Raw genomic sequence first — 57,671 nt, forward strand, 5'->3', positions numbered from 1 at the left:
TACGGAAGGATCTCCTTGTCCACGAACGACCGCACCGCGGCCAGGATGTCCGCCTGGACATCCGTCAACCCGTCGGTCTGCGCAACCCTGCCCATCACGGCTCCCGTGTCGTTGATCTCGGCGAAAACCAGCGAAATACCAGCCGGAGCCCGGCAGCCTACCAGCGAGTAACAAGCGGAGGCTACCCGCGAGTAACCAGCGCGGGCAGCCGGCCTCCGCTCAGGCCTGCGGCGGGGTGAAGGACTCGGTGCGCGCCATCCCCGCAGCCCGGCCCTTACCCGCGATGACCTCGGCCATCTTGCGGCTGGCCTCGTCGATCATCTCGTCGCCGAGCATCACCGCTCCGCGCAGACCACCGGCAGCCGACGTGTACCAGGCGTACGCGTCCAGGATCAGCTCGGCGTGGTCGTAGTCCTCCTGCCGCGGGGCGTAGATCTCGTTCGCCGCCTCGATCTGCCCCGGATGCAGCACCCACTTGCCGTCATAACCCAACGCCGCGGACTTCTTCGCCACCCCGCGGAACGCGTCCACGTCCCGGATCTGCAGGAACGGACCGTCGATCGCCTGCACGCCCCGCGCCCGCGCCGCCTCGAGAATCTTGAACAGCACGTAGTGGAAGGGGTCACCGGGATAGTCCGGCGTGAGGGCACCGACGACGAGCGACGGCATGTTGATCGACGCCATGAAGTCCGCCGGCCCGAAGATGATCGTCTCGATCCGCGGGCTCGCGAACGCGATCTCCTTCACGTTCGACAGACCCAGCGCGTTCTCGATCTGAGCCTCGATCCCGATCCGACCGACCTCGAAACCCATCACCTCCTCGATCTGCGTCAACAGCAGATCCAGCCACTGCACCTGCGCCGCGGTCTGCACCTTCGGCAACATCACGCAGTCCAGGTTCGCGCCGGCACCCTCGACCACCGTGACCACGTCGCGGTACGTCCACTTGGTGGTCAGGTCGTTGACCCGCACCACCCGGGTCTTGCCCGCCCAGTCACCCTCGTTCAGAGCGGCGACGACGTTGCCGCGCGCCGACTCCTTCGCGTCCGGGGCGACGGAATCCTCAAGATCGCAGAAGATCTGGTCAGCGGGAAGGCCCTGTGCCTTGCCCAGCATCTTCGGGTTCGAACCAGGAACAGCCAGACATGACCGGCGAGCACGCAGAGGCATTCTTCTCGAAAACTCCTTCATCGGGCCGGCCGGCCTGGGCGCCCGGATGCGGTTGGTCAGCCGGATGCGGTTGGTCAGCCGGAGCGCGGTTGGTCAGACCTGGTCAGGCGCATCAAGGCACGGCCGGCGTGGCGTGCGGGCCCCGCCACGGTAGTCGATGGGCCTTACAGCGTCCTGCCGGGTCGGCACCTCGGGGAACGTTCCACACAAAATCTCAGACCCGCACGCGGCGGCGTGGTGGTGTGCCTGTCGTCACACCGCCATACCGGAGCGATCCGACCCCGGCGAACAGCACAGGCACGCGGCGACACCCGCGAATTTCGGAACGGTTCCGTCTCCTTTTCGGGGGCCCGCCGCCCGCGGGCTCGTGAGCGGTTCGCCCCGCACCATTCGCCCGCCCGATGCGACCAGAAAAGGCGACACCCGACTGCCACTCCTGGTGCCGCCTTTCCGGCCCGTTCCCACGGTTTCGCCGCATCCGCCCACCGTCCGCGGCTGCGGTCACATCCCGCCGCGGAGGCGGACTCCCGGTCCGGATCGGTCAGCCGCCGCGCGCCTCGACAAGCGCGCCCCGGTTGACCTTCGTCGCCTCGCTGCGCGGGATCGCGTCCACGATTTCCACCGTTTTGGGTACCTTGTAGGCGGCAAGTCGGCTCTTCGCGAAGGCGATGATCTCCGCGGAGGTCGGCGGTCGCGACGGGTCGACCGGCGCGATGACGGCGTGCACCCGCCGGCCCCACTCCGGATCACGTAGCCCGATCACGACAACGTCGAGAACCTCGGGGTGATCGATGAGTGCCACCTCGACCTCGGCCGGGAAAACATTCGCGCCACCCGAGATGATCATGTCGACGCGCCGGTCGACAAGGAAGAGATAGCCGTCGGAGTCGAGATATCCCAGATCTCCGACGGTCTCGAAGCCCTGCCCGGTCTGCCGCAACTGCGGTGCTTTGCCGAGATACGTGTACCCGCCGTAGCTCGCCGCCGGGGTACGTAGGAAGATCTCACCGATCTCACCGTCCGGCAGGGGATTTCCCGCGTCGTCGAGAATGCTCACCTCGGTACCCCGCATACCGCGCCCGACGCTGCCCTGCCGACTCATCCACTCGTCACCGCGCAAGGCTGTGATGCCGATTGCCTCGGTCATTCCATAGGCCATCAGAATGCGCTCGGCGCCAATCAGCTTCGCCCACCGGTGAACGAGCGACGGCGGCATCGGAGCCGCACCCTGCAGAATCCATYCCAGGCTGGAGAGGTCGCGGCCCTCGATGTCCGGGAGATCCGCGATGCGCTTGAGCATGGTCGGCGTCGCGGTGAAGGTGGTGACCCGGTAGCGCTCGATCACGTCGACGATCCGCGCCGCGTCGAACTTCTCCATCACCACGAGCCGGTCCCCACCGAGCAGGCTGTAGAGGGTGGAGAAGCCGTTGGCGTGGTACATCGGCGCCAGCACCAGAATGACCTGCGGCCGGGGCACCGGGTTGTCGGTCCGCCACAGGTCGATGAACGGTGTGGTGAAGCGTGCGTCGAACACGGCCGGCCGGGTGTTGAGGATGACCTTCGGCGTGCCGGTCGAGCCGCTGCTGCAGATCCCGTTCGTCTGCGGCGAGGTCGCGTCGGGCAGGTCCGGGACGTCCAGGTCGGCCGTGGCATCGATCCAGGGCAGGTCGGCCGGCCCCAGATGCACGGGTGCGCCGACCGTCTCGCGCAGCCGGGAGAGCTCCCAGTCCGGCAGGTCCCAGCGGATCGGCACCGGCACCGCGCCGAGCTTCCAGGCGGCCAGCGCGCTGAGCGCGAACTGCGGCGAGTTGCGTAACCCGAGCCCCAGCAGGTCGCCGCCGCCCAGGCCCCGCCCCGCCAGGGCCCCCGCGAGCTGACTGGAGCGTCGGTCCAGGTCAGACCAGGTGAGGACGGGCTCCGAGCCGTCCAGTGCGATGTGCCGTAAGGCCGGCTCGTCCGGATGTTCCTCGGCGAGCTGGCGAATTCGCCGGGCGTAGCTGACGTCGTCCACCGCGTGTCCCTCCGTCGGTCCCACCGTCGGTTTCGTCGGGGCACCCACGGAGGGACGATGTGGAAACCGGAAGCAAACCTAACCGTTTCCGTTGTTCTGCGGAAGTGTCACACAACGGCGACCGGCGGCGCGGGCCCGCCGCCGCGGCGGTCCGATCACACGGTCGCGACCACACCGTCGCGACCAGGCCGTCGCGACCAGGCCGTCGCGATCAGGCCGTCGCGATCAGGCCGTCGCGATCAGGCCGTCGCGATCAGGCCGTCGCGATCGTGCCCGAGCGGCAGCTGGCGACGAACCTGGTCAGCTCCTCGACCCGGTCGGAACGCGCGTCCACCGCGCGGTTGATGATCCGGATCAGATGCTCGTAGGCGTCGGTGTGGTCATAGCGGGCGGTGTCGGCGATCTGCAGCGCCCAGCGCCAGTAGCCACGCATCGTGTCCGCCAGCGGCATCCGGAACCGCTCGATCACCTCGCGGATCGGCTCCACCACGGCGTCGCCGTGGGTACGCAGGTAGCGCTCGATGACGTCCGCCATGAAGGTGAAGTGCCGGGCCTCGTCCCGGCTGAGCCGGCCGAGCAGGGTGCCCAGCACCGGGTCACCGACGACGGCACGCAGTTGCTGGTAGTAGAGCTGCGTCGCCTTCTCCTGCACGAGCGCGTAGGCGAACAGCGACACCGCGTCGTCGTGCGGCAGCTCGAACGGCTTGCGCCCCTCCAGCGCCAGCTCGTGGCGCAGCGCGTCCGCGTCGGCGATGCCGGCCTCGGTCTGGTAGCGGAACAGCGCGCGGGCGTGGCTGTCCTCCTCCACCGCCCAGCGGACCGTGAAGTGGTACAGCTCGCGGTGGTGGGCGAACTCGGCCGGATCCACGTCCGCGGTGAGCGGGAACCGGCGGGTGTAGACGGCGAAATAGCCCGGGAGATGGTCCTCGATCAGGGTCACGAAGCGGACGGCGGAACGCTGGCCGTCGGTGAGCCGGTCGGCGTCCGCCGCGGCCCAGTCGACGGCGGTCTCGACGTCCCACCGCCGCGCGGGGCTGGAGGCCAGATGGAAGTCGGTCACGGCCTGCGCCAGCTCGCCCGGGGCCAGGAACGGCCCCCGCACCGGGCCGCGCAGGACTGGCTCGCGTGCCGGCGTACTGGTAACCGAGGGTGCGCTGGTCATCGTCGGTGTACTGGTCATCGTCGGTGTGCTCCCGCTCCTCAGCGCGACTTCTGGCAGACCAGCGCGTAGTGCTTCGTCGTGAAGCCCCAGCCGGYGTTGGCGACCTGCAGGTACCGGGTCAGCATCGCCGCCGTGCCCGGCCGGATCGCGTCGATGCGGTCCGCGTTCGCGGCGACGTTCGCCAGCCAGTCCTCGATCGTGCGCCGGTAGTCCTCGGTCAGGTCGTCGACCGACCGGATCGAGAACCCGGCGTCCTCGGCCGCCCTGACCAGCTCGGACAGCGGGCGCATGTCGCCCCATCCGAAGATCGAGTTACGGACGAACTCGGTGCCCCCACGACGGTCGAACTCCGCGTGCGCGGCGGCGTTGCGGAAGCACGACTCGGACACGTAGAGCCGGCCGCCACGGCGCAGCGCCGCGCGCGCCCGGCGGAACACCAGGTCCAGGTCGGGCATGTGCACGATCGAGCCGAGCAGGGACACCGCGTCGAAGGACGCCGGCTCGGTGTCGAAGGTCTCGAAGTGGCCCTGACGGGTCCGCACCAGGTCGGACACGCCCAGCTCGGCGGCGCGCTCGGCGATGTAGGCGTGCTGGCGGCCCGCCGGGCTCACCCCGACCGCGTGACAGCCCAGCTCACGCGCGAGATGCAGGACGACCGAACCCCAGCCGCAGCCGACGTCCAGCGTCCGCTCACCGCCGCGCAGCGCCAGCCGGTCGGCGACGAAGCGCAGCTTGGCGAGCTGTGCCTCCTCCAGCGTCACCCCGTCCGCGCGGTACAGGCCGCTGGAGTACTTGCGGCGGGAGTCGAGGAACAGGCCGAAGATCTCCGGGTCGAGGTCGTAGTGCTGGTTGGTGTCCGCGATGGAGGCCGGGTCCGCGGCAGCTGCCGCGGCGACGCTCGCTGGCGCAGGCACGGCCGGTGCCGGGGCGCCGGTGGAGGTGACGGTCACGCCGCGGCCCCCCCGGCGAGGGCACGCTCGACGACCTCGGTCACCTCACGGACCGTGGTCACCGTGAAGACGGTCTCGTCGTCGAGCTCGATGTCGAAGGCTCGCTCGATACGGGCGATCATGCGCAGCACCTTCACCGAGTCGGCGCCGGCGACCGACCGCAGATCGAGGTCCGGATCGATCGTGCCCGGGGCGGTCGCGAGCTCGGTGGCGACGATGCCGGTGATGGTCGAGAGCACCGGCTCGGCGGCGGTCGTGGACATCAGGACTCCTCGGATGCGGGGACGTTCGGGAGCTGGCCGCCGCGCGGCTCGTCAGCCACCGGCCGGTCGGTCGGCGGCGGGTCAGCCAGCGGCCGACCGGCGGCGTCCGCGGTCGCGGCCAGGACGCGGGCGAGGCGCCCGGCGGCGTCGTCACTGATCTGGATGCGGTCGCGGGCCGCCTCCAGCGCCACCGGCCGGTAGGTCGCGCGGGCGGTGGCGACGACGGTGCCCGCGGCGTCGACGACATCAGCCTCGGTGTTGATCAGAGTGGAGCCGTCCGCGCCCGGGATGATCCGGGCCCGGCACTCGTGCACGGCCCCGACCAGCACCGGCGCCAGGAAGCGCACCCGCATCGCCGTGGTGAACGCGGGCTGGCCGACCCGCAGCACGATGAGGTTGCCCATGGTCTCGTCGCAGATCACGCCGAGCAGCCCGCCGTGGACGACTCCGGGGTAGGACTCGTGTGTCGGGCCGAGCTGGAAGGTGGTGGAGATGCCGTCGGGCCGTTCCCGGAAGCGCAGCCGCAGGCCGTGTGCGTTGTGCGGTGAGCACCCGAAGCACTGGTAGTCCTCCAGGACGGTCCACGGCGTCCGCAGGTGCCCGTCGTCAGCGGCCGGGCCCCCGAGCACCTCGGCCAGTGGCCCGTCGGACGTCCTGGACGGCCCGGACGTCCCGGCGGGCGCGGTGCGCGTGTCCTCGGTCGAGGCGGTCACCCCAGCACCTCCGCGAGCTCGCGCCGGACCCGCGCGTTGGTGCCCAGGTCGAGGCCGGTCATCGCGCCGAACGCCCGGCGGATCTTGTCCTGCAGGTGCGCGAGCTCTCCCTCGGTGGCCACCTGGGAGAGGAAGAACTCGAATCCGGTGTCGATGGTGTCGTGGTCGCGCAGCGCCTCCAGCTCGCCCTTGAAGACCCCGACCGGATGCTTGATGCGCTGCTCGGCGGTGTAGACGAACAGCGTCTCCAGCACCGAGGCCAGCTCGTCGGGGTGCTCGGCGAGCCGGCGGCGGGTGTAGTGGATGAACTCGCGGGCGTGCGCGGCCTCGTCCCGGCTGGCGTTGGTCATGATCATGCGCAGCACCGGCTCCTGGACCCAGCCGGCGACCGCGCGGTAGACGTGGTTGACCGTGAGCTCGGAGATGATGTTGGTGGCGAGCGTCGCCGCCGGCGTCGTGCCGGGTGCGTAGGGCTCGCGCATCGCCGCGATCGGCGCCGCCGACACCGGCTCGCCGACGACGTCCAGCCAGGCCCGGAACGCGAAGTGGTGCTGCAGCTCCTGGTAGCCCCACAGGGCGACGAAGGCGGAGAAGTCGTAGTCATGGACGAACTCGTCGAAGAATCCGTGCTGGGCGGCGATCGAGTTCGCCTCGCCCATCACCGCGCCGCGCGCGATCCGGATGTACTCGGGGCGGACGTCACTTCGCCGCACCTCGTCGAAGGGGATGTCGGCGAGCCGCCACACCTGGCGCTCATAGTGGCGGAACACGTCGTAGCTGTGCATGTGCCAGCACCTGCCTGGGACGGAGACGGTGGCCCCGGACGCGCCGGCCCGTGCGGGCCGCGGCGCGGGCCGCGGTCGGGAAGGGACATCGTGTGGATGGTCGGATCGGATGTCGGACGGGGTGACAGCCAGGCCCTCGGGATGACAGCCCGGCCCTGCCACCCGCTCGGGCCGGCTGCCCGCTCACGCCACCGGAACCGCGTCGCGGGCGGCGAGACGTTGGAACTTCCCGCTGGACGTCCGCGGCAGGGCGTCGGGGCCGACGAGGTGGACGGTGATCTCGGCGAGGCCCAGCGCGGCACCGACCGCGGTGCGGATGCCGGTGGTGAGCAGGTCGCGCGCGGCGTCGTCCTCCAGCGTCGTCTCGGCCAGCACGGTCATCGCCTCGGTTCCGTCGGGGGCGATGTCGGCGTAGGCGACGCAGCGCCGGCGGTGGACCCCGGGAACGTCGCGGGCGGCATCCTCGGCGTCGTGCGGGTAGTAGTTCACCCCCCGCACGATGATCATCTCCTTGGCCCGGCCGGTGACGAACAGCTCACCGTCACGTAGCAGGCCGAGGTCGCCGGTGCGCAGCCAGCCGTCCGCGGTGAAGGCGTCGGCGGGTACCGCGCCGGACTCGGTGAGGTAGCCGCCGGTGACCGCCTCGCCGCGGATCTGGATCTCGCCGACCTGGTCGTCGGGAGCCGGCCCGGTGGCGCCGGGCGAGGTGCCGGTGACGCGCACGTTCATCGCGCGCACCGGCCGGCCCACGCCGACCAGCCCGCGGGCGGCCGGATCGTCCGGTGCGACGTCGACGGCGATCCCCCGCCGGGCGAGCAGGTCACGGTCGACCCAGCGCGAGACCGGCGCCCGGCCGCGCGGCGGGAAGGTCACCGCCAGGGTCGCCTCCGCCATGCCGTAGACCGGCATCATCGCCGCCGGGGAGAACCCGGCCGGCTCGAAGATCGCCAGGAAGCGGTCGACGGACGCGGGGGACACCGGCTCCGCCCCGTTGAACGCGACCCGCCAGCCGCTCAGGTCGAGCCCGGCCTGGACGGGCTCGGGGACGGCGTCGGCGAGGTAGTCGTACGCGAAGTTCGGCATCGGCGCGATGCTCCCGCCCCGGCGCAGGAAGTCGGTGAGCCAGCCGGCCGGATCCTTCACGAAACCGGCCGGCGACCAGACCGTCATCGGCATTCCGGTGAGAATTCCGGCGAGCGTGCCGAACAGCCCCATGTCATGAAACAGCGGCAGCCAGATTCCGCCGCCGTCGTTCTCGGTGAGCCCGACACCGTCAATGATCGCGGCGAGGCCGGCGAGGATGTTGTGGTGGGTCAGCAGGACGCCTTTCGGCGCGGCGGTGCTGCCGGAGGTGAACTGGACCAGCGCCGGGGCGCCCGGGGGCACCTCGTCCGGCAGAGGGCCGCCGGCGCCCGCACCGGCGCCGGCGGATGCCGTGTATTCGGTGACGGTGACAACCCGGACGGCGCCGCCGGCGTCGAACGCCGCGGCGAACCGGCTGGCCAGTCGGGCGGTGCGCCCGCCCACCAGGACCAGACCGATGTCGGCGACGGCCGCCGCCCGAGCCAGCCGCGCCGCGTACCCGGTCAGGTCCCGGGTCGAGGTCGGCAGCGGAAGCGGGCAGGTCACGGCGCCGGCCCGGCTCACCCCGGCCAGCGCGACCAGGAAGTCGGGGGCGTTCTCGCTGAGCAGGCCGACCCGCGCGCCGGGCCGTACCCCGCCGCGCGCCAACGCCGCGGCGAGGGCTTCGCCGCGCTCGACCAGCTCCCGGTAGGACAGCGAATCGCCCGAGGACGGGAAGTCGATCCGGACGGCGGGGCGGCGGGCCGCCACGGCCGCCAGCGCCCCGTGCACGCTGCCGGCGGCGAGCGCGGCGGCGGCAGTCGTGCCCGGCACCACCTCGTCCAGGGATACCCGCATGACCACCGGCGTCCTCTCGTCGAAACACCTCGCCCGGCTGCTGGGCCATGCGGCTTTCTCCGCGTGGCACCGGCCACCGTGCGCCTGTTTTCTCCGCGTACCGTCCGCGGGCCGTACCCGTTCCCTGGAAATGCTTGCCCGCCGCTCACCCACCGGTCAAACACGATTTCTCGACCACAATTGGCCCATCGGCGCCGCTAATCGTCCGCATCCCGGGCGAAGCGGCAACGGATGCTGCCGCACGCCGGTCGCGGATTCCACCGGCAGGCAATGCACGCCAGGTGTGAACGCGTACATGGCAGGCCCGCGCGGGAGCGCGGCAGCACCCGTCGGGTCGCGGTCGGCCCAGACCGCCCTGCCGGCCGGCGCGCCTGCCCGCCATGTTCTCGTTCCGCCGTCCACATGTGCGCGTTACCGGTGGTTAGCGCTCACCGGTAACGTGGTCTGCGCCCACCGGGAGGACGGCCATGGAGCTGCGATATCTCACGTCATTCCTGGCCATCGCCGAAGAACTTCATTTCGGCCGGGCGGCGGCCCGGCTGCACCTCGCGCAGCCGTCGCTGAGCCAGCAGCTGCAGCGGCTCGAGCGCGACATCGGCGTCGAGCTCGTCTCGCGCAGCTCCCATGAGGTGAAGCTGACCGCGGCCGGCCGGGCCTTCGAGGTCGAGGCCCGGAGGCTGCTGGACGCGACCCGCCGCGCCGTGACCGTCGCCCGGGAGGCGGCGTCCGGGCGCACCGGCATGATCAGCATCGGGTTCAACTACCCGGCCGGTCAGCGGGTGCTGCAGCCGACGCTGCTGCGGCTGGCCGCCGACTATCCCGGTGTGTCGACCACCCTGTGGGAGGCGCGCAGCGGTCCGCAGCTGTCCGCGCTGGCAGAGGGCCGCCTCGACGTCGCGCTGGTCTTCGCCGGGCCGCCGTCGGCGCAGCTGCGCTCCCAGCGGGTCGCGACGATACCGCTGGTCGCGATCGTCAGCCGCCGCCATCCCTGGGCGACCCGCAACGAGGTCCCGTTCCGGGAGCTGGCCGACCAGCCCTGCGTGCTGTTCCGCCGGGAGCAGAGTCCTGCCATGCACGACGCCATCCTCGCCGCGGCCGACCGCTGTGGCATCGCGCTGACGATCTCCGACGAGGTGGACGACTCAGGCGCCACCGGCATCGTGGTCACCACCAGGCCGGTCGTCGGCTTCGCCTCCGCGGCCCGCGGGGCGCACCCGCCCGGCCACGGGCTGTTCGCGGTCCGCCTGGTCGACCCGGTCCCGACAGTGGGGATGTACGCCGTGTGGCGCCCCGACCCGCAGCCGGTCGTGGGTGCCTTCCTGGACTGCCTGGAGGCGGCCGGGCCCTTCTCCGAGCAGGTCACCGATCAGGGTTCGGCCCGTGCCGGGGCGGCGGCGTCCACCACTGCGGGATCCGGGGCGGCGCCAACCCGAACCGCGCCGCCCGGGGCGGTGCCATCCGCGCGGGCGCCGCGGGCGTAGCGCGCCGGGGTGACGCCGAAGGCGTCTCGAAACGCCGCCGTGAACGAGCTCGGATTGTCGTAACCGCAGGCGATGGCCACCACGGTGACCGGCTCGCCCATCGCGAGCAGGGTCAGGCTGTGGTGCAGTCTGAGCTGCGCCCGCCACTGCGGAAAGGTCATCCCGGTCTCGGCCCGGAACAGCCGGCTCAGCGTCCGCTCGCTCGCGCCCGCGGTCCGCGCGAGCTCGCGCAGGGTCCGGGTGTCCGCGGGCTGGCGCGTGAGCGCGGTGGTGACGGCGACGAGTCGGTCGTCGACCGGCCTGGGTAGGTGCAGCCGGGGCTCGGTGACCGGTCGCAGCCCGCGACGGAGCACGGCGGTGAGATCCGCGGCGTCGGCCGGGCTCAGCTCCGGGTCGGTGAGCGCGCGGATGAGCTCCCGCAGCAGGCCGGTCACCGCCACGATCGTCGGGTCGGGAACACCGAAGGGATCGTCGTCCGGCCCGAACGCGAGCGTGTGCATGTCGGTGCGGCCGTGCGCCCGGTGTGCGTGGGCGACGCCGGCCGGCAGCCAGACCGCACGCAGCGGTGGCACCACCCACGAGCCCCGCCGGGTGAAGACCCGCAGCACCCCGGTCCCGGGGTAGACGAGCTGGTGGTCGGCGTGATCGTGCCAGTCGACGCCCTCCCGGTCCGCCAGGCGCAGCAATATCGGCCCGGCGGCGAGATGGCGGTTCATCGACAGAACTGTACGGGCTGGCGGTGGCTGGCCAGGCCACCGGCGGGAGAGGCTCGCAGTCGTCCACCGGGACCGGCCCCGGCGCCCCACGCGGCACCCACCGAACGTGACCGGTCCCGTGCCCGTCGCCCGCCCCCGAGCGGGCGCGTCAGGAGTGCCTCATGACTGCGTCACACCGGGTGACCACCCCCGACGGCTGCGACCTGCACGTCGATGTCGGCGGGTCCGGACCGCCCGTCGTGCTGCTGCACGCCGGCGGCCCCGACCGACACAGCCTCGACCCGATCGCCCGCGGGCTGTCCGGGCGGTACACCGTCGTGCAGCCGGACATCCGGGGGTACGGCGCGTCGGTGTGCCGCGACCCGGCCCGCCACACCTGGGACCAGTACGTCCACGACGTTCTCACCGTGCTCGCCGCTGTGCCCGCCGCGGGAGCGCACGGCGACGTGCCCGCCGTCATCGGGGTCGGCATCGGTGCGACGATCGCGCTGCGGCTGGCGATCGCCCATCCCGACCGGCCTGCCGCCGTGGTCGCCATCGGCGTCGAGGACATCGAGGACGACGAGGCGAAAGCCGCCGAGATCCGGCTGCTCGACGAGTTCGCCGGACGGGTCCGCTCGGACGGCCTGGCGGCGGGCTGGGAACCACTCCTGCGGGGGCTGTCACCGCTGGCGAACGCCATGGTCAGGGAGGCGATCGGGCGCGCCGACCCTGACAGCGTCGCCGCCGCGGCGGCCATCGGGCACGACCGGTCCTTCCGGTCCGTCGACGAGCTCTCCGCTGTGCGGGTTCCGACGTTGCTCTTCCCGGGCGGCGACTGGCGCCATCCGGACCACGTCGTCCACGCCGCGGCGCGCATCATGCCGGCCGCCGTGCTCGCCGGCCGTGCCCTGGACGACTCCCTCACCACCCCGGTCGACCTCGCCGCCGCCGTCCTCCCGGAAATCGAGACGTTCCTGCGCGCGCTGCCCCGGCAGCGCGGCTGAGCGGAAGTGGCCCATCACATGCGCACATCCCACGATCACAGCAGCCCCGGCGCCCTGCTCGCCGGCATCGTCCCGGCACCGACAGCGCTGACGGAACCACCCGCAGTGGCACCCGCCTCGCTCTGGGCCCGGATGCGGACCTGGACGGCGGCGCACGCCGTCGACGACCTGTACCAGGGGCTGGTCCCGGCGAGCATCCCCTACTTCGTCCTCGAACGGAACTACGGCTACACCGCCGCGTCCGGCCTGGCGCTGGCCGCGACCCTGGGCGGCTCGCTGCCCCAGCTGCTGGTCGGCGTGCTGGTCGACCGCCGCCGGGTCCCCTGGATGGCACCGGTCGGCGTCAGCCTGGCCGGGGTGGGCGCGGGCCTGGCCGGGCTGGCGCCTGCCTACGCCGCGACCTGGCTGCTGCTCCTGCTGTCCGGGGTCGGGGTGTCGATGTTCCATCCGGCGGCCGGCGCGGCCGCACGCGCGGTGGCAGGCGACGACACCACCGCGATGAGCCTGTTCGCGGCGGGCGGCAGCGTCGGGTTCTTCCTCGCGCCGCTGCTGGCCACACCGGCCCTCGCCGCCTGGGGGCCGAACGCGACGGTGCTCTTCATCCCGCCCGCGCTGCTGCTCGCTGTGGTACTGCTGCGGGCGGGCCGCCGGCCGGTGGCGGCCCGGCGGCCGGGCACTGGTGCGGGCGCACCCACGCCCGACCGCCCGCGTCCGTTCCTGCTGCTGACCGCGGTCGAGATCGTCCGGTCGGTGCTGCTGTTCGGCGTCAGCACGTTCATCGAGCTGTTCTGGCTGCGGCACCTGGGTGCCAGCCACGCCCTCGCCGGGCTCGCGCTGACCCTGTTCCTGATGGGCGGTGTCGGGGGAACGCTGGTCGGCGGCCGCCTCGCGGACCGGTTCGGGGCGGTCCGCACCGTCCAGGCCGGCGCCGTGCTCACCGTGCCGGCCCTCGTCGCGTTGCGGCTGGCCGGCGGACCGGTGACGGGACTTCCCGCCGCGGTCGCGGCGGGTATGGCCATTAGCATCCCGTTCGCCGTGCTGGTCAAGCTCGGGCAGGACTACCTGCCCAGCCGGCCGGGAACCGCCTCCGGGGTCACTCTCGGCCTCGCCGTCAGCGCCGGTGGGCTCGCGGCGCCCGCCCTCGGTGCGATCGCCGACACGCACGGCATCTCGGCCCCGTTCACCGTGCTGTGCTTCGTCCCGGCGCTGGCGGTGGCCATGTGCGTGTTCCTGCCCGAGCCGGCCCGGCGCGGCGCCGCGTTTCGCGATTGACATTCTGAATAGTTCGTTCGGCATTCCTGTGTTGCCGATGATCCGGTGGGCGCGGAACATCGCTCAAACGGTCGGATTCGCGTGATCGCCGAGGCTGGCCGGCCCGCTCCTGTCCCAGGTCGCTCCGCCGTCCAGGTCGGTGCGACCGGGCCGGTGCCCGCCGCGGAGAACGTGCCGGCCGCGGTCACCGCCCACGACAGCGTTGTTCGCTCCGGACGCTGTCCAACAGAATGGACACGGACATGCAGTTGACGGTCCTCGGATGCCGGTCGGGAATGCCCGGCGCCGGCCAGTGCAGTTCCAGCTATCTGGTGGAGAGCGAAAAGGCTCGCCTGTTGCTGGACTGCGGCCCCGGGGCCGYGACCGCGCTCAGCACGATCACGCATCCGGACCAGCTCGACGCCGTCGTCATCAGCCACCTGCATCTGGACCACTGCTACGACCTGCTTCCCCTCGGGAAGACGCTGCTCGCCGGATACGGGCAGTTCGCCGAACTGTTCCCGACGCTGCCGTCGCTGACCCGGCGCGTCGAGCGGGCCCCGGTGCCGCTGTACGTTCCGGCGGGCGGACGGGAGCGGCTGACGGCGCTGGCGGCGCTGTTCCCGGTCGCGACGATCCCACTGCTGGACCGCGCGTTCGAGGTCGCCTTCGACGTCCGCGAATACGCGCCGGGGGACGTCTTCGAAATCGGCGACACCACCGTGAGCCTGCATGAGCTGCGCCATTCGGTGCCCAACTGCGGAACCCRCATCGACAGCGGAACCGGCAGCTTCGCCTACACCGGCGACACCGGGGTGACGGCGGATCTCGTCCCGTTCGCCCGTGACGTCGACATGCTGCTCGCCGAGGCGACGCTGGAGCTCACCGATACCACGGGCCACGGCCACCTCAGCGCCACCGACGCCGCCGCCGTGGCCGCCGCGGCCGGGGTGGACCAGCTCGTCCTCACCCATTTCGTGACCGCGGATCGGGCCTGGCTCGCCGCCCGCAAGGTGGACGCGGAGCGTGTCTTCGCCGGTCCGGTGCATCTGGCCGCCCCCGCGGCCCGCTTCACGACGCGGAGCCCCGAGGTGCTTGCGCCCGTCGTCCCAGGCGCGGAGCTGGCGCGATCCGGTCGGGCCGGAACGGAGCTGGCGGGTACGGAGCTGGCGCCCCGTGGTTGAACCGTTCAGCACGGCGCCCGCCGCGCCGCGGCGGCACCGGACGCCCGGCGCCGCCGCGGCCCTGACCGTGCGCGCACCGCGCACCGCGCCGCCGGTCCGAGCCCTGTGGTGCGACTACGGCGGTGTCCTCACCTCCCCCGTCGCCGACGCGCTCAGCCAGGTCGCGGCGGCTGCCGAGGTCCCGGCGGCGGACCTGATGGCGGCGATCCGCCAGGTCGCCGAACCGTTCGGCGGCACCCTCATCGAGCCGCTCGAGCTGGGCATTCTTCCGCAGCGGGAATGGGGGCTGCGGGTGACGGCGGCACTCGCGCCCCGCTGGACACCGCGCATCGACCTGACCCGCTTCGGCGACTACTGGTACGTCGGCCGGACCGTCAGCACAGAGCTGTTCACGCTGCTGGCGCGGGTGCGCGGTGAGGGCGTGCGGGTCGGCATGCTCACGAACAGCGTGCGGGAATGGGAGCCGCACCGGCGGGCCCTCGCCCCGGATGTCGACCCGTTCGAGGTGACGGTCAACTCGTTCGAGGTGGGCCTGCGCAAGCCGGATCCGGCGATCTTCCGGCTGGCCGAATCGATCTTCCGGGTGCCGCCGGAATCCTGCCTGCTCATCGACGACCTCGGCGCCAACTGCGCCGCCGCCCGGGTGCTCGGCTGGCAGACAATCGAGCACACCACCGTCGCCGACACCCTCGACGTGGTGCACCGACTGGTTTTCGAGCGGCGCTGAACCCACTTTCAATTCTTTTCCATCCCTGACCGTGGACCGCGGGACGGCGAGGGAGAACCGCCCGCGAGAACGATAAATAGTTTCCATCGATCCATCGAAATCGATCACGCGCCGACGATTGCTGTCGTTTACGGATCGTTCGCCACAATCGCATTGCCAACCGCGACGCACCGTTCGAGACTGAGTCCGGAAAATCCGCCAGGAATTCCCCGGAACTCGTCACGGAACAGGTGGTCGGTGTGTCGCAGTACACCCTGGGAGCGGGCCTCGTCCTTCCTGAGGACCGTGGCCTCTACTCCCTCGTCGACGACCGGGTACGGGTCACCCCCGAACTGGTTGTCCTGAGCCGCCCGGCGGCGTCGGGCTGGCAGGACATCACCTACCGCGAGCTCGACGCCCACGCGCGCCGGGTCGCGGCGGTCCTGCTGCACCGGGGAGTCGGCGCGGGCGACCGCGTCGGCGTCCTGGGCCGCACCAGCTACGAGTGGGTGGTGGCCGACCTCGCGGTGCTCGCGATCGGCGCGATCACCGTCCCGATCTTCCCGACCGCCTCCGCGGCCCAGATCGCTCACATCGTCGCCGATTCCGGGATGACGTGGTGCTTCGCCGAGACACCGGAGCATCAGGAACTGGTGGCCGGCGCGGCGGCGGGCGCGCTGCGGGCGGCCCCCTGGCCACTGGCGGACCTCGACACACTGGCGGCATCCGACGACACCGCCCGCACCGACGGCGAGTTCGAGCGGCGCCGCGACGCCGTCCGCGCGGACTCGATCGCGACAATCGTCTACACCAGCGGAACCACCGGGATGCCCAAGGGCTGCATTCTCACCCACGGCAACCTGTTCGCGTCCAGCGCGAACACGGTCGAGCACACCGGCGGGCTGTTCCGCGTGTGGCGTCCGGAGCACACCGTCGGCACCGGTGCCGACGGAGACGGCGCGGACGCCAGCGATGTCGTGACCGAGCAGGCCGCGACGCTGCTCTGCCTGCCACTGGCGCACGTCTTCGGACGCACCATCCTGGTCGCCTGCCTGTACGCCGGGACCAGGACCGGGCTGCTCTCGGCCGTCACCGACCTGCTGCCCGCGATGGCCGGTTTCCGGCCGACCGTGCTGGCGCTGGTCCCGTACGGGCTGGAGAAGATCCGCAAGGGCCTGCGGGCAGCCGTCGACGCCGACACCGAGCTGGCCGCGGTCGCCGCGGGGCTGGCACAGGTCGGCACCGGCACCGGCACCGATGAGCCTGGCGGCCGCCCGGACGAAGCCCTGCTGGCCCGGGTCGGCGCCGTGTTCGGTGGGCGGCTGACCCACGTGATCAGCGGCGGCGCGTCGCTGGACAGCACGACCGCGGCCTACTACCGCGGGCTCGGCGTGCACATCCTCAACTGCTACGGCCTGACCGAGGCCGCGACCGCCGTGACGGTCAACCAGCCCGAGACCAACCGGGTCGGCACCGTCGGCCAGCCCATCCCGGGAACGACGGTGGGCATCGCACCGGACGGCGAGGTGCTGGTCGCGGGCCCGAACGTCTCCCCCGGCTACTGGCGGACCGGCCAGGACCCGCTCAAGGCAGGCACAGACCCGCTGAAGGCGGGAACGGACCCGTCGACCGCCGGCGCCGACGGGCAGGACGGCACCGACGCCGCGCCCCGCTGGCTGTACACCGGCGACCTGGGCCGGCTCGACGCCGACGGCTACCTCGTCATCACCGGCCGGCGTAAGGAGATCCTGGTCACCAGCGGTGGCAAGAACGTCACACCGACCCTGCTCGAGGACCGGATGCGGTTGCACCCGCTGGTCGCCGACTGCATGGTCGTCGGCGAGGGCCGCCCGTTCGTCGCCGCGCTGGTGACGCTGGAGCCGGCGGTGCTGGCGAAGCTGGCCGCCGAGGCCGGCCTCGACCTCGACGCCGACCGGTGGTGGGAGCATCCCGCCCTGGCGGAGCGGCTGCGCGACGCGGTCGACGACACGAACAGCCTGGTCTCCCGGGCCGAGTCGATCCGGCGCATCCGGGTGCTGCCGACCCAGTTCACCATCGCCGACGGCCATCTGACGCCCTCGATGAAGCTGCGCCGCGCACAGATCGAGGCCACGTTCGCCGCCGAGATCGACGAGCTCTACACCGCCGCACCCGAGCCGGCCGGCCCGGCGCCGACCGAACCGGCGACCTCCGCCGCCTGACCAGAGCCGCCGCCTGACCTGAACCAAAGGCCCCAGTCCTGTTCCACCCGCCTGTACGACGGGAGTTCCCAAGGATGTACGACGTCATCGTGGTCGGTGCCCGCTGCGCCGGATCGCCGCTGGCCATGCTGCTGGCCCGCCAGGGCCACCGGGTCCTGGTCGTGGACCGGTCGACCTTCCCCAGCGACACTGTGTCGACCCACTACATGCACCAGACGGGGCTGGCCCGGCTGCGTGACTGGGGCCTGCTGGACCGGCTGATCGCCAGCGGGGTGCCGCCGATCCGCAACCTGACCTTCTACTACACCGGCATGCTCGTCGAGGGCTTCGCCGACCCGATCGAGGGCATCGACGCGGTGTACTGCCCGCGCCGGACCGTCCTGGACAAGCTGCTGGTCGACGCCGCCCGCGAGGCCGGCGCCGAGGTGATCGAAGGCTTCACGGTCACCGACCTGCTGTTCGACGCCGGGCGGGTCACCGGCATCCGCGGGCAGGTCGGCGACGGGCCCGAGCAGGAGTTCCGCTCCGCGTTCGTGGTCGGCGCGGACGGGCGGACGTCCACCGTGGCGGACAAGGTCGGCGCCGACTTCTACAAGGTCGTGCCGGCGGAGGGCTTCATCTACTACTCGTACTTCGAGGGCCTGGACTGGGCGATGCAGCACCGGACCGGCCTCGGCGAGCAGCAGTTCGGCACCTGGCCGACGAACGACGGCCAGCACCTGCTGTCGATCATCCGGCCGCGCGCGGCGTTCAGCGAGTTCCGCGCCGACGTCGAGGGCAGCTTCCAGGCGATCTTCGACAACGTGCAGCCGGAGTTCGGCGAGGACCTGCGGGCCCGGGGCAAGCAGGTGGAGGAGTTCCGCCCGATGCGCTACCCGGACAACTACTACCGGCGCTCGAACGGCCCGGGCTGGGCGCTGGTCGGCGACGCCGGCTACCACAAGGACCCGTTCACCGGCTGGGGCATCACCGACGCCTTCCTGCAGGCGCAGCTGCTGGCCGACCGCCTGCACGCGGGCCTGGCCGGCGAGCGGACGCTCGACGACGCCGCCGCCGAGTACGTCAAGATCCGCGACGAGGAGAGCCACGGCACGTTCGAGCTGACCTGCACGCTGTCCAAGCTCGTCCTGCCGCCGTTCCTGGACTCGGTCTTCAACGCCACCGCGGCCAGCCCCCGGTACATCAAGAAGTTCTTCGCCATGATCGCCGGCGGCGCCGACGGCCACGACTTCTTCGAGCGCGACAGCCTCGCCGAGCTGTACGAGGAGGTCGGGACGCCGGCCGACAAGCGCCTGCTGCCGGCCGCCTGAGCCCGAGCCCGAGCCCAGAAACCCAGGAGGCGTCCCCCCGATGACCACCGCCCCGGCCACGCGTCCACCCGCGCCCGCCGGCACGCCCGAGCCCGCCGGTTCGCCCCCGCCCGCGGGCCCGGGGGCCGACGTCGCCGAGCTCGCCCGGCGCACCCGTGCCTTCGTCGACGACCACGTCCTGCCCGTCGAACGCGAGCTGGTCGTGGCGGGCCGGCACATGGACGACGACGTCCGGGTCGACCTGCAGCGCGCCGCCCGCGCGGCCGGGGTGTTCGGGCCGCTCACCCCGGTCGGGCTCGGCGGACTGGGCCTGTCCAACGCCGGCCTCGCCGAGGTGCTCGAGGCGGCCGGGCGCAGCCTGATCGGCCCGACCGCGGTCAACTGCGCCGCACCCGACGACGGCAACATGCACCTGCTCGCCGCGGTGTGCACCCAGGCGCAGGCCGAGCGCTACCTGCACCCGCTGCTGCGCGGTGAGACCCGCTCCTCGATCGCGCTCACCGAGCCCGCGCCCGGTGCCGGCTCGGACCCGTCGATGGTCCGCACCAGCGCCGTCCCGGTCGACGGCGGCTGGGTCATCGACGGGGCGAAGCACTTCATCACCGGCGCCGAGGGTGCCGCGTTCACCATCTGCATCGCCCGCACCGAGGGCGGCACCACCATGTTCCTGGTCGACCAGGACAACCCGGGCCTGCGCGTCGGGCGCCGCATGCCGACCCTGGACCACAGCGCCGCGGGCGGGCACTGCGAGGTCACCTTCGCCGACTGCTTCGTCCCGGACGACGCCGTCCTCGGTGACGTCGGCGCCGGCCTGCGCTACGCCCAGGTGCGCCTCGCCCCGTCCCGGCTGGCGTTCTGCATGGCCTGGCTGGGCCTGGCCGCGCGGGCGCACGAGATGGCCGCCGCGTGGATCACCGGCCGCTCCTCGTTCGGCCAGCGGATCTCCGACCACGGCATGGCGCAGGCACACGTCGCCGACAACGAGATCGACATCGCCGCCGCGCGGGCGCTGGTGCGGTCGGTGGCGCGGGTCCTCGACGAGGAGGGCCTGGCCAGCTCCGGCGCCCGCCACGGCGCCGCGATCGCGAAGACGTTCGTCGCCGAGGCGGTGTGGCGGGTGCTCGACCGGGTGGTCCAGCTCTACGGCGGGCTCGGCATCTGCGAGGACCACCTGGTCGCCCGCTTCCTGGTCGAGGCCCGCGGGTTCCGCATCTACGAGGGCTCGTCCGAGGTGCTGCGTGCCTCGATCGCCCGCCGGGTGCTGCGCGCGCACAGCAGCCCGGCTCCCATCAGCCCCGAGGAGGCCCGATGACATCGACATCCGCACCTGCCACGCCGCCCGCGACGCAGCAGGCCGGCGCCGGAGCCGGCGGATCCGGGCCGTTCTCCATCTTCGGCCCGGCGACGGCCGATCCGTCGGCACCGGACTTCGCGCGGATCTGCGAGATCGCCAACGCGATCGTGCCGTTCCGCCGGTTCGTGGGCATCGACATCACCCAGGTCGACCCCGACCACTCGGTCGTGGAGATCCCCGCCCGGCCCGATCTCACCAACCAGCTCGGCACCGTGCACGCGGGCGCGCTGTTCCTGGCCGCCGACCTCGCCGGGGCGGCCGCCGTCGCCGGGGCGATGGCGGCGCGGCTGAGCCGGTTCGAGAGCCTCGTCGTGCGCGACGCCCGCTCGTCCTTCCGCCGGCCCGCCCGCGGACGCATCCGGGCGATCGGCATGGTCGACGAGCGGGAGGCGCGCCGCGTCCTCGCCGGCACCGGGCCCGAGCGGTTCGACCTCGACGTGCGTGCCGTGCTCTACGACGACGACGACGTGATCGTGGCCCGCTTCGGCTTCGACTACGTCTGCGCGATCGGCGGCGACTGACCATGGCCACCACCGAGTCGACGGCGTCATCACCGTCCCCGGCCTCGTCCTCGTCCCCAGCCCCGGCCCCGGCGCAGGGCTCGTCCGCCGAGAAGGTGGCCGTGCCGGTCGGCGGCGGCGTCGTGCTGGGGCTGCGGATCATGGCCCAGCCCGACCCGGCCGTGCCCGTGGTCGCGCTGCTGCCCGCGATGGCGCTGAAGGCGAAGTTCTACGTGCCGCTGGCGAAGGCGCTGTTCGGCGCCGGCCTGTCGGTGGTGCTGTGTGACCAGCGCGGCTACGGCGACAGCACCCCCGGCCTGCGCGAGCAGCCGAACTTCGGCTACCGCGAGCTGATCGAGGTCGACGTCCCGGCGGTGGTCACCACGATCCGCGCCCGCTTCCCCGAGTCCGCGCTGTACCTGTTCGGCCACAGCCTCGGCGGGCAGCTCGCGCTGTTCCACGCGGCGTCCGCGCCGGCCGGTGTCGCCGGCATCATCACCATCGGCACCGGCACGCCCTACTGGCGGGCCTTCGGACGCCGCAACTGGCTCGAGGCGTACTGGAAGATCCAGACGATCGGCCTGGTCGCGCGGCTGCGCGGCCACTGGCCGGGCGGGATGCTCATCGGCGGCGCGATGTCCGGCCAGGTCATGGTCGACTGGGCGCGGCAGTCGCGGACGAGCTGGTGCCGGCCGCGCGGCTCGTCGCGCCGCCACGACGACGCGCTGCGGGCGCTGAGCCTGCCGGTGCTCGCGATCTCGCTCGACGACGACCGGCTCGGCCCCGCCTCGAACGTGGACTTCCTGTGCTCCCGGATGCCGGTCGCCCGGCTCACCCGCTGGCACGTCGTGGCGGCCTCGGGAGTCGAGAACCGGGACCACTTCGCGTGGATCAAGGACAGCGCGGTCATCGGGAAGGCCGCCGCGACCTGGATCGCCAGCGGCCGGCTGCCCGCCGCGGCCACCGCGGGCTCCGGCACCAGCTCGACCGACGGGGGCGGCCGGTGACCCGGGCCCGGCTGACCGTGCTCGGCGACAGCTTCGCCGAGGGCCGCGGCGACCCGCGGCCGGACGGCTCGTACGGCGGCTGGGTGCCGCTGTTCGCCGACCTGTTCGCCGTCCCGCGCGGCGGCCACCGCAACCTCGGCACCCACCAGGCCACCACATCCGACATCCTGCACCGGCAGGTCCCGGCCGCCCTGGTCAACAAGGCCACCATGATCGGTTTCATCGGTGGTGTGAACGACCTGGTCAGCGACTACGACCCCGATCGCTTCGCGCGCAACCTGGAGGCGATCCTGCGCCGGCTCGCCGGCCCGGACACCGTCCTGTTCACCGCCACCTACCCAGACATCCCCGGCAACCTCGACATCCCCGCGCCGTTCCGGGCCCTGCTGCGCGACCGCTTCGCCCGCGCGAACGAGGACCTGACCCGGGCCGCCACGGCCGTCGGCGCGGTCTGCCTCGACATCGCGGCCGCGGCCGAATGGCGCGGGCCGACGTTGTGGGACCCCGACGGGCTGCACCCGAACCCGCGCGGGCACCGCCACTTCGCCGACACCATGGCCGACTTCGTCGGCCTGCACACGGGCATGGCGCCGGTCGGGCGCGAACCCGTCGGCGCCGGCGCGGGGGCCGGCCTCCTGTCCTACTGACCCCTTCCCCCAGGCCCTGGCCTCCGGCGCCGCCGGCCGCTGTGCCCGCCCGCCGCGGGGCCTGCCGCCGCGGGGCCGCCGGCCGGCCCTGTGCCGCCGGTGCCGCCGTCATCCCCTGGCGGCACCGGCCCACCGGCCCCGCGGCCCCGCGGCCTGGCGCGGCTGACCATCCAGCGCCCCGCCCCCACCACCTGATGAAAGGTTCATCGTGCGCGAGAGCGGACCGCCCCGGCGACTCGCCGACACACCCATCGCCATCGTCGGCATGGCGGGTCTCTTCCCGCATGCCCGTGACGTCCGTGAGTTCTGGCAGAACATCGTCGACGCACGGGACTGCATCGAGGACATCCCGGCCAGCCGCTGGAACATCGACGACTACTACGACGCCGATCCGACCCGGCCCGACCACACCTACTCCCGGCGTGGCGGCTTCGTCCCGGACGTCGACTTCGACCCGCTGGAGTTCGGCCTCCCGCCGAACCAGCTCGAGGTCACCAGCACCCTGCAGACCCTCAGCCTCGTCGTCGCCCGCGACCTGCTGCGCGACGCCGGCGCCACCGACTCCACCTGGTACGACTCCGAGACCACCGGCGTGGTCCTCGGTGTCACCGGGCCGGTGCCGCTCATGCACCCGCTCGGCGCCCGGCTCACCACCCCGGTGCTGCGCGAGGTCGTGCGTGCCTGCGGGCTGACCGAGGACGACGCCCAGGCCATCGCCACCCGCTACGCCGAGGCCTTCGCGCCCTGGGAGGAGAACTCCTTCCCCGGCCTGCTCGCCAACGTCACCGCCGGGCGCATCGCGAACCGCCTCGGCCTCGGCGGCATGAACTGCACCGTCGACGCCGCCTGCGCGGCGTCGCTTTCCGCGGTGCGGATGGCGATCGCCGAGCTGGTCGACGGCCGCTCCGACATGATGATCGCCGGTGGTGCCGACACCGAGAACTCGATCTTCGGATACATGTGCTTCAGCAAGACCCAGGCGCTGTCGAAGTCCGACCGCATCCGCCCGTTCGACGAGGGCGCCGACGGCACGCTGATCGGCGAGGGCGTCGGCATGATCGCCCTGCGCCGGCTGGCGGACGCCGAGCGCGACGGCAACCGGATCTACGCGGTCATCCGCGGGCTCGGCTCGTCCAGCGACGGCCGTTCGAAGAGCATCTACGCCCCGCGGGCCGAGGGCCAGGAGCGCGCGCTGCGGCGCGCCTACGCCGACGCCGACTGCTCGCCGGCGTCCGTCGAGCTGTTCGAGGCCCACGCCACCGGCACCGCCGTCGGCGACCGCACCGAGCTGACCGCGCTGGACGGCGTCCTGCGCGCCGCCGCCGACGGGCAGGCCCACTTCGCCGCGATCGGCAGCGTCAAGTCGCAGATCGGCCACACCAAGGGCGCCGCGGGCACCGCCAGCCTGATGAAGCTGGCGCTCAGCCTCTACCAGAAGACGCTGCCCCCGACGATCAACGTCGAGCGCCCCAACGGCCCGCTCGCCGAGGACGCGACCCCGCTGTACGTGAACACCCGCACCCGGCCGTGGATCCGCGACCCGCGCCGGCCGGTGCGCCGCGCCGCCGCCTCCGCGATGGGCTTCGGCGGGACGAACTTCCACGTCGTCCTGGAGGAGCACAGCGCGCTGCGCCCGGCGAACGGGATGGTGCACCGCACCGCCCGTGCCTGGGTGTGGCACGCCCCGGACCCGGCCGCGCTGCGCGCCGCGCTCGAGGCCGGCGCCGCCCCCACCGACGGCCCCATCCCCGCCGACCACGCCCGGGTCGGGTTCGTGACCCCGGCCGGCGACCCGGACGGCGCCGAGCCGCGCCGGATCGCGCTCGCCCAGCTCGCCGCGTCCCCCGACGCCGAGCAGTGGACGCACCCCGCCGGGGTCTACTACCGCCGCCGCGCCCTGGCGGACCTTCGCGTCGGCGCGCTGTTCGCCGGCCAGGGCAGCCAGTACCTGGAGATGGGCCTCGACGCCGTGCTCGGCGTGCCGACCGTCGGCCAGGCCCTCGACGACGCGAACGCCGTGTTCGACGGCGACGCCACCGCGCTGGCCGCGGTGATGTACCCGCCGCCGGTGTTCGATCCCGAGCTGCGCCAGGAGCAGGAGTCCCGGCTGCGGGCCACCCGGTACGCCCAGCCCGCCATCGGCGCACTGTCGGTGGGCCAGTTCCGCTACCTGGCCGAGCTGGGCCTGGACTGCGCGGGCTACCTCGGCCACAGCTTCGGTGAGCTCACCGCGCTGTGGGCCGCCGGCGCGCTGACCGACGCCGACTTCTTCCGGCTCGCCCGCGCCCGCGGCGCCGCGATGGCCCCGCCCGACGCCGTCTCCCCCGCCGACACGGCCTCCGCCGCCGACGCGGTGAGCGCCGATCCCGGGACGATGGCCGCCGTCCAGGCCGGCCGCGAGGAGATCGAGCAGATCCTCGCCGACTTCCCCGACGTGGTCGTCTGCAACCACAACGCCCCCGACCAGGTCGTCGTCGGCGGCGGCACGCAGGCCGTCGGCGAGGTGCTGGCGGAGCTGGCCCGGCGCGGCCTGAACGGGCGGCTGCTGCCCGTCTCCGCCGCGTTCCACACCCGCTACGTCGGGCACGCGGTGGACCGGTTCGCCGCCGACCTGGCCTCCGTCGAGATCGGGGCGCCGACCGCGCCGGTGTACGCCAACACGGCCGGCGCGAGCTACGGCACCGAGCCGGCGGAGAACCGCGCGGTTCTCGGCGGCCAGCTGCTGGCACCCGTCGACTTCGTCGCCGGTGTCCGCGCGATGCGCGCCGCCGGCTGCAACGTCTTCGTCGAGTTCGGCCCGAAGCAGGTGCTCGCCCAGCTCACCCGCCGCATCCTCGGCGACGAGCCGATCGCGGTCGTCTCCACGGACGGCGGCCCGCTGCGCGACGGCGACGTCATGCTCAAGCAGGCCGCCGTGCAGCTCGCGGTGCTCGGCGTGGCGATCACCGACATCAACCGGTACGACCCGGCCTCGCACGCCGAGGGCGGGCAGGCCGCGCGCCGTGCCGCGATGACCATCACGCTCACCGGCGCCGAGTACATCCCCGACTCCCGCCGCGCGCTCTACAACGCCGGCCTCACCGACGGCTTCCGGGTCAGCGCGCTGGCGGCCCCGACCGCCGCCACACCGGTCGCGGACGCCGCCGCGGTCACCGCCGTCACGCCGGCCACGCTCACCACGGCGGCGCTGGCTCCGGCCGCGCTCACCCCCACCGCGGGCGGCGCCCCCACCGCGAACGGCGGCTCCGTCCTCGGCGGCCTGGCCACCACCAGCGCCAACGGTGACCTGTCGGCCGCCAGCCACGCGCCGGCGGTCGACGGCCCACCCGCCCCGAACGGTCTGGCCGTGGCCGGTGCCGCCGCGGCGCCGAGCCCGGTGGTGGCCGCAGGCACGGACCTGGACCCGGCGCTGGTGACCGAGGCGGTGAACCGGCACCTGGACCTGCACACCCGGTACCTGGACGGACAGCTGCAGATCACCGGGGAGCTGGTCGCCCTGCTGCGATCGGGCGCGAGCACGGACCAGCCCGCCTGGATCCCGGCGGCCATCGAGCAGGTCGCCGAGCAGAGCCTCGCCGCCGGCCGCACCCACACCCGCGCCAACGAGGTGCTCGCCGCCCTCGCCGGCCTGCGGCTGCCGGCTCGGGAGGACGCCTTCCTTCCCGCGCCCGCCCCGGCCCCGGCTCTGCCGGTGGCCCCGGTTCACGCGGCACCAGCCGGACTCACGCCGGCCCCGCCGGCCGGTTCGGCGGCCCCGGTGGTGCCCTGGATCCCCAGCCAGGACTCCGGTGACGGCGTTGCCAGCGGCAACGGCAGCACCCCTGGCAACGGCAGTGCCAACGGCAACGGGTACCGGCCCGGGACGCCGGCCCTCGGCGCAGGCGAGCCCGTCGGGACCGAGACCCCGGCGAGCCCTGCTGCCAGCACGCCGGTCGCCGCGGGCCCCACCGCGGACGAGGTGCGCACCGCGCTGCTGGGCGTCGTCGCCGACCGCACCGGCTACCCCGCCGAAATGATCGACACCGGCATGGACCTCGAAGCCGACCTCGGCGTCGACTCCATCAAACGCGTCCAGATCCTCGGCGCCCTCCAAGAACACTTCCCCACCCTCCCCGCAGTCGGCCCCGAACGCCTCGCCGAAATGCGCACCCTCGACCACATCACCGACCACGTCCTCGCCAGCCTCACCAACACGGCAAGCAGCGCCCCCACCGCCAGCACAACCGGACCGGCCACCGCCACGGCGAACGGCACCGCCACCACCGCCGTCTCCCCTGACGCCGTCCGCACCGCACTGCTGGGCGTCGTCGCCGACCGCACCGGCTACCCCGCCGAAATGATCGACACCGGCATGGACCTCGAAGCCGACCTCGGCGTCGACTCCATCAAACGCGTCCAGATCCTCGGCGCCCTCCAGGAACACTTCCCCACCCTCCCCGCAGTCGGCCCCGAACGCCTCGCCGAAATGCGCACCCTCGACCACATCACCGACCACGTCCTCACCAGCCTCACCAGCGCGGCTCCCGCCGCCCCGCAGCCCGTACCGGCCTCGCTGAACGGCGCGCCCGCGGCCGCGGTCTCCCCCGACGCCGTCCGCACCGCGCTCCTCGGCGTCGTCGCGGACCGCACCGGCTACCCCGCCGAAATGATCGACACCGGCATGGACCTCGAAGCCGACCTCGGCGTCGACTCCATCAAACGCGTCCAGATCCTCGGCGCCCTCCAAGAACACTTCCCCACCCTCCCCGCAGTCGGCCCCGAACGCCTCGCCGAAATGCGCACCCTCGACCACATCACCGACCACGTGCTGACGAGCCTCGCCGGGCCGGCCGAGCCGGCCGCCGGAACGCTCGACCCCGTGGCACCGGCCGCGGCCGAGTCCCTCGACGGCGGGGCACCGCTGCCCCGGCGCCGGGTCGAGCTCGTACCGACCGCCCCAGTGGACGTCCTCGACGCCGCGCCGTTCGGGTCGGACCCGGTCGCCGTCGTCGTCGACGCCTCGGCCACCGGCGCGGACGCCGCGACGCTGGCCGCGCTGGACGAGGAGCTGATGGGCCGAGGCTTCGCGGTCCGCACGGTGCGGCTGCCGGCCGCGGCAGCCGGCGGCACCGAGCCCGGCGCCGACACCGAGACCGCCGACGAGCCGGCCGACCCGCTCGACGAATGGGACGCCGCCGCGGTCGAGAGCGCGCTTGCGGACGCGTTCGGCGCGGGGGAGACCGCCGACCTGTGCCTCCTGCTGGTCGGCACGCCGGCCGGACCGGATGACGGTTCCGGCTGGACGGACGGCATCCGCCGGCTCGCCGACGCCGTCCTGGTGGCCAAGCACGCCGCCGGGCCGCTGCGCCGCGCGGCCGCGCGTGGCGACCGCGCCGCCTTCCTCACCATCACCCGCCTCGACGGCGGTCTGGGCCTTCGCGGCCCGGAGCCCGCGGTGCAACGCCTCGTCGGCGGGGTCTCCGGAGTGGTGAAGACGCTGGCCCGCGAGGAGACCTCGCTGTTCTGCCGGGCCCTGGACGTCGATCCCGCCGTGGCGCCCGCGGATCTGGCCCGGATCGCGCTGACCGAGTTGTGGGACGCGGCTGTCGACCTCCTCGAGGTCGGCGTCGACCCGGTCGGCACCCGCTGGACGGTCCGGCCCGGCCCCTTCGGCGCCAGCCCGGCCACGGCGACCGCCGACCGTGACCCGGAGACCGGGCCCATCGACGACGGCGAGGTCACCAAGCTGAGCCCGCAGGACACGGTGATCGTCACCGGGGGCGGGCGCGGGGTGACCGCCGACTGCGTGCGGGCGCTCGCGGCCCGTGTCCCGGCGCACTTCGTGCTCCTCGGCCGGACCGAGGCCGACGCCGATCCCGCCTGGGCGCAGGGCGTCGCCGACGCCGCCCTGCTCGGCGCCGCCGCCGCCGACCTGGCGGCGCGGGCCGGCACCGACGGCCCACGCCCGACGCCCCGGCAGGCCGAGGCGGCGCGCCGCGACGTGCTGGCCCGCCGCGAGATCCGCGACACCCTCGCGGCGCTGGCCGCGACCGGCGCCACCGCGGTCTACCTGAGCGTCGACATCGCCGACCGGGCGGCGGTACAGGCCGCGCTGGCTCCCTACCGGGACGTGGCCAGCGCCCTCGTGCACGGTGCCGGGGCACTCGCCGACAGCACGTTGGAGGCCAAGACCCCCGACGCGGTCCGCCGGGTCCTGACCCCGAAGCTGACCGGGCTGCGCAACGTCCTCGACGCGCTCGGCGCGCTCGACTCATCCGAGGAATCCCGTTCCGGCGCGGCCTCGCCGCTGGGGCATCTGGTGCTGTTCACCTCGGTGGCGGGCCTGATGGGCAACCCGGGTCAGGCCGACTACGCGGCGGCGAACGAGGCCCTCGGCCGGCTCGCCGCCGGCTGGAAGCAGGCGACGCCCGGCCGGCACATCACCGCGATCGACTGGGGCGCCTGGGACGGCGGCATGGTCGACGCCGACCTGCGCGAGCTGTTCCGCTCCCGCGGCGTCGCGCTGATCGACCGGGCGCAGGGCGCCGAGGTGTTCGCCGACCAGTTCGAGCCGCCGGGCACCGCCGACGTCCGCCTGCTGGTCGGGTCGGCCGAGGCGCTGACCGGCGCGGGCGGGGTGCGGCCCGCACCGGCCCTGGTGGCCCGCCGCGACCTCGGCGAGATCGCCGAGCACCCGGTGATCCTGCACCACCAGGTCGGCGGGTTCCCCGTCCTGCCGGCGACCTTCGCGATCGGCTGGCTCGCGGGCGTCGTCGAGCGGGCCCACCCGGGGCTCGCGGTCGTGGAGGTCCGCGACTTCGACGTCCACAAGGGTGTGGTGTTCGACGGGACGGGTGAGCTGACCCTGCGGGTGCACGCCGCGGCTGCCGAGCCCGACCCGAGCGCCGGCGGCGCGGCCGGCACGGGTGACCGGCTCGTCGTGAAGGCGAGCGTGCGCAGCCCGGGCGCGCTGCCGATCGGCGTCTCCCGCTACGCGGCGACGCTGGTCCTCGCCGCGCGGCCACCGGCGCCGACACAGGTGGAGGACTGGTCGCGGCTGGAGGCGCTGTGGTCGGGGCCGGGCGCGCAGGACGGCCTGGAGATCTACACCGGCGGCACCCTGTTCCACGGGCCGTTGCTGCGGGGGATCACCCGGGTCCTGGAGCGCGCTGACCGCAGCCTCGTCATCGAGTGCCGCCTGCCCGCGGCTCCGGTCGCGCACGGCGCGTTCGCCGCCACGCTGCACGATCCGGCGCTGGCCGACCTGCTGCTGCACGGCCCGTCGGTGCTCGGGCGCTGGGTGACCGGCCAGGCCTGCCTGCCGCTGGCCGTCGGGCGGATCGACTACCGGGCCCCGCTGCCGGCGGACGAGCCGTTCGCCGTGGTGGTCGACGAGACCCAGGTCCGCGACACCGGCCTGCTCAACCGGGTGACCGCCGTCGGCCGGGATGGACGGATCCTCGTCCGCCTGCACGACGTGGCGATGGTCGCCACCCCGGACATGGCCGCGAAGTTCGCCGAGGGTGCCGCGCGCTGGGCGCAGGAGGTGACGTCATGACGATCGCCGAGGAGGCGCCCCGCATGTCCGTGCCGGGCTTCGGCCCCGGTGCGCTGCCGGCCGCCGCGTTGGACGACGAGCTCGGTTTCGAGGGCGAGCCCTTCGACGCGCTCCGGCTGACCGTCCCGGCCACGCCCACGGCGACCACGGCGACCACCGTGGCGACCACGGAGGCGCTCGCTCTGGTGACCCCCGGGGCAACCACGGTGGCGGCGGTGACGGTGCCGCTGCCCGCCGGCTCCGCGCTCACCGGCGCGGGTCACCTCGCCACGACCCGGATCGCCGGGCTCATCCGCGAGGCGGGCGCCGTCGTGGCGGCGGCGCACGACTCCGCGCTGGCGGCGCAGCTCGCGCTGAGCCGGCTCACCCTCGCCGGCCCGGCGCCCACCGGCACCGGCACCGTCCGCCCCGCGCCCACCGTCACACCGGCGATCGCGGGCACCCCGACGATCAGCGTCACGCCGGCGGTCACGGGCACGGCGATCACGGGCACACCGGCGATCGCCACGGCGGCGACACCAGCTATCACAGCGATCACGGCGGCCACACCGGCCCTCCCGCCGGCGGTCACGACGGCGGCCGTTCCTGAGACCGGGCCGGCGCAGGCCGGGCCGGCACCCACCGGTCCGGGCACGGAGGACGACCCGGTCACGGAGGCGTCCTTCAAGGCGCTGGCGCGCACGGAGCGCCGTGAGCTCACCGCCGCGGACCTGGCCGCGCTCGGCCGCGGCGAGATCGCGGGCGTCTTCGGGCCGGCCTACGACCAGGAGGGCGCCAGCCCCGACCTCACGCTCGTCGATCCGGGCGACCGGCCGCTGCTGGCCTGGGTGGCGGGGCTGCGTACGCATGGCGGTGCCAGCGCGGCCGGCTCCCTGCACGCCGGTCTGCTGCCGCTGGACGCCGCGAGCGGCACCGACGCGCTCACCACCGAGCTGCTGACCGCGGCCGGGCAGGCGCTGCGGGTCTTCGCGCTGTACGTCGGCCTGCACCTGTGCCTGGCGGACGCACGCTTCGTCCCCGCCGCGCCCGCGGAGGACCCGGACGGCCGCCCGCGCACCGGCCCGGCACATCCCGCGCCCACCGTGACGCTCGTCGGCACCGGCGCCGACGGCGCGTCGCGGTGGGACGGCACCGGCGGGGAGGTCGTGCTCGACGTCGACACGATCGACCTGCTGCCACGGCCCTGGCTGGCCGCCCGGGTGCTGGTCCAGGCCGGCGGACGGGTCGTCGCCGAGATCCGCGACGTGGCCGTGACCGTCCGGGAGCGTCCGGGCACGCAGATCGGGCCCGACCACGGCGGCGCCGTCACGGCCTTCCTCGGCCGGCGCAACGCCGCCGGGGAGCGGGCACTGCTCAACGAGTTCCACATGGCGCACTGCGCCCGCGGGGACCAGGGCATCGGGCTGGGCCCGGAGTTCGGCGCCTACCGGGGCCGGCGGGCCACCCGGCTGCCCGGCGGCGGGCTGCGGCTCGTCGACCGGATCATGGCGTCGGACTCCCGCCGCGGCGACCTGCGCGGCGGCGCCACCCACATCACCGAGTACGACGCGGCGGCGGACTGCTGGTACTACGCCGACACCGCGAACGCCTCGATGCCCAACGCCGTCTACATGGAGACGTCGCTGCAGTCGGCGCTGCTGCTCGGCTACTACCTGGGCGCGACCCTGGCCGAGCCGGAGGAGGACTACAGCCTGCGCAACCTCGGCGGGAGCGCGACGGTGCTGCGCGAGGTGGAGCTGCGCGACGCGACCATCCGCCAGCACTCGACGCTGATGTCGACGAACCCGATGCCGGGCACGGCGCTGCAGGACTTCTCCTACTCGATGGCCGTCGACGGCGAGCCGTTCTACACGGGCGAGTCGATGTTCGGCTACTTCAACGCGCCGGCACTGGCCCGCCAGACCGGCCTGGACGGCGGGCGGCTCGTGCCGACCTGGCTCGACGAGGTCGCCGAGCGGGGCGGTGAGGCCCCGGCGGTCCGCACGATCGACGTCGCCGCCCGCCGCGCGGACCCGGCGGCGCCGCTGTGTGCCCGCGGCCAGCTCGCGCTGCTCGACGACGTGGAGGTCGTCGACGGCGGGGGCCGGCACGGGCGCGGCTACCTGCGGGCGGTCCGCCCGATCGACCCGGCGGACTGGTTCTTCACCCGGCACTTCCACCTCGACCCGGTGATCCCCGGATCGCTCGGGGTCGAGGCGGTCATCCAGGCCATGCAGGAGTGGTCCGTCGACGCGGGCCACGCGGACGGGATGGCCCGGCCCGGGTTCGTCCTGCCGGTCGGCCTGACCATGCACTGGAAGTACCGGGGCCAGCTGCTCCCGTCCGACGGGACGTTCACCCTGGAGGTTCACATCTCCGATGTCAGCCGCCGGCCCGGCCGGGTCCGTGTCACCGCCGACGCGAGCCTGTGGAAGCCGACGATGCGGATCTACCAGCTGACCGACATCGCGATCGAGCTGCGCGACGAGGGAGCGCCGTCATGGTGAGCCCGCCCCTGGTCACCACGCCACTGGTCCCCACACCCCCTGCCGCGGCCTCGCCCGCACGACTCGCACCGCCCGGGCGGGCCACACCGCTCGCCCGGACCCCGGCGGACGTCCACCGGGTGCTCGCCGACCTGGAGCGGCCCGTCTACGTCGTGCGCGACGCGGCCGGGATCGCCCTCACCGGCGACGAGCAGGCCGCGGCGACGGCCGGGCAGGTGCTGGCCGCCGCGGGCCCGCTGCCGCCGCGGCGCCTCGGCTCCCCCGCCTTCCGCCGCGACCACGGGGTCGACCAGGCCTACATGGCCGGGTCGATGGCGAACGGCATCGCATCCACCGATCTGGTGGTCAACCTGGCCCAGGCGGGCTACCTCGCCTCGTTCGGCGCGGCCGGCGTGGTCGCCGCCCGGGTCGAGGAGGCGCTCGCCGACATCAGCCGCCGTGTCGGGGGGCGTCCCTTCGCCTGCAACCTGATCCACAGCCCGACCGAGGCCGCGATGGAGCGCGAGGCCATCGACGCGTGCCTGCGCCATCAGGTGCGCTGCATCGAGGCGTCGGCCTTCCTGGACCTGACCCCCCAGGTGGTGCGCTACCGGCTCGCCGGCCTGCACCGCGGCCCGGACGGGCGGGTCGTCGCGGCGAACCGGGTCGTGGCGAAGGTGTCCCGTACCGAGGTGGCCGAGCTGTTCCTGCGGCCGGCTCCGGAGGCACTGGTCCGTCCGCTGGTCGAGCAGGGGCTGGTCAGCGCCGAGCAGGCCGCGCTCGCCGCGGCGGTGCCGCTCGCCGACGACATCACCGCGGAGGCCGACTCCGGCGGCCACACCGACCGCCGCCCGCTGGCCGTCCTGCTGCCCGAGCTGCTGGCCCTGCGCGACGCCCTTCGGGACACGCCGGGTGGCCCGGGCGGCGCAGGTGGCGGGTGGTCCGTCCGGGTGGGTGCGGCCGGTGGCCTCGGCACCCCCCGAGCCGTCGCCGCCGCGTTCGCCCTCGGCGCGGACTATGTCGTGACCGGCTCGGTCAACCAGTCCTCCGTCGAGGCGGCGCAGTCGCCGGCGACCAAGGCGCTGCTCGCCCAGGCCTCGGTGACCGACTGCGCGCAGGCTCCGTCCGCCGACATGTTCGAGATCGGCGCCGAGGTGCAGGTTCTCAGCCGCGGCACCATGTTCGCGTCGAAGGCGCGCCGGCTGTACGACCTGTACCACCGGTACGACGGGCTGGACGACATCCCCGCCGACGAGCGGGCCGCGCTGGAGAAGCGGATCTTCCGCCGGCCGCTCGACGACGTCTGGGCCGACACGGTCACCTACTTCTCCACCCGCGACCCCGAGCAGATCGAGCGGGCGCGGGAGAGCCCGAAGCGGCGGATGGCACTGGTGTTCCGCTGGTATCTCGGCCTGTCCTCGGGCTGGAGCATCGGCGGCGCGGCCGACCGGGTCGCCGACTACCAGGTCTGGTGCGGCCCGGCGATGGGTGCCTTCAACACCTGGGTACGCGGCAGCGTCCTGGAACCGCTGGAGAACCGGCACGCCGCCGCGATCGCCACCGAGCTGATGCGCGGGGCCGCGTTCACCAGCCGGGTCGCGGCTCTCGCCCAGGCCGGCGTCCGGCTGCCCGCCGCGGCCACCACCTACCGGCCGCTCCCCCACCGACCAGAACAGGAACGACGGCCATGACCGCACCGGTACTGCAGCACCAGCACCGTCCCGAGGGGGACGACGGCACCTCCGCGTGGCTCGTCTGCGACGGCTGCCGGCGGATGATCTACAGCCGGCGGTTCGCCCGCGGCGGGAGCGTCTGCCCCGAATGCGGCTGGCACGCGCGCCTGACAGCCGCGCAGCGGATCGACCTGCTGCTGGACGCGGACTCCGTCGAGCTCCTCGACACTCCGGTCACCGCGGCGGACCCGCTGCACTTCATCGACACCCGCCCCTACACCGACCGGCTGCGCGGCGCCCGGGCCGCGACCGGGATGTCCGAGGGGGTGCTGGTCGCCCGCGGCACGATCGAGGGCTGCCCCGTCGTCGCCGCGGTGATGGACTTCCGCTTCCTCGGCGGCAGTCTCGGCGCGGCCGTCGGCGAGGCGATCACCTTGGCCTGCGAGATCGCCCTGCGGGAACGCACCCCGCTGCTGCTGGTGACCGCCTCGGGCGGCGCCCGGATGCAGGAGGGCGCGCTCTCCCTGATGCAGATGGCCAAGACGGCCCAGGCCATCGGTCAGCTCGACGAGGCGGGCATCCTCACCGTCTCGCTGGTCACCGACCCGACGTTCGGCGGTGTCGCCGCGTCCTTCGCGACGCTGACCGACGTCATCATCGCCGAGCCCGGCGCCCGCCTCGGCTTCGCCGGCGCCCGGGTGATCGAGCAGACCATCCGCCAGACCCTCCCGCCCGGGTTCCAGACCGCCGAGTTCCTGCTCGAGCACGGCGTCGTGGACCTGATCAGCCCGCGGGCAGCTCTGCGCCCGACACTCGGGCGGCTGCTGTCCGTCGCCACCCGCCGCCAGGCGCCGGCGCCCGCAACGGCCGCGGCCGCGGCGAGCCCGGACGGGGAAGCCGGCGGGCACGGCTCGGCGGGCGTCGTCCGTGACCCCGCCCGGCTCGCCGAGCGCCACCCGTGGGAGGCGGTGCGCCTCGCCCGCCGGCTCGGCCGGCCCAGCGCGCTGGACTACGTCGGCGCGCTGGTCGAGGACTGGACCGAGCTGCACGGCGATCGCGCCGCCGCCGACTGCCCGGCCATGATCGCCGGCCTGGGCCGCTTCGACGGGATGTCCGTCGTCGTCATCGGGACGCAGAAGGGCCACACCGCCGCCGAGCTCGCGGCCCGGGCCTACGGCATGCCCTCGCCCGCCGGCTACCGCAAGGCCGCTCGGGTGATGCGGCTGGCGGCGAAGCTGGGCCTGCCGGTCATCACGCTGATCGACACCGCCGGGGCGCATCCCGGCATCGAGGCCGAGGAGAACGCCCAGGCCGTCGCCATCGCCGAGAACCTGCGGCTGATGGCCGGCCTGCCGGTGCCCGTCGTCGCGGTGGTGACCGGTGAGGGCGGCAGCGGCGGCGCGCTCGCGCTGGCCGTCGCTGACCGGGTGCTGATGTGCGCGAACGCGATCTACTCGGTGATCAGCCCTGAGGGCTGCGCCGCGATCCTGTGGAAGGACCCGGCCGCCGGACCGGACGCCGCGGCCGCGCTGCGGGTCGACTCCCGTGCCCTGCTGGAGGCCGGGATCGTCGACGGCGTCATCCCCGAGCCCGACGGCGGTGCCGACGTCGACCCGCTCGCCGCGGCGGACGCCCTGCGCGCCGCCCTGGCCGGCACCCTCGCGGACCTCGTCCCGCTGGACCCGCCGACCCTGGTCTCCGGCCGCCGGGCCCGCTTCCGCCGCTTCGGCGCCCCGGTGCCGGCCTCGGCCTCCGCCACGACCCCGAGCGCCGCCACGCCTGCCGTACCCACCCTCCCCGCGGCACGCCCGCCGATGGGGCAGCGCTCCACCGCCGATCTCGACGACGTGAGGCAGCCTTGATCATGACCACCGCGAACGGCAGTCACACCACCCCGGTCACCGGGACCGGCCAGCGGGCCGGGGAGAACAGCCTCGGCGAGGTGATCGCGGTCCTGCGCCGCGAGGCCCTGGAGGCGGGAGCCGGCGGCGGGCGCCCGGTGAGCCGGGTGCGGGTCAGCGCCGGGGACATCACCCTGGAGATCGACTGGACGACGCCCGCCATCCCGGGCGCCCGGGACGGCTCGGTCGCCACCGGGCCGGCTGTGCCGGCACCGGACCCGGCCGCGCTCGGGGCCCCCACCGGGTCGGGTCATGCCGACCTGGCCCAGGCCGCGGCGGCCCCGCGCCCGCGCGAGAGCGCCGACGACGCGCTCGCCTACGTCGTCCCGGCGCACACCGTCGGCGTCTTCTACCACTCCCCCGAGCCGGGTGCGGACCCGTTCGTGCGGGCCGGCGACACCGTCGTCGCGGGCCAGCAGGTCGGGATCATCGAGGCGATGAAGCTGATGATCCCGGTCGAGGCGGATCGCGGCGGTGTGGTCCGTGAGGTCCTCGTCGCCGACGCCACCCCGGTGGAGTACGGCCAGCCCCTGCTCACCCTGGACGTCGACGCGCCCACCGGCGGCCGGTGATGATCAAGAAGGTTCTCATCGCCAACCGCGGCGAGATCGCGCTGCGCGTCGCCCGCACCTGCCGCGAGCTGGGCATCGCCACCGTCGCCGCGCACTCGTCGGCCGACCGCGACAGCGCCGTCGTCGCGTTCGCCGACGAATCCGTCCAGATCGGCCCCGGACCGTCGCGGGAGAGCTACCTCAACATTCCCGCGGTCATCGAGGCGGCGCGCATCCGCGGCGCCGACGCCGTGCATCCCGGCTATGGCTTCCTGTCGGAGAACGCCGACTTCGCCGAGGTCTGCGCGGCCGAAGGGCTGACCTTCATCGGCCCGCCGCCGGAGGTCATGGCCCGCCTGGGCGACAAGGCCGTCGCCCGGCGGATCATGGCCGAGGCCGGCCTGCCGCTGCTGCCCGGCAGCCGTGACACCCCCGACCAGCCGGAGGCCGCCGCCGCGGTCGCGGCGGAGATCGGCTACCCGGTCATCATCAAGGCCGCGGCCGGCGGCGGCGGGCGCGGAATGACCGTCGTGCACGACGCGGACGCCTTCGCCCGCGCCTACCGGCACACCCGGGCGACCGCCCAGGCGGTGTTCGGTGACGGCCGCCTGTATGTCGAGCGGTACCTGCCGTCCGCGCGCCATGTCGAGGTCCAGGTCCTGGCCGACACGCATGGCAACGCCGTCCACCTGGGTGCCCGGGACTGCTCCCTGCAGCGGCGCCACCAGAAGCTGGTCGAGGAGACCCCGGCGCCCGGCCTGCCCGCCGAGGTCGTCGAGCCGCTCTGCGCGGCGGCGGTGCGCGGCACGCTGGCGAGCGGGTACGTCGGCGCCGGTACCTTCGAGTTCCTCGTCGACCCGCAGGGCCGCTTCTACTTCATGGAGGTCAACTGCCGGCTGCAGGTGGAGCATCCCGTCACCGAGATGGTGACCGGCCTCGACCTGGTCGCGGAGCAGATCCGGGTGGCCGCCGGCGAGCCGCTCGGCTTCGCCCAGGCGGACGTCGACGCCCGCGGTGTGTCGATCGAATGCCGCATCAACGCCGAGAACCCGCGGCGCGACTTCGCCCCCGCCCCCGGGACGCTCGAGGAGTTCGCCGCGCCCGCCGGCCCGTTCGTCCGGGTCGACACCCACGCCCGCCCCGGGTACCGCATCCCGGCCTACTACGACTCGCTGCTGGCGAAGGTCGTCGTCTGGGCCCCGGACCGCCCCCGGGCCCTCGCCCGGATGCGCCGCGCCCTCGAGGAGTTGCACGCGGACGGCCCCGGCGTGGTCACGACCACGGAGTTCCTGCGCGGCCTGCTCGACCATCCCCGCTTCGTCGCCGCCGAGCACGACACGGTGATGATCGAGACCCTGACGTCCTGACCACCACGCCGTACACATCACTCGCCGCAGGCAACCGTCCCGGCGGCCCGACGCGACGGGGCGTCGGGCCGGCCGCGTGGACGTCAGGCACCGACCCGGACGGAGACCTCGGTGCTGCCCTTGAGCGGGAGGGACATCCCGACGAAGCCGTTCGCGGGGTCGCGGACGTACTCCAGGTAGTCCTCCTCCGCGTTGTCGTTGACGACGATCGCGCCGGGCCGCAGCTGCGGGGCGACCAGGCCGATGATCGAACGGGACAGGCTCGGCGGGTTCGCCGTCGGCCAGCCGTCGACGAGCAGCAGGTCGACGGGCCCGCCGAGGTCGGCGAACGTCTCCAGCGCGTCACCCACCCGGATGTCGACCAGATGGTCCAGGCCCGCGTCGGCGAGGTTCTTCCGCGCCTTCGCCGCCTTCTCCGGGACGATCTCCGAGCCGATCACCAGCCCGCCGCCGTTGTCGCGCATCGCGGCGGCGAGGTACAGCGTGGAGATCCCCAGCGACGTCGCGCATTCGGCGACCCGGGTCGCGCCCGTCGCCCGGCACAGCAGGTAGAGCAGGTCGCCCTGCTCGGGCGCGATCGGGAACGCGACCTCGGTGAACTCGAACGGGTCGCGCGGCGGGAACCCGCCGCCCCCCGCCCGCGGACCCCGCCCGCCCCTCCCACCGGGACCACCCGGCCCGCCGGCGCCACCGGGGCGGGGGCCCCAACCGGGCGGCCTGCCCTCAGCCCTGACCCGCTCGATCACCGCGTGGACGTCGGGATCCCGCAACGGTCCGTTCAGCACATCACCCATCTGAACATCGCTCATCTGATCCTCCATCGAGCAATCGCGATACATCGCGATACTATCCACGAGTAGACGGCCCGCAAGCCGCGTACCGCAGCACCGGTGCCGGCGCGTGCCAAGCCGCGCCAGGCGATCAGCGCCGATGCCAGCCGCCGGCGCCGAGCCGCCGCACGCCCGCCACCACGCGCCGCTCGGTAGCAGGTCGCCACCGGCCCGCGACGGCACCGGAGCGCGGGAGACTGGTCGTCATGCGACAGGCGTTCGCCCACGAGGCCCTCGTCGAGATGCCCTCCGACGCTGACATCCACGCGCCCGGCGCGGCGGTGACGGTCGCCCTGTGCGGGCACTGGGACCATCCGCCGCCGTGCCCGGACGCGCCGCACCACACCGCCGCCGTCCGCACGCCGGACGGGGTGCGGCTGCGGATCCTGTTCGCCACCGAGCCGCCTGGGGAGCTTCCCGTCCGCCGCCGCATCGAGGAGGCGCTGCGGGCCGGGTGGCTGCGCGGCCCGGACGGCACCGTCACCCGCTGGCGGCTGCTCGGCTGCAATGCCTCATCGGTGACCGCCGCCGAGACCGCCCACGGCGCCCGCCTCGCCGACGGCTGATCACCGTCCACGCCGTCCGCCCGGCGCCAGGACGGCGCCACCCGCCCGGGCACCTACATCTCGCATCTCGGCTGGCCAGCCGGCTCCTGACTCCTCGCTCGCTCTCGTCCCGACTTCCTGGCGTAACGCCGGGTCGGTCCCGGATGCCCTAGCCTGTGACCATGTCGACCGGCCACCGCGTGCGCGCCCAGGTGGCGTGGGTGGTCGTCATCGCGGTCATGGCGCTGCTCGGCCTCGGTGCGGGAACAGACGGGTGGGCCGGCGGCCATCCTCCGGGCGGCATCGGCGGCGTGGCCACCACCTCGGCCCTGTCCACCGTGCCGCCGCTCCAGGGCGGCCCGCCGTTCCCGCACCTCGACCACGGCGCCCACCTCGCGAACTCGTCGCCGTCGTGGGCCGGCGGCCACGAGGTCGGCCTCGCCGCCGCGCTCGTTCCGCTCGTTCTCGCCGCTGTCTTCCTGGGATGGCGCTGCTCCCGCTGCGCGGCCCGGCCACTGCGCCCCGTCGGCCCCGGTGGCGCGCGCGACCCGCCGACGCGGGGTGGACGCCCGGTCTGAGCACCAGCGCGCCGCGCCGCGATCCGGCCGCCGCCGCTCGCCCCGACGCGGGCCGTGTCACCGGTGCCCTGTCACGCGCCAACCGCCGCCAGTGCCTCGATGGCCGTTCGCCGGCCAGGCGTCACCCGCATGCGCCAGGCTCGAAGCCTTCACCACCGGGAGCGACGGCATCGCTGACCACCTCGCTGACCACCTCGCGGACGACCTCACGGACGACCTCACGGACAAAGCGTTCCGGCTCCGCCACGGGCCCGCGCCCCAGGACGGCACGCGCGCGCCCGGTCCCGACGACCACCCGCCGGCCTGCCGCCCCACCCGCCGACGAATGCCGGCCGACGAATGCCGGCCGAACGCGGCCGGTCACTCGCGCCCGGCCGGCCAAGCCCACCTGAACACACACATCCTGAACTCGACACGTACCTCACTGACGGGGATCCCCATGAATGTCGAAGAAACCGGGCTTCCGGGAATCGGCCTGCGGCACGACTTCTCGACCCGCGCCGGCCGGCGGGTCGGTGTGGTGTCGCATCACAGCGGCCGCCGCGTCCTGGTGGTCTATGACGCCCAGGATCCCGATTCCTGCGCCGAGTCGATAAACCTGACTCCTGAGGAGAGCGATGTGCTGTCCGAACTACTTGGTGCTCCCCACATCGTCGAGAAGCTGGCCGACATCAGCCGGGCGTTCGCCGGCCTGGTAGGCGACCAGATCACGATCGTCGCCGGGTCGCCCTACGACGGACGACTGCTCGGCGACACCAGGGCCAGGACCCGTACCGGCGCGTCGATCGTGGCCGTGGTCCGCGACCGCCAGGTACTCGCCTCGCCGCGGCCGGACTTCAGGCTCCAGGCCGAGGATGTCGTGGTCGTCGTCGGGACACCGGAGAACACCGCCGCTGTCGGCGAGCTCCTGCGGTCCGGCTGAGGGGCGCCGCGACCATATGCATGATCTTGCCTCGATAATGATGGAGCTGGGCGCTGTCCTGTTCCTGCTCGGCCTCGTCGGCCACGGCGCGGCCCGGTTCGGGATCTCCCCGATTCCCTTCTATCTGCTGTGCGGCCTCGCCTTCGGCCATGGCGGGCTGATCCCGCTCGGCGCGAGCGAGGAGTTCATCGCGATCGGCGCCGAGATCGGCGTCGTGCTCCTGCTGCTCACCCTCGGCCTGGAATACACCGCCGGTGAGCTGCTGGTGGGCCTGCGGCGCAACGCTCCGGCCGGCGGCCTGGACCTCACCCTCAACGCCGCTCCCGGGGTGGCCGCCGCGTTCCTGCTCGGCTGGGACTGGCGCGCGGCGGTCGTGCTCGGCGGTGTCACCGCCATCTCGTCCTCCGGCATCATCGCCAAGGTTCTCGGGGACCTCGGCCGGCTCGGCAACCGGGAGACCCCGGTCGTGTTGTCGGTGCTCGTCCTCGAGGACCTCGCGATGGCGGTCTACCTGCCCGTCCTGACCGCGCTGCTGGCCGGCACGACGTTCGCCGGTGCGGCGCAGTCGCTCGCGATCGCGCTCGGCGCCATGGTCGGCGTCCTCTACCTCGCGCTGCGGCACAGCGCGCGGGTGACCAGGCTGGTGTACAACCCGACGTCCGACCGCAACGACGAGATCATCCTGCTGCGCGCGCTGGGCCTGGCGCTGCTCGTCGCGGGAGTGGCCCAGCAGGTGCAGGTGTCGGCCGCGGTCGGCGCCTTCCTCGTGGGCATCGCGCTGTCCGGCCCGGTGGCCGAAGGCGCGCGGGAGGTGCTGACACCGCTGCGCGATCTGTTCGCCGCCGTCTTCTTCGTGTTCTTCGGCCTGCAGTCCGACCCGGCGCAGATCCCGTCGGCGCTGCTGCCGGCGCTGGGGCTGGCAGCAGCGGGCATCGCCACGAAGACGTTCACGGGCTGGTGGGCGGCGCGGCGCTCCGGCATCGCCACCATGGGACGCTTCCGCGCCGGTGCGGCGCTGATCGCGCGCGGCGAGTTCTCCATCGTCATCGCCGGCCTCGCGGTCGCCTCCGACGTCGAGCCCCGGCTCGGGCCGCTCGCGGCCAGCTATGTGCTGCTGATGGCGATCATCGGCCCGGTGGCAGCCCGCGTCGTCGAGCCGCTCACCCGCGCCGCACTGCGCCGCCGGCGCGGCCCGCGCGCGGCGACCGGTCCAGCTCCCGCGACCAGATCAGCCCCGGCGACTGCCTCGCTCGCCGTGACCAGCCCGGTCGCGTTGGCTGGCCCGGTTCCTCCCGAACCACGCGGCCCGCTGTCGGTCGAGGCCGCCGCCGATCCGGCCGCCGCCGGCCGGGACGATCCGGCCGCCGCCGGCCGGGACGATCCGGCTGATCGGCCACAGTCTCAGCGGGACACCGTGCGCGACTGACTCCGGCCCCAGGCACCGGCCCGCGGCACGTCCGTCGAGGGCGTGACCGCGGCCAGCGCTCGGGCCGCGATGCCGCCGTCCAGCACGATCATCGGGCCGTTGGGGAAGGATCCGGAACCACTGGCTCGAACCACCCCTGAACCACCCGCTTCCCGAAGCCACCGCCCGAAGGTCTGAGGATTCCGCTGCTACTGCCGCTGGCCCCGAGCAAGATTGAAGGATTTTAGCTGCTACAGCAACCATAATCCTTCAATCTTGCGGATCGCCAAATGATTCCGCGCCCCGTTTGTCCACCTTGGCGTGAATTGCTGACGCTACGCGGCGACGCCGGATCCCCGGTGGGGCACCATGTGGTCGGCGGACGCGGACCGCCAGGTCAATATCGGTGGCCCCGGATCCGCCGCTTCTCTGGATTTTGCTACGCACTCCCCCCGCATCCACAATTCTCAGGGTCCCGCTCGGCAGCAGCGGCAGCCCGCAGCCACCGCCCGAGGATCTGAGCGTCTCCACGGCTAACGGAGGACCGGCGGCCCGTCGGCGAGGTAGTCGTGGATGCGCGCGAGATTGCTCTCCTGAATCTCGAGCTGGTCGAGCGTGGCGAGGTCATGAAAGCCGACCGCGGTGGATTCCTCGCTGACCTGCACCGATCCGCCCGTGATGGTGCAGGCGCAACAGATGTTGAACTGCTGGCGGATCTCACCGTTGTCGTAGGCGAAGACGTGATGCGGGTCGGAGTAGATACCGATGATGCGGTCGATCCTGACGTCGAACCCGGTCTCCTCCTTCGTCTCCCGGATGACGCAGTTCGCGAACGACTCGCCAATGTCCATCTGCCCACCGGGAAGGGCCCATTTCCCGGTATCGGCGCGCCGCTGCAGCAGGATGCGGCCCTCGCCGTCGACCACCACGGCAGATCCCCCGACGACCAGGGAGTTCGCGGCGGGAGCGTCAGGGTCGTGGTAGTAGTCAACGCGTCCCATCAGGCAATACCTCCTGGTCTCGACAGGTCGTTCGGCCGAGCAGCGGCCGTCCGGCATCCCTGCGCCGCAGGTCTCACTATGGCGACGGCCGGGCCGCATCCGCACGGGAACGCACCAGAAGCCCACGCAAAGTCACCAGACCCACCGGCCCACCGAGACGGGGCTCCTTTCCTGCGGCGTCGGCCCTGCCAGGAGATCCCAGCGGGGCTACCATCATCGGAGGATGCGCCGAAACCCGCGCGCGGCCGACCGTTTCGTGGAGGGGTCATGCCCGACCTGGGTGCACCGGAAATTCTGATCATCGCGATCGTCGTGCTGGTGTTGTTCGGGTCGAAGAGGCTCCCGGATGCGGCACGTTCCCTCGGCCGCTCGATGCGGATCTTCAAGTCCGAGGTGAAGGGCCTCCGCGAGGACGACCACAGCGAGCCGGCACCGGTGGCCACCACACCGGCCGTCGCCACTGCACCGGCCGTCGCCACCACACCGGCCGTCGCCCCCGCGGCACCTGTCGCCCCCGCGGCAGCGCCCGACGCCGCGACCCCGGCCGCAGGCGAGGCAACCCCCTCGGCCGCCGCCAGGTAGCACCGGCAGCGCTGGGCCAGCGGAGCAGCGCCGAGGAGACCGGCGCTGCAGAACGCCAGAGGCACTCAGGTCAGACAACCGGACACAGGGGCACGCAGCGGTATGGACGCACCGAGCGGAATCATCAGTGCGATCGTCACCGGGCTCGTCATCGGGGTGCTCGGCCGCCTCGTGGTTCCCGGGCGGCAGGCGATCGGCTGCCTCATGACGATCCTGGTCGGCCTGATCGGCGCCGCCGGCGGTCTCGCCATCGCGAACGCCATCGACGCCGCCTGGCTGCTGACGCTCCTGCTGCAGATCGGCGTCGCCGCCGTACTGGTACTGATCGCCGCGTCAGCCACCGGTCGCAACCAGTAGACACACCTCACCCGGCGAAAGCGCAGTTCAGCCAGCCTGCGCCCGGGGCGGACCAGGCACCCCGGTCCTCAGCCGGTGTTTCCGAGGCCGGCTTCGGGGCCGCGGTCGATCCCGACGCCGGGGCCGCGGGGCGGACGATGCGGTACCGGTTCGACCGCCGGCCGCCACCGATCTCGGTGACAAGGACACCGATCGACTCCGGCGCACGCACCGCGCGCCGGGCGGTCGACACCGACTCCTCGGCCCGCGCGGCCAGCGTGGACATCGACGGGAACGCGCCCGACCAGTCCTCCGCGTCGAGGTAATAGGCGACCGCGAGCAGCGTGGAACGCAGCACCCGCACCGAGACCACCCGCCCGCAGACCACGGTCGGGACAAGCTTTACGGCACGAACATGGAGTACAGCGCGGAGACGGCGGAGCGTTGTGCAATGCTGGAGGTCACGGTTCGGATACCTGCGGCTTTCAGGGTTCGGATCGAGGCCCCGTTCCGGTGCTCTAACACCGGAGCGGGACCGCTCCATCGATGGGGATGATCCACGTTAGCCCGCGAAACGATTCACACTCACCGGGCGTCCACCGTGACCACAACCAAGCCACATTCCGCAGCGTTTCCGCTGCTAGCAGCCCAGCACCCATCCAACGCCGAGCAAGCAATACAATAATCTATCTACTCGGCTGGGCCGCCTCAGAAATCGGGACACCAGCCCCGTGAACATCCCGACTTTTCGGCGCGAACCTCCGCCGCAGACAAGATTCAGATAATTGCCCTCCCACCTCTTCCCTCATCATTTCGCCGGTTATCCGGACAGCGAAGCCAGTGGACACGGCGCTGGAACGTGGGGGTGATCCGCTGGCCGCGGTGCCGCTGCCGGGAGTCCCTGCGGGCCGTCCTGCGAGCGGAGACAGACCGACGCACGGACTTTCGCCGACCCGCGCGGAGCGCGTACGGAGGTGTGGACGTCAACCGCCGGCGGTTCCTCCGCGTCACAGCCGTCGCCAGCGTCGCAACGGCTCCTCCTCCCCCCGCCCCCCGCACGCGAGCCGACCGTGCCGGCTCGCCGACAGCGATGACTGGTTGCGCGCGGCGTCACCTCACAGGGGCTTGATCCGCGGGTTTGAACGGTCGACTGTTTGGTGACGCATCAGAACATGGTCGTGCCACTCGTGGTCGACGGCTGGTATTTCACGAGGCGCCCTTGAGGGATCACGGCCCGAGTGTTGCCTTATGCCCCTCAAGATCGACCGAGCACCTGCGCGATCTCCACCTGTGAGCGTGCGTTCGCGCGAAGATCCGCTTTCAGCGCGTCGGCGTCTTTGGCACTAAGATCCTGGCCGGCGAGTTCGGCCCGCATCAGGTAGTACACGTGGTGGCTCGCGTCCGGGAACCGCGGTGCGGGTAACGTCGTCCCCAAAGGCGTCTCGACCATTTCCTCGACGTCTCCCATCAGCTGGTCCATGTAGTACATCGTGTACAGGGAGCAAAGGAGTGCGACCTTGTTGCGAGCCATGAGGAGTTGGGCGAACGCGTCTGCGCGACCGCCGCTGTCGGCGCGATCAGCCACGTTCCCTTCCCGGCGATGAAACCCGAATTTGCGAAATATGTTCTGATAGGCGTTCCAGAACTCGACAAATGCAGCCCGTTTCTCCAGCCGAATCGCGGCCGAGGCTTCTAGAGACTGCTGCCGAGCAACGCTTTCCAGCTGAGCTCCACGCTGCATTCGTGCTGCGTAGACAGCGCCGGCGATACCGGCGACACCGACAAGGGCGGTGGCCACTGGTGTGACCCAGTCCTGACTCATGAAACCGGCGTCCCCCATCAGCGTCGCGGTTGCCGATGAGGGTGTATCACGAGCGCAAAGGCCTGCGTGCCGTGATCGCGGATCTCTGGGATCGCGTCGCAGGCCGCCGACGGCCCCTGCCTCAGCGCACCTGAGGCCGTGGTGGCGCCGGACTGGTCAGGTGGCCGCGGACCGCTAACGTACGGGGATGGCAACCGGGACTCAGTCTGATCTGGCTTTGGAGAGCACCGCCTGGGATCTTGGGCCGCTGCTCGGCGGGCAGGGCGAGGAGAGCATCGACGGGCAGCTCGCCGACGCACAGGCACGCGCCGAGGCGTTCGCGCGGCGCCACGCGGGCCGGGTCGCCGCGCTGGACGGGCCGGGGCTGGTCGCCGCGATCGGCGAGCTGACCGCGATCTACGAGCTGATCGGGCGGGCGGGCAGCTACGCGTCGCTGCGGTTCTCCACCGACACGGCCGATCCCGGCCGGGGTGCGCTGATGCAGAAGGTGCGGGAGCGCTCGACCACGATCGAGACCACCCTGCTGTTCTTCGGCCTGGAGTGGGCGGCACTGGACGACGATGCCGCCGAGCGGCTGCTCGCCGCGGACGGCCTCGACCACGCCCGCCACTACCTGCGGACGGAACGGCGCTACCGCCCCTACCTGCTCAGCGAGCCGGAGGAGAAGCTGCTGACCGAGAAGTCGGTGACCGGCCGGGCGGCGTGGAGCCGGCTGTTCTCCGAGCAGGTCTCGGCGATCGAGGTCGGCGCGGGTGGGGCAGGCGGCGCGGGTGGGGCGGGCGGCGCGGGGGCCGGTGGGGAGGCGCTCGACGTCGCGCTGAGCCGGCTGGCGTCCAGTGACCGTGAGGTCCGGCGGGCGACCGCCGAGGCGGTCACCGCCGCGCTGGCGCCGGGGCTGCGCACCCGTGCCTACATCTTCAACACGCTGATTCACGACAAGGCGGTGAACGACCGGCTGCGCGGCTATCCCACCTGGCTGACCAGCCGCAACCTGGCGAACGAGGTGTCGGACGAGTCCGTCCAGGCGCTCGTCGCCGCCGTCCGGGAGCGGTACGACATCCCGCAGCGGTGGTACCGGCTCAAGGCGCGGATTCTCGGCCTGCCCCGGCTCGCCGACTATGACCGGATGGCCGCGGTCACGACCGCCGACGAGCAGTTCGGCTGGGAGCAGTCACGCGATCTGGTGCTCGACTCGTTCGGCGCGTTCTCGCCGGAGATGGCCCGCCAGGCCCGCCGGTTCTTCGACGAGAAGTGGATCGACGCACCGGTGCGGCCGGGCAAGCGGGGTGGCGCGTTCGCGAGCTCGGCGGTGCCGACGGTCCATCCGTACGTCATGCTGAACTTCACGTCACGGCGCCGGGACGTGCTGACCCTCGCGCATGAGCTGGGCCACGGCATTCATTTCGCGCTCGCCGCGAAGCAGGGGATCCTGCAGCAGAACACGCCGCTGACCGTGGCCGAGACGGCGTCGGTGTTCGGCGAGACGATCGTGTTCAACCGGCTGTTGGCACAGACGTCCGACCCCGAGCAGCGGCTGGCGCTGCTGGCGGAGGCGGTCGAGGGGGCGATCGCCACCGTCTTCCGCCAGATCGCGATGAACCAGTTCGAGCAGGCCGTCCACACGCAGCGGCGGACCGCGGGCGAGCTGTCCGTCGACGGTTTCAACGAGGCCTGGGTGGCCAGCCAGCGGGAGCTGCTCGGCGACTCGGTGGAGCTCACCGAGGGGTACCGGACGTGGTGGAGCTACGTCCCGCATTTCATCGGCACGCCGGGCTACGTGTACGCGTACGCCTACGGGCAGCTGCTGGCGCTGTCGGTGTACCAGCGCTACGTCACCGATGGTGCCGCGTTCGTGCCGCACTACCTGGAGATGCTCGCCGCCGGCGGGTCGCGCTCCCCCGAGGAGCTGGGCCGCATCGTCGGCATCGACCTCGCCGACCCGGGGTTCTGGGCGGCCGGGCTCGACCTCGTCGAGGGCCAGCTGCAGGCCGCCGAGTCGGCCGCCCACGACGCCGGGCGGACCGCACCGGCCTGAGCCTCGCGCCTGCCCGGCAGTGGCGTCAGCCGATCCGGCCGGCCGGTGCCGGGCACGCGGCGGGGGGCGCGTCCGCGAAGCCTGTCGCCAGGTAGCCGTCGCGGCCCGGTACCAGGGTCACCCGGACCCGGGACCGGATGCCGACCTCCCCGGTCGGAACCGCCAGCCGGAGCTTCTCCCGCGCGGTCTCGTCGACACAGCTGTCCACCGCGATGCTGCCGCCCTGCTCGGACACCGAGGTCACGAGCAGGTGCACCGGGCCCCGGGTGGAGCGGCCCGCGTCCCCCCGGAGCAGGTCGACCAGGCTCATCAGGCTGCTCATGAAGCTCGAGTCCACCCGGGCCTGCAGCGCACGCAGCTCCGGGCGGTCGCTTTCCTGGATGCCGGTGAAGGCGGCCCAGAAGGCGAGATGATCACGCAGGACGGGGCTGTTCGGGTCCACCCCGGCCGCGATCGTCAGCTGCACGGAACCCGCGCTGCCCGCGGCGGTGCCGGCCGGCGCCGGGGCGTCCTCCTGGCCACCGGCACGAGCCGGGGATCCGGTGCCGTCCCAGGAGGTGAGCGGCGCGAGTGCGGAGACGAGCTGGCGGTCGGTGGGGGCGCTGAACACCTCGGCGCCCGCCCACGCGACCTTGACCGAGGTCGGGCAGCCGGCGGCCGCCGGGTCGACCGGCAGTGTGGCGACGACCGCACCGGTGTGCGCCTCGCGCACGGTGATCCGGTAGGAGGTGCGGAAGAACGGCACCTCGTCGGCGGCACCGATGTCGAACCGGCAGATGATGTCGGTGGGTTTCCGCCTGTCCCGCTCGGCACACGCCACCAGCTGGGTCCGCGCGATCGGGGCACCGAACGCCGCCCGCTCCTGCTGGTCCGTGTCGGCCAGCAGGCGGATCGACAGTTTCGGGCCGGTGGGGTCGTTCCCCTGCGGCTGGCTGAACACCGTCACCGGATGCGGGCCCGGCCCCGCGTAGGGCGGCGCGCCGGTCAGGGCGACGTCGCCGTCGCAGACATCGCCCAGGGTGCCTCGGTCGACCGGTCCGTCGACAGCGCGTACCGCCGCGCCGTCGGTCCCGGCCCCAGCATCACCGGATCCCTGGCCTCCGCAGGCGACGGAGCACCCGATCACCATTCCGGCGACAGCCACCGACACCCAGCGCCGCATGCCTGATTCCCACCTCACGTGTCTCACCCGACCGCGGCGATGTCCAACCCGCAGCTCGATACCCGGCAGGCACAAAGCGCCCCAGAAAACAGTCCCCGTGGAAAAGGCCTCGCGCCGACAACGGCACGACCAGCATTTCCCGCACCCTACCGGCAGGCGGGGCAGGCGGCCCGTCCCGGTCCCGACATCGGGGATTCCCCGGCGCCCGTTGGGCGCCGCGCGATGTGACGGCCCGGCCGTTGTCAGCCGGCGCTTTCTCTGCCGGCGGCGACACCCTCGGCCACATTCATTCACAACACAGGAACTGGCACGCCGACGCCGACGCCTGGCCTGACCGGCGGCGCAGGCGGAGGCTCAGAGCGGCCGGAGCAGGCTCAGAGCGTCGGGCAGAGTGTGGCGAGGAACTCGGTGGTCCGGCGGCGGGACTCGACCCGGGCGGCCAGGTCCGCGCCGAGCGGGATCACCCGCGCGCCGAGGTCGGTGACACCGGCGTCGCGGTAGCGGCGCAGGCGGTCGAGGATCGCCGCCTCGTCGCCGGCGGCCATGACGTCGCCGATGCCGCGGGCGTCGCCCTGCTCCAGCAGCCGCAGGTAGTTCGGGGAGAGCTCGGCATGCCCGAGGGTCTGCTCGGCATGCTCGCGGGCCGCGTCCACCTCACCCGGTGCGCACAGCGCCACCGGCACGCCGGCGACGATCCGCGGGGTCGGCCGGCCGGCGGCCTCGGCCGCCTTCGCCAGCCGCGGCGCGACATGGTCGGCGATGGCCCGCTCGTCCGCCATCCACAGGATGGTGCCGGACGCCTGGCCCCCGGCCAGTCCCAGCATCACCGGCGCGAGGGCCGCGAGCAGGATGGACGGCGGCGCGGTCGCGGCCGGGTCGAGGACGTCGAGCGGGCTGTGCACCCGGTAGCTGTCGTTCTCGACGTCGACGCGCCCCGCTCCGGCGAACGCCGCGTTCAGTACCTCCAGGTAGTCGCGCACCAGGCGGGCGGGACGCTCGTAGGGCAGGCCCAGCTGCTCGGTCACGATCCAGTGGTGCGACGGCCCGAGCCCCAGCGTGAACCGGCCGCCACAGGCGGCCTGGGTGGACAGCACCTGCTGGGCCATCGCGACGGGGTGCCGGGTCTGGATCGGCACGACCGCGGTGCCCAGCTCGATCCGGCTGGTCGCCTGGCCCATCAGCGTGACGGCGGTCAGCGCGTCGAAGTAGCCGGGGACCTGCGGCACCCACATCGAGGTGAAGCCGAGCTCCTCGGCCTGGCGCGCGTCGGCGGCGAGGTTCGCCGCCCGGTCCCGGGCGGGCCGGTCGCGGTCCGAGCCGATCATCGTCCCGATGCGCATCGTGGCAGCCCTCCAGTGGATCGGCGGCAGATCACCCGTCCGCCGGCGCCCGTCGGCAGCCACCGGCGGGACGAAGCGCTTCGGACGATACCGAGACGATCACTCACACGGTGCGGGTCCGCGGCCGGGTCGGCGCCGGCGCTGCGGCCGAGGCCGACCCGGCCGCGGCCTACTTCAGGCCGGAGCGGACGAAGGCGCTCACCACGTGGCGCTGCAGCATCAGGTAGATGGCGAAGATGGGCAGGCACGCCAGGCCCGACCCGGCCATGAGACCGCCCCAGTCGGGGCCCTCGACACCGACGAACAGCCCGCGCAGGCCGAGCTGGACGACGGACTCGGCCCGCTGCAGCACCAGCGCCGGCCAGAAGTAGTCGTTCCAGGCGTTGATGAACAGCACGATCGCGAGCGCCGCAAGCGGGGCCCGCAGGTTCGGCACGATGACCGTCCACAGGATGGACCAGGCCGAGCGGCCGTCGATGCGGGCGGCGTCGATCAGGTCCCGGGGGAAGCTGGCCATGTGCTGGCGCAGCAGGAGGACGCCGAGCGCGGACACCAGGTTCGGGATGATCACGCCGGGTAGCACGTTGAGCAGGCCCAGGCGGTACAGCAGGGTGTAGTTCGGCAGCATCGTCACCTGGAACGGCACGAGCCAGGTGCCGACGAACGCCAGGTACAGCAGCGTCTGGCCGCGGAACTTCCAGGCGGTGAAGGCGTAGGCGGCGAGCAGCCCGACCAGCATCTGGCCGACCGCGACGGCCAGCGCCACCAGGAACGTGTTGAGGATCAGCTGGCCCATCGGCAGGACGTCGGTGACGTGCGTGTAGTTGCCGATGGACAGCGGCCAGGGGAACAGCGTGACGTTGTAGACCTCGTCCGGCCGGCGCAGCGAGGTGGCGTACATCCAGTAGATCGGGAAGATGCAGAACAGGCTCAGCCCGGCCAGTACGCCGTGCCCGACGACCGCGCGCACCCGGTCACGCCAGCCGCTCTCCCCCGCAGGGCCGTCGTCGCCGGAGCGGCCGGAGCGGCCGGTCGCCGCCCGTGCCGACACCCGCCGCGGCGCAGGCGCGTCAGGCGTGGCCGGCGTGGACGGCGGGCCTGCCGGGGCCGGCATCGCCGTGTCGGCCGCTGCCATGGGGAGCTCCCTTCGAGGGCGTTCGGTGGTGTTCGGTGGTGTTCGGTGTTGTTCGGGGGCGTTCGGGGTGACGTCGCGGCGACCGCACCGGACCGTCAGGAGTCCCGCGATGTCAGGACTCGCGGACCGTCAGGACTCACGGAACGTCAGGAGTCGTGGAACGTCAGGCGGTCGGAGAGGCGGATCAGCCCGACCGCGATCACACCGAAGGCGACGAAGAACAGCAGTCCCGCGGCGCTGGCGAAGCCGGTGTCGAAGTTCTGGAAGCCGTACTCCCAGAGCAGGTAGTAGACGTTCGTGGTCTGCGAGTCCGGCCCGCCCTGGGTGAGGGTGTCGATCAGCGGGAACGTGAGGGTGCCGGACATCAGGACGGTCATGAGCGCGAGGAAGACCAGCGTCGGCGACAGCAGCGGCAGGGTGATCCACCGGGTGATCTGCCAGCGGGAGGCCCGGTCGAGCACGGCGGCGTTGCGGTACTCCTCGTCGATGCCCGCCAGCCCCGCGCTGACGACGAGCACGGCGAAGCCGAGCAGGTGCCAGCCGGTGATCACGACGATGGCGATCTGCGCCGGCCGGGTCTCGTGGATCCAGTTGATCTCGGTGCCGAGGACCTTGTCGACGGCGCCACTGTGCGGGTCGAGCATCCACTGCCACAGCGCCGCACCCGCCACCGGCGGCACCAGCACCGGAGCGAAGATCAGGGCGCTGTAGACGGTGCGCCCGCGGCCGCCGATCGCGGACGTCCACAGCGCCACGATGGTCGGCAGCACGACGGTGAACAGCATCAGCGCCAGCGTCATCATGGCCGTGATCCACAGCGCGGTCCGCAGCTCGGGCAGGTCCAGCAGGCGGTGGTAGTTGTCCAGCCCGACGTATTCCTTCGGGGTGGTGGGCAGCAGGTTCCAGGAGAAGAACGACAGGTTGAGCGCGGCGGCGAGCGGCCGGTACGTCCAGACCGCCAGGCAGCCGACGGCGGGCAGCAGGAACAGGTAGGGCGTCACGCCCTGCGCCGCTCGCCGGGCGAGCGGCGGCCGGCGCGCCGTGGCGACGGTGGTCGCCCGCGGTATCGCGGCGACCTCGACGAAGGTTCCGGACATTCCTGGTCCTCACGCGTTCTGTTCTGTGCGGCCTGTGCGGTCTGTGCGCCTGTTCGGCAACCGGTTCCGTTCGGCGGTCGGTTGGTGTGCGGCGGTCGGTTCTGTGCGGCGGTCGGAGCGCGGCGCCGGTCCGCCCGATGCTGGTCGCCCCCGGCGGGCGGGACGGCACGCCGGGGGCGACAGCATCTGGGTTCTCTCAGTGGTTCGTCACCGCGGCCGCCGGTTCACCGACGGCCGCGGGTTGGTCGACGCCGTTCAGGACTTGGGCAGCAGCTTCGTTGCCTCGGCCTGGGCGTCGGTCAGGGTCTTCTTCGGGTCCGCGCCGTTGTAGACGACGTTCTCGACGGCGCCGAGCATCGCGGTGCGGATCTGGACGTAGTCCTTGCCGGGGAAGGACACCCACGGCTTGAGCTTGGCCAGCTGGTCGAGGTTCGGCTTGATCAGCGGGTTCTCGGCGGCCCAGGTCTTGAGGCCGTTCGGGTCGTCGAGCAGGCCGGTGCGCAGCGGCAGGTAGCCGATGCCACTGGTGATCTTCGTGTAGGCGGCGTCGCTGGTCAGGAACTCGATCAGCTCCCAGGCCGCACGCTGCTTCGCCGGGTCCTTGGAGAACATGAACAGGGCGGCACCGGAGTTCGTCGGGACGACGGGCTTGCTGCCGAACGCCGGCATGGTGGCGGCCTTCAGCGTCCACGCCGGCTTGGAGCCGGCCGCGCCCTTGATGAAGACGCCCTGCGCCGAGCTGCTCTCGATGATCATACCGATCTCACCGCGGGAGAAGGCCGGGTAGGCCTGGTCCTGCGACAGCTTGGGGCTGGCGCCCGAGTTCACCAGGTCCTGGGCCATCGTGACGGCCTCGACGGCGGGCGCCTCGGCGAAGGTCATCCTGGTCTTGTCCGCGGAGATCACCGTGCCGCCGTTGGAGGCGACCAGCGCCTGGTAGCACCAGTCACCGGAGACCTTGGTGAGGCAGTCGATGTAGGCGCCCTGCTTGCCGGTCTTGTCCTTGATCGCCAGCGCGGCGGTCTTGAACTCCGCCCAGGTCGTCGGCGGCTTCTCCGGGTCGAGGCCGGCCGCGCGGAACAGGTCGGCGTTGTAGTAGAGGACCGGCGTCGAGAACACGAACGGCACGCCGAAGGTCTTGCCGTCGACGTCACCGAGGGTCTTGGCAGCCGGGGCGAACGGGTGCGTCCCGCCGAAGTTCTCCTGGACGGCGTCGCGCCCGACGATGTCGTCGAGCGGCTTCGCGCCGAGCGACTCGACGGCGTAGTTGAGATCGCCGAAGGTGAGCTGGGCGACGTCGGGGGCGTTGCCGGTGGCCAGCTGCGCCTGGATGCTGGCGGTGGCCGCCGTGCCGAAGCCCTTGAGGGTGGACGTCTGCGGCTTCTGCGCGGTGACCGTGATGTTCGGGTGGCTCTTCTGGAAGTCCGCGACCAGGGCGTCGAAGGTCGGTGTCCAGGAGGCCTGGGCGAGGTTGTAGCTCTCGAAGACGATCGAGACCTTCTGGTCCGGACCCAGCTCCGGTACCGCCTTCACGGTGGGGGAGGCGGGGGACGCCGCGGTCTCGTCGCCGTCGTCCGATCCACACGCGGCGAGGCCGAGTGTCAGCGCGAGGGCGGCAGCGCAGGCGGCTGCCACGCCCCGGGCAGAGCGCCGTCGAATCACGTCTTGCTCCTTTTACAGTCGTACCTGGCGTCGATGTGATGCGTTGTCGTAAGCGACGGATCGTCGCGGCGCGCTGACGTTCCTCAGCGGTGCGGCGCGACGGGCGTCGGCTGCTTCTGGCGTGCCTGCCAGGCCAGCCGGCGCCCGCTGCTCCGGTCGAACAGGTGGATATGGTCACGGGCGGTGGTGAGCACGACCGGCTGCCCGGCGGCGAGGCCGAGCGGCCGGGCGCCGCGGAACTGCACGACGGCGCCACCGACGGTGCACTGGGCCGATTCCTCCGCGCCGAGGTTCTCGACCGCCTGCACCTCCCCGCGCAGGACCGGTGTCCCGACCGGTCCCGCGCTGTCGGTCTGGCGCAGGTGTTCGGGCCGGATGCCGAGGATGACGTCCCGGCTCTCGACCTCCTCACCTGGCCAGAGGTCGACCTCCACGCCTTGGGCGACCACCCGCACCCGGCCGTCGTGTCCTTCCACCCGGGCCGGGAGCAGGTTCATCGGCGGGGAGCCGAGAAAACCGGCGACGAACACCGACGCCGGTTCGTCGAAGACCTCGGTCGGGGTGCCGACCTGTTCCAGTCGGCCGCCGTCGAGCATCGCGATCCGGGTCGCCAGGCTGAGCGCCTCAACCTGGTCGTGGGTGACGTAGACGACGGTCGCACCGAGGGTCTCGTGCAGGGTGCGGAACTGCGCCCTGGTCGCCTGGCGCAGCTTGGCATCCAGGTTGGACAGCGGCTCGTCCATGAGGAAGGCACGTGGATCACGGATGATCGCGCGGCCGACCGCGACCCGCTGGCGCTGGCCGCCGGACAGCTCCCGCGGCCGCCGTTCGAGCAGGCCGTCGAGCTCCAGCAGGGCCGCGACCTCCTCGACCCGCTGCCGGATCCGCGCGCGAGGCATCCGCGCGGCCCGCAGTGGGAAACCGATGTTGCGCGCGACGGTGAGATGCGGGTACAGGGCGTAGCTCTGGAACACCATCGCGAGGTCACGCCGGGCCGGTGGAGCGTAGGTGATGTCCTCGTCGTCGAGCAGCACCCGGCCGCCGGACGGCTGTATCAGGCCGGCGATCAGCCGCAGCAGCGTCGACTTCCCGCAGCCACTCGGACCGAGCAGCACGAGGAACTCGCCGTCGGCGATGTCGAGATCGATGCCGTCGACGGCGACGACGTCTCCGTACTGTTTGGTCAGTCCGTCGAGCACGATCCTGCCCACGCTGCTGGCTCCTCCCCCGGGCGCGACCTGTGGTGTCCCGTTGTCCGTGCGCTGATCTCCCGGCTCCCCCGGCTCCGATGGCCTGTCAGCCCGGCCCGAGACCGGTGGGATACCGGCTCGGTGTGGAGAGCGCGCGGGTGAAGAATACGGTCCACGCTTATTCCGGAGTCAGCCGATTGCATTTATGGATGAGGCGATTGCCCAGACGGATGACCAGACCCCGGCTGATTCTCCTGAAATTGGCCGGGAGTAATTTCTGGTGGATTTCAGATGTCCAGTTCCAGACGCTCGCCCAGGCTGCGCGAAACGCACACCATCATCGTTCGGCCGGCCGCGCGCTCGGCCTGACTCAGAACGGTGTCGCGGTGGTCCACGTCGCCGCCGAGCACGGCTGTCTCGCAGGTGCCGCAGGTGCCGTCCCGGCAGGACGACGTGACCGCCGCACCGGCGGACTCCAACGCCGCCAGGACGGACTGTCCAGGCCGGACGGTGAGCACCCGCCCGCTGCGGGCGAGACGCAGCTCGAACGGGTGGTCGCCGTCGCGGACAGCCGGCTCCGCCGGCCGGAAGCGCTCGGTGTGCAGCGCACCGGCCGGCCAGGCCGCGCAGGCCGCCTCGACCGCGCCGAGCAGGCCTTCCGGCCCGCAGCAGTACACCGCGGTCCCCTCGTGCGCGCCGGAGCCCGCCAGGTCACCGAGGACGTCCCCGATCGGGAGCAGGCCGTGGGTGTCCTGCGGGTGCAGGACGACCCGCGGACCGTACCGGGCCAGTTCCTCGGCGAACGCCATCGCCGCCAGTGCCCGCCCACCGTAGAGCAGGCTCCAGTCGGCACCGCGCGCCGCGAGGTCGGCCACCATCGGCATCAGCGGGGTTATCCCGATACCGCCCGCGACCAGCAGGTACCTCGGCGCCTCGACCAGCGCGAAGGCATTGCGCGGGTGGCTGACCGTCAGCGTGGTGCCGGCCCCGACCCGGTCGTGCAGGTGCATCGAACCGCCCCGGCCGGCGGCCTCACGCAGGACGGCGATCCGCCAGACCCCCCGGTCGGACGGGTCACCGCACAGCGAGTACTGACGGGTCAGGCCCGGCCGGACGGTGACATCGACGTGCGCGCCGGCCGTCCACGCCGGCAGCGGGGCGCCCGCGGGGTCGGCCAGGTCGAAGCAGACCACGTCGAGGGCCAGGGAACGCCGGGCGCGGACGATCAGCGTCAACTCCGGTCCGCCCCCGGACGGATCACGCCGCGAGCCAGATGCTCCGGACTGATCCGGCCCTGGGGCGGCAGACGGTGCCACAGACGAGGACAAGGACACGGACGACCTCCCGGGAATTCCCGACGGATACTGAATCCTTTTCCATCGTCGACGCGGGCTCACGGCAGCTGGCCGTGGACCGCGAGATGGTGAGCGATCACTGGTTCTGGAAAAGGTCAGGGCCTTCCCACGGTAGCGACGCCCCGGCGGCCGGCGAACCGCTCAGGGTGCCATCATTGAAAAGTTCGATCGCCGGGCCGTGGCAGACTGATCGCTTTTCGCCTCCGTGGTCTGCTGCTCGCGCTCCAGGTCGGCTTCGGCGTGTTCCAGGCTGTCCAGCAGGGTTTCCACCAGGCGGGTGCGTGGCGGGCGCCACACGACGTGCACGGGTATCGTCGGCACGGGGTCGACCAGTGGTACCGCACGCGCACCCGCGATGCCGAGTGCGCGTTCCTGTGAGGCGAATCCGACCACCGGCCGGGTGGTGACCAACAATGCGCTCGCGCCGGGATCGTCGACCTCGGCCACGACCCGGAGCTTTATGCCGGCCCGGTCGGCCGCCCGGGAAATCGTGTCGTAGAGCGCCGGGCACTGGGTGCGGTGGAACAGCAGGCATGGCTGGCGTTCCAGGTCGCCGAACGGCACCTGCGCCCGCGCGGCCCATTCATGATGCTCACCGACGACCGCGAGAATTCGGACCCGCAGCACCTCCTTCGAGTGCAGGCTGGAGGTGGGCGGCAGCCCGAAGATGAAGCCGACATCCAGCTCACCGCTGAGCAGGCTCTTGATCTGCGGGCCGGTCCGCCGCTCCCACAGCCGTGGCACGACTCCCGGGTGGGACGTGTGCATGTGGGCGAGCGTCGGCGGAAGAATGCGGTGCCCCGCCGGCAGGTTGAATCCGATGTTGATCTTCCCGGCCCGGCCGGCGGCGGTGTCACGGGTGA

At 72.9% G+C, this 57,671-nt stretch carries 45 protein-coding genes (1 of these 45 running past the window's edge); 24 read left to right on the forward strand and 21 right to left on the reverse strand.

Features of this window, described 5'->3' with window-relative positions; all coding sequences use genetic code 11:
- Nucleotides 1–219 precede the first annotated feature (219 nt).
- The 8 genes from CcI49_RS03375 to CcI49_RS03410 form a co-directional block, all read right to left on the reverse strand.
- Nucleotides 220–1,170, reverse strand: coding sequence for a CoA ester lyase (locus tag CcI49_RS03375; protein WP_076824259.1), 951 nt, complete (start codon nt 1,168–1,170; stop codon nt 220–222).
- Between the two features lie 541 nt (nt 1,171–1,711).
- Entirely contained in the window at nt 1,712–3,181 is a 1,470-nt protein-coding gene (locus CcI49_RS03380; protein ID WP_076824411.1) for an AMP-binding protein, read from the reverse strand.
- 253 nt (nt 3,182–3,434) lie between these two features.
- The gene (locus tag CcI49_RS03385; protein WP_054570038.1) at nt 3,435–4,361 is read right to left on the reverse strand and encodes an acyl-ACP desaturase; all 927 of its coding nucleotides are present in this window, start codon (nt 4,359–4,361) and stop codon (nt 3,435–3,437) included.
- A 20-nt stretch (nt 4,362–4,381) separates the two neighbouring features.
- A complete protein-coding gene (locus CcI49_RS03390) occupies nt 4,382–5,257 on the reverse strand; it encodes a class I SAM-dependent methyltransferase (RefSeq protein ID WP_076824413.1) in 876 nt (291 codons plus the stop codon).
- Between the two features lie 32 nt (nt 5,258–5,289).
- Nucleotides 5,290–5,556 (reverse strand): acyl carrier protein, encoded by a 267-nt coding sequence (locus tag CcI49_RS03395; protein ID WP_054570037.1) that lies wholly within the window; start codon nt 5,554–5,556, stop codon nt 5,290–5,292.
- A complete protein-coding gene (locus CcI49_RS03400; protein WP_054570036.1) occupies nt 5,556–6,269 on the reverse strand; it encodes a PaaI family thioesterase in 714 nt (237 codons plus the stop codon). The genes CcI49_RS03395 and CcI49_RS03400 overlap by 1 nt, the downstream gene beginning before the upstream one ends.
- A complete protein-coding gene (locus CcI49_RS03405; protein WP_054570035.1) occupies nt 6,266–7,054 on the reverse strand; it encodes a hypothetical protein in 789 nt (262 codons plus the stop codon). Before CcI49_RS03405 ends, CcI49_RS03400 begins: the two co-directional genes overlap by 4 nt.
- 183 nt (nt 7,055–7,237) lie before the next feature.
- On the reverse strand, nt 7,238–8,974 hold the full coding sequence (locus tag CcI49_RS03410; protein WP_198955442.1) for an AMP-binding protein: 1,737 nt from the start codon (nt 8,972–8,974) through the stop codon (nt 7,238–7,240).
- A 467-nt stretch (nt 8,975–9,441) separates the two neighbouring features.
- Between CcI49_RS03410 and CcI49_RS03415 the strand changes: the two genes are divergently transcribed.
- Nucleotides 9,442–10,455, forward strand: a complete 1,014-nt coding sequence (locus CcI49_RS03415) for a LysR substrate-binding domain-containing protein (RefSeq protein WP_054570033.1) — start codon at nt 9,442–9,444, stop codon at nt 10,453–10,455.
- Here the strand turns inward: CcI49_RS03415 and CcI49_RS03420 are convergent.
- Complete coding sequence (locus tag CcI49_RS03420) at nt 10,341–11,171, reverse strand: helix-turn-helix transcriptional regulator (protein ID WP_116437328.1); 831 nt, start codon at nt 11,169–11,171, stop codon at nt 10,341–10,343. The two genes, CcI49_RS03415 and CcI49_RS03420, sit on opposite strands and share 115 nt — an antisense overlap.
- 161 nt (nt 11,172–11,332) lie before the next feature.
- Here CcI49_RS03420 and CcI49_RS03425 point away from each other — a divergent pair, with 161 nt between their 5' ends.
- The 16 genes from CcI49_RS03425 to CcI49_RS03500 all read left to right on the forward strand — a co-directional run bounded on the left by CcI49_RS03425 (nt 11,333) and on the right by CcI49_RS03500 (nt 37,811).
- The gene (locus CcI49_RS03425; protein WP_054570032.1) at nt 11,333–12,157 is read left to right on the forward strand and encodes an alpha/beta hydrolase; all 825 of its coding nucleotides are present in this window, start codon (nt 11,333–11,335) and stop codon (nt 12,155–12,157) included.
- A 132-nt stretch (nt 12,158–12,289) separates the two neighbouring features.
- Entirely contained in the window at nt 12,290–13,429 is a 1,140-nt protein-coding gene (locus CcI49_RS03430; RefSeq protein WP_347280101.1) for an MFS transporter, read from the forward strand.
- Nucleotides 13,430–13,671: 242 nt separating this feature from the next.
- Complete coding sequence (locus CcI49_RS03435; RefSeq protein WP_241839873.1) at nt 13,672–14,592, forward strand: MBL fold metallo-hydrolase; 921 nt, start codon at nt 13,672–13,674, stop codon at nt 14,590–14,592.
- On the forward strand, nt 14,585–15,319 hold the full coding sequence (locus tag CcI49_RS03440) for an HAD-IA family hydrolase (RefSeq protein ID WP_083473332.1): 735 nt from the start codon (nt 14,585–14,587) through the stop codon (nt 15,317–15,319). Before CcI49_RS03435 ends, CcI49_RS03440 begins: the two co-directional genes overlap by 8 nt.
- A 239-nt stretch (nt 15,320–15,558) precedes the next feature.
- On the forward strand, nt 15,559–17,499 hold the full coding sequence (locus CcI49_RS03445) for an AMP-dependent synthetase/ligase (RefSeq protein WP_076824417.1): 1,941 nt from the start codon (nt 15,559–15,561) through the stop codon (nt 17,497–17,499).
- Nucleotides 17,500–17,573: 74 nt separating this feature from the next.
- A complete protein-coding gene (locus CcI49_RS03450) occupies nt 17,574–18,809 on the forward strand; it encodes an NAD(P)/FAD-dependent oxidoreductase (RefSeq protein WP_076824261.1) in 1,236 nt (411 codons plus the stop codon).
- A 40-nt stretch (nt 18,810–18,849) separates the two neighbouring features.
- The gene (locus CcI49_RS03455; protein ID WP_054567331.1) at nt 18,850–20,121 is read left to right on the forward strand and encodes an acyl-CoA dehydrogenase family protein; all 1,272 of its coding nucleotides are present in this window, start codon (nt 18,850–18,852) and stop codon (nt 20,119–20,121) included.
- Nucleotides 20,118–20,684 carry a YiiD C-terminal domain-containing protein gene (locus CcI49_RS03460; protein WP_054567332.1) on the forward strand — a complete coding sequence of 189 codons (567 nt, stop codon included), beginning with the start codon at nt 20,118–20,120 and terminating at the stop codon, nt 20,682–20,684. The genes CcI49_RS03455 and CcI49_RS03460 overlap by 4 nt, the downstream gene beginning before the upstream one ends.
- Before the next feature lie 2 nt (nt 20,685–20,686).
- Complete coding sequence (locus tag CcI49_RS03465; RefSeq protein WP_054567333.1) at nt 20,687–21,670, forward strand: alpha/beta fold hydrolase; 984 nt, start codon at nt 20,687–20,689, stop codon at nt 21,668–21,670.
- Nucleotides 21,667–22,317 (forward strand): SGNH/GDSL hydrolase family protein, encoded by a 651-nt coding sequence (locus CcI49_RS03470; RefSeq protein ID WP_054567334.1) that lies wholly within the window; start codon nt 21,667–21,669, stop codon nt 22,315–22,317. Before CcI49_RS03465 ends, CcI49_RS03470 begins: the two co-directional genes overlap by 4 nt.
- Nucleotides 22,318–22,525: 208 nt before the next feature.
- Complete coding sequence (locus tag CcI49_RS03475) at nt 22,526–29,854, forward strand: type I polyketide synthase (protein WP_076824263.1); 7,329 nt, start codon at nt 22,526–22,528, stop codon at nt 29,852–29,854.
- Nucleotides 29,851–32,340, forward strand: coding sequence for a beta-ketoacyl synthase (locus CcI49_RS03480; protein WP_083749281.1), 2,490 nt, complete (start codon nt 29,851–29,853; stop codon nt 32,338–32,340). Before CcI49_RS03475 ends, CcI49_RS03480 begins: the two co-directional genes overlap by 4 nt.
- On the forward strand, nt 32,334–34,010 hold the full coding sequence (locus CcI49_RS03485; protein ID WP_076824265.1) for a PfaD family polyunsaturated fatty acid/polyketide biosynthesis protein: 1,677 nt from the start codon (nt 32,334–32,336) through the stop codon (nt 34,008–34,010). The genes CcI49_RS03480 and CcI49_RS03485 overlap by 7 nt, the downstream gene beginning before the upstream one ends.
- Entirely contained in the window at nt 34,007–35,854 is a 1,848-nt protein-coding gene (gene accD / locus CcI49_RS03490; protein ID WP_076824267.1) for an acetyl-CoA carboxylase, carboxyltransferase subunit beta, read from the forward strand. The genes CcI49_RS03485 and accD overlap by 4 nt, the downstream gene beginning before the upstream one ends.
- A gap of 2 nt (nt 35,855–35,856) precedes the next feature.
- A complete protein-coding gene (locus tag CcI49_RS03495; RefSeq protein ID WP_076824269.1) occupies nt 35,857–36,465 on the forward strand; it encodes a biotin/lipoyl-containing protein in 609 nt (202 codons plus the stop codon).
- Nucleotides 36,465–37,811 (forward strand): acetyl-CoA carboxylase biotin carboxylase subunit, encoded by a 1,347-nt coding sequence (locus CcI49_RS03500; RefSeq protein WP_076824271.1) that lies wholly within the window; start codon nt 36,465–36,467, stop codon nt 37,809–37,811. Before CcI49_RS03495 ends, CcI49_RS03500 begins: the two co-directional genes overlap by 1 nt.
- 83 nt (nt 37,812–37,894) lie before the next feature.
- Here the strand turns inward: CcI49_RS03500 and CcI49_RS03505 are convergent, their stop codons facing one another.
- Complete coding sequence (locus CcI49_RS03505; protein WP_076824421.1) at nt 37,895–38,605, reverse strand: class I SAM-dependent methyltransferase; 711 nt, start codon at nt 38,603–38,605, stop codon at nt 37,895–37,897.
- Nucleotides 38,606–38,847: 242 nt separating this feature from the next.
- On the opposite strand from CcI49_RS03505, the gene CcI49_RS03510 reads away from it, so the two are divergent.
- The 4 genes from CcI49_RS03510 (at nt 38,848) to CcI49_RS03525 (ending at nt 42,112) form a co-directional block, all read left to right on the forward strand.
- Nucleotides 38,848–39,207, forward strand: coding sequence for a hypothetical protein (locus CcI49_RS03510; RefSeq protein ID WP_076824273.1), 360 nt, complete (start codon nt 38,848–38,850; stop codon nt 39,205–39,207).
- 155 nt (nt 39,208–39,362) lie between these two features.
- On the forward strand, nt 39,363–39,764 hold the full coding sequence (locus CcI49_RS03515; protein WP_076824275.1) for a hypothetical protein: 402 nt from the start codon (nt 39,363–39,365) through the stop codon (nt 39,762–39,764).
- Between the two features lie 439 nt (nt 39,765–40,203).
- Nucleotides 40,204–40,686: a cation:proton antiporter regulatory subunit gene (locus CcI49_RS03520; RefSeq protein WP_076824423.1), complete on the forward strand. Its 483-nt coding sequence runs from the start codon at nt 40,204–40,206 to the stop codon at nt 40,684–40,686.
- Between the two features lie 16 nt (nt 40,687–40,702).
- Nucleotides 40,703–42,112 (forward strand): cation:proton antiporter, encoded by a 1,410-nt coding sequence (locus tag CcI49_RS03525; protein ID WP_076824277.1) that lies wholly within the window; start codon nt 40,703–40,705, stop codon nt 42,110–42,112.
- A 512-nt stretch (nt 42,113–42,624) separates the two neighbouring features.
- Here CcI49_RS03525 and CcI49_RS03530 read toward each other — a convergent pair.
- On the reverse strand, nt 42,625–43,092 hold the full coding sequence (locus CcI49_RS03530; protein ID WP_054567343.1) for an NUDIX domain-containing protein: 468 nt from the start codon (nt 43,090–43,092) through the stop codon (nt 42,625–42,627).
- Nucleotides 43,093–43,359: 267 nt separating this feature from the next.
- On the opposite strand from CcI49_RS03530, the gene tatA reads away from it, so the two are divergent.
- Nucleotides 43,360–43,674, forward strand: a complete 315-nt coding sequence (tatA, locus tag CcI49_RS03535; protein ID WP_076824279.1) for a Sec-independent protein translocase subunit TatA — start codon at nt 43,360–43,362, stop codon at nt 43,672–43,674.
- Nucleotides 43,675–43,776: 102 nt separating this feature from the next.
- Nucleotides 43,777–44,031 (forward strand): hypothetical protein, encoded by a 255-nt coding sequence (locus CcI49_RS03540; RefSeq protein WP_076824281.1) that lies wholly within the window; start codon nt 43,777–43,779, stop codon nt 44,029–44,031.
- A gap of 7 nt (nt 44,032–44,038) precedes the next feature.
- Here CcI49_RS03540 and CcI49_RS03545 read toward each other — a convergent pair whose 3' ends face one another.
- Nucleotides 44,039–44,374, reverse strand: a complete 336-nt coding sequence (locus CcI49_RS03545; RefSeq protein ID WP_158230704.1) for a hypothetical protein — start codon at nt 44,372–44,374, stop codon at nt 44,039–44,041.
- 891 nt (nt 44,375–45,265) lie between these two features.
- Complete coding sequence (locus CcI49_RS41405) at nt 45,266–45,832, reverse strand: hypothetical protein (protein WP_131830998.1); 567 nt, start codon at nt 45,830–45,832, stop codon at nt 45,266–45,268.
- A gap of 187 nt (nt 45,833–46,019) precedes the next feature.
- Here CcI49_RS41405 and CcI49_RS03555 point away from each other — a divergent pair, with 187 nt between their 5' ends.
- Nucleotides 46,020–47,867, forward strand: a complete 1,848-nt coding sequence (locus CcI49_RS03555) for a M3 family oligoendopeptidase (RefSeq protein ID WP_076824288.1) — start codon at nt 46,020–46,022, stop codon at nt 47,865–47,867.
- Nucleotides 47,868–47,892: 25 nt separating this feature from the next.
- On the opposite strand, the gene CcI49_RS03560 is transcribed toward CcI49_RS03555, so the two are convergent.
- The 8 genes from CcI49_RS03560 to CcI49_RS03595 all read right to left on the reverse strand — a co-directional run.
- Entirely contained in the window at nt 47,893–49,047 is a 1,155-nt protein-coding gene (locus CcI49_RS03560) for a hypothetical protein (protein WP_241839875.1), read from the reverse strand.
- Between the two features lie 356 nt (nt 49,048–49,403).
- The gene (locus tag CcI49_RS03565; RefSeq protein ID WP_076824425.1) at nt 49,404–50,369 is read right to left on the reverse strand and encodes a TIGR03564 family F420-dependent LLM class oxidoreductase; all 966 of its coding nucleotides are present in this window, start codon (nt 50,367–50,369) and stop codon (nt 49,404–49,406) included.
- A 169-nt stretch (nt 50,370–50,538) separates the two neighbouring features.
- Nucleotides 50,539–51,504 carry a carbohydrate ABC transporter permease gene (locus tag CcI49_RS03570; protein WP_193209668.1) on the reverse strand — a complete coding sequence of 322 codons (966 nt, stop codon included), beginning with the start codon at nt 51,502–51,504 and terminating at the stop codon, nt 50,539–50,541.
- A 146-nt stretch (nt 51,505–51,650) separates the two neighbouring features.
- Complete coding sequence (locus tag CcI49_RS03575; protein ID WP_054567350.1) at nt 51,651–52,601, reverse strand: sugar ABC transporter permease; 951 nt, start codon at nt 52,599–52,601, stop codon at nt 51,651–51,653.
- Between the two features lie 255 nt (nt 52,602–52,856).
- On the reverse strand, nt 52,857–54,263 hold the full coding sequence (locus tag CcI49_RS03580) for an ABC transporter substrate-binding protein (RefSeq protein WP_076824292.1): 1,407 nt from the start codon (nt 54,261–54,263) through the stop codon (nt 52,857–52,859).
- Between the two features lie 83 nt (nt 54,264–54,346).
- Nucleotides 54,347–55,474, reverse strand: a complete 1,128-nt coding sequence (locus tag CcI49_RS03585; RefSeq protein WP_054567352.1) for an ABC transporter ATP-binding protein — start codon at nt 55,472–55,474, stop codon at nt 54,347–54,349.
- 266 nt (nt 55,475–55,740) lie between these two features.
- Nucleotides 55,741–56,682, reverse strand: a complete 942-nt coding sequence (locus tag CcI49_RS03590) for a PDR/VanB family oxidoreductase (RefSeq protein WP_054567862.1) — start codon at nt 56,680–56,682, stop codon at nt 55,741–55,743.
- A gap of 267 nt (nt 56,683–56,949) precedes the next feature.
- On the reverse strand, nt 56,950–57,671 hold the 3' portion of the coding sequence (locus tag CcI49_RS03595; RefSeq protein WP_054567353.1) for a LysR family transcriptional regulator. 241 nt of this gene lie beyond the right edge of the window; 722 of the gene's 963 nt are visible here — the last part of the coding sequence; the start codon falls outside the window, past its right edge; its stop codon occupies nt 56,950–56,952.

It is taken from the genome of Frankia sp. CcI49, from assembly GCF_001983215.1.
In the GTDB taxonomy this organism is placed as follows: Bacteria; Actinomycetota; Actinomycetes; order Frankiales; family Frankiaceae; genus Parafrankia; species Parafrankia irregularis.

Coding starts and splice junctions, on each gene's coding strand:
- CcI49_RS03375 (WP_076824259.1), bottom strand. CDS start 1,170: ATGCCTCTGCGTGCTCGCCGGTCATGTCTGGCTGTTCCTGGTTCGAAC.
- CcI49_RS03385 (WP_054570038.1), bottom strand. CDS start 4,361: ATGACCAGTACACCGACGATGACCAGCGCACCCTCGGTTACCAGTACG.
- CcI49_RS03395 (WP_054570037.1), bottom strand. CDS start 5,556: ATGTCCACGACCGCCGCCGAGCCGGTGCTCTCGACCATCACCGGCATC.
- CcI49_RS03405 (WP_054570035.1), bottom strand. CDS start 7,054: ATGCACAGCTACGACGTGTTCCGCCACTATGAGCGCCAGGTGTGGCGG.
- CcI49_RS03410 (WP_198955442.1), bottom strand. CDS start 8,974: ATGCGGGTATCCCTGGACGAGGTGGTGCCGGGCACGACTGCCGCCGCC.
- CcI49_RS03415 (WP_054570033.1), top strand. CDS start 9,442: ATGGAGCTGCGATATCTCACGTCATTCCTGGCCATCGCCGAAGAACTT.
- CcI49_RS03420 (WP_116437328.1), bottom strand. CDS start 11,171: ATGAACCGCCATCTCGCCGCCGGGCCGATATTGCTGCGCCTGGCGGAC.
- CcI49_RS03425 (WP_054570032.1), top strand. CDS start 11,333: ATGACTGCGTCACACCGGGTGACCACCCCCGACGGCTGCGACCTGCAC.
- CcI49_RS03430 (WP_347280101.1), top strand. CDS start 12,290: ATGCGGACCTGGACGGCGGCGCACGCCGTCGACGACCTGTACCAGGGG.
- CcI49_RS03450 (WP_076824261.1), top strand. CDS start 17,574: ATGTACGACGTCATCGTGGTCGGTGCCCGCTGCGCCGGATCGCCGCTG.
- CcI49_RS03455 (WP_054567331.1), top strand. CDS start 18,850: ATGACCACCGCCCCGGCCACGCGTCCACCCGCGCCCGCCGGCACGCCC.
- CcI49_RS03460 (WP_054567332.1), top strand. CDS start 20,118: ATGACATCGACATCCGCACCTGCCACGCCGCCCGCGACGCAGCAGGCC.
- CcI49_RS03465 (WP_054567333.1), top strand. CDS start 20,687: ATGGCCACCACCGAGTCGACGGCGTCATCACCGTCCCCGGCCTCGTCC.
- CcI49_RS03480 (WP_083749281.1), top strand. CDS start 29,851: ATGACGATCGCCGAGGAGGCGCCCCGCATGTCCGTGCCGGGCTTCGGC.
- CcI49_RS03485 (WP_076824265.1), top strand. CDS start 32,334: ATGGTGAGCCCGCCCCTGGTCACCACGCCACTGGTCCCCACACCCCCT.
- accD (WP_076824267.1), top strand. CDS start 34,007: ATGACCGCACCGGTACTGCAGCACCAGCACCGTCCCGAGGGGGACGAC.
- CcI49_RS03495 (WP_076824269.1), top strand. CDS start 35,857: ATGACCACCGCGAACGGCAGTCACACCACCCCGGTCACCGGGACCGGC.
- CcI49_RS03500 (WP_076824271.1), top strand. CDS start 36,465: ATGATCAAGAAGGTTCTCATCGCCAACCGCGGCGAGATCGCGCTGCGC.
- CcI49_RS03505 (WP_076824421.1), bottom strand. CDS start 38,605: ATGGGTGATGTGCTGAACGGACCGTTGCGGGATCCCGACGTCCACGCG.
- CcI49_RS03510 (WP_076824273.1), top strand. CDS start 38,848: ATGCGACAGGCGTTCGCCCACGAGGCCCTCGTCGAGATGCCCTCCGAC.
- CcI49_RS03520 (WP_076824423.1), top strand. CDS start 40,204: ATGAATGTCGAAGAAACCGGGCTTCCGGGAATCGGCCTGCGGCACGAC.
- CcI49_RS03525 (WP_076824277.1), top strand. CDS start 40,703: ATGCATGATCTTGCCTCGATAATGATGGAGCTGGGCGCTGTCCTGTTC.
- CcI49_RS03530 (WP_054567343.1), bottom strand. CDS start 43,092: ATGGGACGCGTTGACTACTACCACGACCCTGACGCTCCCGCCGCGAAC.
- tatA (WP_076824279.1), top strand. CDS start 43,360: ATGCCCGACCTGGGTGCACCGGAAATTCTGATCATCGCGATCGTCGTG.
- CcI49_RS03540 (WP_076824281.1), top strand. CDS start 43,777: ATGGACGCACCGAGCGGAATCATCAGTGCGATCGTCACCGGGCTCGTC.
- CcI49_RS41405 (WP_131830998.1), bottom strand. CDS start 45,832: ATGAGTCAGGACTGGGTCACACCAGTGGCCACCGCCCTTGTCGGTGTC.
- CcI49_RS03555 (WP_076824288.1), top strand. CDS start 46,020: ATGGCAACCGGGACTCAGTCTGATCTGGCTTTGGAGAGCACCGCCTGG.
- CcI49_RS03565 (WP_076824425.1), bottom strand. CDS start 50,369: ATGCGCATCGGGACGATGATCGGCTCGGACCGCGACCGGCCCGCCCGG.
- CcI49_RS03570 (WP_193209668.1), bottom strand. CDS start 51,504: ATGGCAGCGGCCGACACGGCGATGCCGGCCCCGGCAGGCCCGCCGTCC.
- CcI49_RS03575 (WP_054567350.1), bottom strand. CDS start 52,601: ATGTCCGGAACCTTCGTCGAGGTCGCCGCGATACCGCGGGCGACCACC.